At 72.5% G+C, this 57,671-nt stretch carries 45 protein-coding genes, 1 tRNA gene and 2 pseudogenes (2 of these 48 cut by a window edge); 36 read left to right on the top strand and 12 right to left on the bottom strand.

All coding sequences use genetic code 11. From position 1 onward, the window contains the following. Window positions 1–890, top strand: partial view of a class I SAM-dependent methyltransferase gene (locus AB0E77_RS09110; protein ID WP_361567738.1) — the 3' portion only. 22 nt of this gene lie to the left of the window's left edge; only the last 890 of its 912 coding nucleotides appear in the window; its start codon lies off the left edge, out of view; it ends in the stop codon at window positions 888–890. Between the two features lie 75 nt (window positions 891–965). Here the strand turns inward: AB0E77_RS09110 and AB0E77_RS09105 are convergent, their stop codons facing one another. From AB0E77_RS09105 to AB0E77_RS09095, 3 genes are all read right to left on the bottom strand, one after another. Further along, window positions 966–1,802, bottom strand: coding sequence for an aldo/keto reductase (locus tag AB0E77_RS09105; protein WP_361567735.1), 837 nt, complete (start codon window positions 1,800–1,802; stop codon window positions 966–968). 83 nt (window positions 1,803–1,885) lie between these two features. After that, window positions 1,886–3,712 carry an AMP-dependent synthetase/ligase gene (locus AB0E77_RS09100; protein WP_361567732.1) on the bottom strand — a complete coding sequence of 609 codons (1,827 nt, stop codon included), beginning with the start codon at window positions 3,710–3,712 and terminating at the stop codon, window positions 1,886–1,888. A gap of 463 nt (window positions 3,713–4,175) precedes the next feature. After that, the gene (locus AB0E77_RS09095; RefSeq protein ID WP_361567730.1) at window positions 4,176–5,057 is read right to left on the bottom strand and encodes a LysR substrate-binding domain-containing protein; all 882 of its coding nucleotides are present in this window, start codon (window positions 5,055–5,057) and stop codon (window positions 4,176–4,178) included. A gap of 180 nt (window positions 5,058–5,237) precedes the next feature. Here AB0E77_RS09095 and AB0E77_RS09090 point away from each other — a divergent pair, with 180 nt between their 5' ends. Then, the gene (locus AB0E77_RS09090; RefSeq protein ID WP_361568234.1) at window positions 5,238–6,248 is read left to right on the top strand and encodes a bile acid:sodium symporter family protein; all 1,011 of its coding nucleotides are present in this window, start codon (window positions 5,238–5,240) and stop codon (window positions 6,246–6,248) included. A 29-nt stretch (window positions 6,249–6,277) separates the two neighbouring features. On the opposite strand, the gene AB0E77_RS09085 is transcribed toward AB0E77_RS09090, so the two are convergent. Next, entirely contained in the window at window positions 6,278–7,195 is a 918-nt protein-coding gene (locus AB0E77_RS09085; RefSeq protein WP_361567727.1) for a zinc-binding dehydrogenase, read from the bottom strand. Window positions 7,196–7,291: 96 nt separating this feature from the next. On the opposite strand from AB0E77_RS09085, the gene AB0E77_RS09080 reads away from it, so the two are divergent. Further along, window positions 7,292–7,735: a MarR family winged helix-turn-helix transcriptional regulator gene (locus tag AB0E77_RS09080; RefSeq protein ID WP_361567725.1), complete on the top strand. Its 444-nt coding sequence runs from the start codon at window positions 7,292–7,294 to the stop codon at window positions 7,733–7,735. Between the two features lie 112 nt (window positions 7,736–7,847). Here the strand turns inward: AB0E77_RS09080 and fdhD are convergent, their stop codons facing one another. Continuing rightward, window positions 7,848–8,696 carry a formate dehydrogenase accessory sulfurtransferase FdhD gene (gene fdhD, locus AB0E77_RS09075; protein ID WP_361567722.1) on the bottom strand — a complete coding sequence of 283 codons (849 nt, stop codon included), beginning with the start codon at window positions 8,694–8,696 and terminating at the stop codon, window positions 7,848–7,850. Window positions 8,697–8,716: 20 nt separating this feature from the next. Then, window positions 8,717–8,860, bottom strand: a pseudogene (locus AB0E77_RS09070) (Fe-S-binding domain-containing protein); the annotation flags it as partial. Between AB0E77_RS09070 and AB0E77_RS09065 the strand changes: the two are divergent. The 20 genes from AB0E77_RS09065 (at window position 8,843) to AB0E77_RS08970 (ending at window position 33,069) form a co-directional block, all read left to right on the top strand. After that, a complete protein-coding gene (locus AB0E77_RS09065; protein WP_361567719.1) occupies window positions 8,843–8,980 on the top strand; it encodes a 2-dehydropantoate 2-reductase N-terminal domain-containing protein in 138 nt (45 codons plus the stop codon). The pseudogene AB0E77_RS09070 and the gene AB0E77_RS09065 sit on opposite strands and share 18 nt — an antisense overlap. Window positions 8,981–9,216: 236 nt before the next feature. Beyond that, the gene (locus AB0E77_RS09060; RefSeq protein WP_361567717.1) at window positions 9,217–10,554 is read left to right on the top strand and encodes an OFA family MFS transporter; all 1,338 of its coding nucleotides are present in this window, start codon (window positions 9,217–9,219) and stop codon (window positions 10,552–10,554) included. Continuing rightward, window positions 10,523–10,666 carry a hypothetical protein gene (locus AB0E77_RS09055; RefSeq protein ID WP_361567714.1) on the top strand — a complete coding sequence of 48 codons (144 nt, stop codon included), beginning with the start codon at window positions 10,523–10,525 and terminating at the stop codon, window positions 10,664–10,666. Before AB0E77_RS09060 ends, AB0E77_RS09055 begins: the two co-directional genes overlap by 32 nt. 236 nt (window positions 10,667–10,902) lie before the next feature. After that, window positions 10,903–11,850: a beta-ketoacyl-ACP synthase III gene (locus AB0E77_RS09050; protein WP_361567711.1), complete on the top strand. Its 948-nt coding sequence runs from the start codon at window positions 10,903–10,905 to the stop codon at window positions 11,848–11,850. A 135-nt stretch (window positions 11,851–11,985) separates the two neighbouring features. After that, window positions 11,986–12,663, top strand: coding sequence for a GntR family transcriptional regulator (locus tag AB0E77_RS09045; protein WP_361567708.1), 678 nt, complete (start codon window positions 11,986–11,988; stop codon window positions 12,661–12,663). A gap of 238 nt (window positions 12,664–12,901) precedes the next feature. Next, window positions 12,902–14,083, top strand: coding sequence for an ROK family transcriptional regulator (locus AB0E77_RS09040; RefSeq protein ID WP_361567706.1), 1,182 nt, complete (start codon window positions 12,902–12,904; stop codon window positions 14,081–14,083). A 164-nt stretch (window positions 14,084–14,247) separates the two neighbouring features. Next, the gene (locus tag AB0E77_RS09035; protein ID WP_361567705.1) at window positions 14,248–15,765 is read left to right on the top strand and encodes a sugar ABC transporter ATP-binding protein; all 1,518 of its coding nucleotides are present in this window, start codon (window positions 14,248–14,250) and stop codon (window positions 15,763–15,765) included. Beyond that, window positions 15,762–16,781 (top strand): ABC transporter permease, encoded by a 1,020-nt coding sequence (locus AB0E77_RS09030; protein WP_361567703.1) that lies wholly within the window; start codon window positions 15,762–15,764, stop codon window positions 16,779–16,781. Before AB0E77_RS09035 ends, AB0E77_RS09030 begins: the two co-directional genes overlap by 4 nt. A 17-nt stretch (window positions 16,782–16,798) precedes the next feature. Further along, window positions 16,799–17,842 carry a substrate-binding domain-containing protein gene (locus AB0E77_RS09025; RefSeq protein ID WP_361567701.1) on the top strand — a complete coding sequence of 348 codons (1,044 nt, stop codon included), beginning with the start codon at window positions 16,799–16,801 and terminating at the stop codon, window positions 17,840–17,842. Between the two features lie 86 nt (window positions 17,843–17,928). After that, a complete protein-coding gene (locus tag AB0E77_RS09020; protein ID WP_361567699.1) occupies window positions 17,929–19,200 on the top strand; it encodes a Gfo/Idh/MocA family oxidoreductase in 1,272 nt (423 codons plus the stop codon). A gap of 11 nt (window positions 19,201–19,211) precedes the next feature. After that, window positions 19,212–20,210 carry a sugar phosphate isomerase/epimerase family protein gene (locus AB0E77_RS09015; protein WP_361567696.1) on the top strand — a complete coding sequence of 333 codons (999 nt, stop codon included), beginning with the start codon at window positions 19,212–19,214 and terminating at the stop codon, window positions 20,208–20,210. 260 nt (window positions 20,211–20,470) lie between these two features. After that, window positions 20,471–24,178 (top strand): ThuA domain-containing protein, encoded by a 3,708-nt coding sequence (locus AB0E77_RS09010; protein ID WP_361567693.1) that lies wholly within the window; start codon window positions 20,471–20,473, stop codon window positions 24,176–24,178. A 150-nt stretch (window positions 24,179–24,328) separates the two neighbouring features. Further along, a complete protein-coding gene (locus AB0E77_RS09005; RefSeq protein WP_361567690.1) occupies window positions 24,329–25,537 on the top strand; it encodes an inositol-3-phosphate synthase in 1,209 nt (402 codons plus the stop codon). Then, window positions 25,534–26,607: an SCO3242 family prenyltransferase gene (locus AB0E77_RS09000; protein ID WP_361567688.1), complete on the top strand. Its 1,074-nt coding sequence runs from the start codon at window positions 25,534–25,536 to the stop codon at window positions 26,605–26,607. Before AB0E77_RS09005 ends, AB0E77_RS09000 begins: the two co-directional genes overlap by 4 nt. After that, window positions 26,604–27,566, top strand: coding sequence for a sugar phosphate isomerase/epimerase family protein (locus AB0E77_RS08995; RefSeq protein ID WP_361567685.1), 963 nt, complete (start codon window positions 26,604–26,606; stop codon window positions 27,564–27,566). Before AB0E77_RS09000 ends, AB0E77_RS08995 begins: the two co-directional genes overlap by 4 nt. Before the next feature lie 13 nt (window positions 27,567–27,579). Beyond that, on the top strand, window positions 27,580–28,308 hold the full coding sequence (locus AB0E77_RS08990) for an EboA domain-containing protein (protein ID WP_361567683.1): 729 nt from the start codon (window positions 27,580–27,582) through the stop codon (window positions 28,306–28,308). Next, entirely contained in the window at window positions 28,308–29,156 is an 849-nt protein-coding gene (locus AB0E77_RS08985) for a TatD family hydrolase (RefSeq protein ID WP_361567680.1), read from the top strand. The genes AB0E77_RS08990 and AB0E77_RS08985 overlap by 1 nt, the downstream gene beginning before the upstream one ends. 3 nt (window positions 29,157–29,159) lie before the next feature. Further along, window positions 29,160–30,350: a metabolite traffic protein EboE gene (eboE, locus tag AB0E77_RS08980; protein ID WP_361567677.1), complete on the top strand. Its 1,191-nt coding sequence runs from the start codon at window positions 29,160–29,162 to the stop codon at window positions 30,348–30,350. Continuing rightward, the gene (locus AB0E77_RS08975) at window positions 30,347–31,744 is read left to right on the top strand and encodes a nucleotide pyrophosphatase/phosphodiesterase family protein (protein ID WP_361567675.1); all 1,398 of its coding nucleotides are present in this window, start codon (window positions 30,347–30,349) and stop codon (window positions 31,742–31,744) included. The genes eboE and AB0E77_RS08975 overlap by 4 nt, the downstream gene beginning before the upstream one ends. Window positions 31,745–31,857: 113 nt before the next feature. Then, window positions 31,858–33,069, top strand: coding sequence for a sugar phosphate isomerase/epimerase family protein (locus tag AB0E77_RS08970; protein WP_361567672.1), 1,212 nt, complete (start codon window positions 31,858–31,860; stop codon window positions 33,067–33,069). 204 nt (window positions 33,070–33,273) lie between these two features. On the opposite strand, the pseudogene AB0E77_RS08965 reads toward AB0E77_RS08970, so the two are convergent. Then, window positions 33,274–33,408, bottom strand: a pseudogene (locus AB0E77_RS08965) (hypothetical protein); the annotation flags it as partial. Window positions 33,409–33,503: 95 nt separating this feature from the next. Between AB0E77_RS08965 and AB0E77_RS08960 the strand changes: the two are divergent. Together AB0E77_RS08960 and AB0E77_RS08955 are read left to right on the top strand one after the other, a co-directional pair. Further along, window positions 33,504–34,448 (top strand): aldehyde dehydrogenase family protein, encoded by a 945-nt coding sequence (locus tag AB0E77_RS08960; protein WP_361567670.1) that lies wholly within the window; start codon window positions 33,504–33,506, stop codon window positions 34,446–34,448. Window positions 34,449–34,630: 182 nt separating this feature from the next. Further along, window positions 34,631–34,715, top strand: a tRNA-Leu gene (locus AB0E77_RS08955). A gap of 137 nt (window positions 34,716–34,852) precedes the next feature. Here AB0E77_RS08955 and AB0E77_RS08950 read toward each other — a convergent pair. Continuing rightward, window positions 34,853–36,223 carry an SMI1/KNR4 family protein gene (locus AB0E77_RS08950; RefSeq protein ID WP_361567668.1) on the bottom strand — a complete coding sequence of 457 codons (1,371 nt, stop codon included), beginning with the start codon at window positions 36,221–36,223 and terminating at the stop codon, window positions 34,853–34,855. A 64-nt stretch (window positions 36,224–36,287) separates the two neighbouring features. Then, a complete protein-coding gene (locus AB0E77_RS08945; RefSeq protein WP_361567666.1) occupies window positions 36,288–37,385 on the bottom strand; it encodes a vWA domain-containing protein in 1,098 nt (365 codons plus the stop codon). Window positions 37,386–38,103: 718 nt separating this feature from the next. On the opposite strand from AB0E77_RS08945, the gene fusA reads away from it, so the two are divergent. Then, window positions 38,104–40,149, top strand: coding sequence for an elongation factor G (gene fusA, locus AB0E77_RS08940; protein WP_361567663.1), 2,046 nt, complete (start codon window positions 38,104–38,106; stop codon window positions 40,147–40,149). Between the two features lie 102 nt (window positions 40,150–40,251). Here fusA and AB0E77_RS08935 read toward each other — a convergent pair whose 3' ends face one another. Then, a complete protein-coding gene (locus tag AB0E77_RS08935) occupies window positions 40,252–42,069 on the bottom strand; it encodes a coagulation factor 5/8 type domain-containing protein (protein ID WP_361567661.1) in 1,818 nt (605 codons plus the stop codon). 256 nt (window positions 42,070–42,325) lie between these two features. Here AB0E77_RS08935 and AB0E77_RS08930 point away from each other — a divergent pair, with 256 nt between their 5' ends. The 4 genes from AB0E77_RS08930 to AB0E77_RS08915 all read left to right on the top strand — a co-directional run bounded on the left by AB0E77_RS08930 (window position 42,326) and on the right by AB0E77_RS08915 (window position 49,054). Continuing rightward, window positions 42,326–43,411, top strand: coding sequence for a DUF1996 domain-containing protein (locus AB0E77_RS08930; RefSeq protein ID WP_361567658.1), 1,086 nt, complete (start codon window positions 42,326–42,328; stop codon window positions 43,409–43,411). A 171-nt stretch (window positions 43,412–43,582) separates the two neighbouring features. Then, window positions 43,583–45,358 carry a discoidin domain-containing protein gene (locus AB0E77_RS08925; RefSeq protein ID WP_361567655.1) on the top strand — a complete coding sequence of 592 codons (1,776 nt, stop codon included), beginning with the start codon at window positions 43,583–43,585 and terminating at the stop codon, window positions 45,356–45,358. A 41-nt stretch (window positions 45,359–45,399) separates the two neighbouring features. Next, window positions 45,400–47,841 carry a glycoside hydrolase family 3 C-terminal domain-containing protein gene (locus AB0E77_RS08920; RefSeq protein ID WP_361567653.1) on the top strand — a complete coding sequence of 814 codons (2,442 nt, stop codon included), beginning with the start codon at window positions 45,400–45,402 and terminating at the stop codon, window positions 47,839–47,841. 172 nt (window positions 47,842–48,013) lie between these two features. Continuing rightward, window positions 48,014–49,054: a LacI family DNA-binding transcriptional regulator gene (locus AB0E77_RS08915; protein WP_361567651.1), complete on the top strand. Its 1,041-nt coding sequence runs from the start codon at window positions 48,014–48,016 to the stop codon at window positions 49,052–49,054. A 109-nt stretch (window positions 49,055–49,163) separates the two neighbouring features. On the opposite strand, the gene AB0E77_RS08910 is transcribed toward AB0E77_RS08915, so the two are convergent. After that, window positions 49,164–50,522: an ROK family protein gene (locus AB0E77_RS08910; protein WP_361567649.1), complete on the bottom strand. Its 1,359-nt coding sequence runs from the start codon at window positions 50,520–50,522 to the stop codon at window positions 49,164–49,166. Window positions 50,523–50,704: 182 nt separating this feature from the next. On the opposite strand from AB0E77_RS08910, the gene AB0E77_RS08905 reads away from it, so the two are divergent. Genes AB0E77_RS08905 through AB0E77_RS08890 form a run of 4 tightly spaced genes read left to right on the top strand, consistent with a single transcriptional unit; the run spans window position 50,705 to window position 55,321 of the window. Next, complete coding sequence (locus tag AB0E77_RS08905; protein WP_361567646.1) at window positions 50,705–52,021, top strand: sugar ABC transporter substrate-binding protein; 1,317 nt, start codon at window positions 50,705–50,707, stop codon at window positions 52,019–52,021. A 51-nt stretch (window positions 52,022–52,072) separates the two neighbouring features. Beyond that, window positions 52,073–53,074, top strand: coding sequence for a sugar ABC transporter permease (locus AB0E77_RS08900; RefSeq protein ID WP_361567643.1), 1,002 nt, complete (start codon window positions 52,073–52,075; stop codon window positions 53,072–53,074). A 7-nt stretch (window positions 53,075–53,081) separates the two neighbouring features. Continuing rightward, window positions 53,082–53,921 carry a carbohydrate ABC transporter permease gene (locus tag AB0E77_RS08895; RefSeq protein WP_361568231.1) on the top strand — a complete coding sequence of 280 codons (840 nt, stop codon included), beginning with the start codon at window positions 53,082–53,084 and terminating at the stop codon, window positions 53,919–53,921. A 38-nt stretch (window positions 53,922–53,959) separates the two neighbouring features. Continuing rightward, window positions 53,960–55,321 carry a GH1 family beta-glucosidase gene (locus AB0E77_RS08890; RefSeq protein WP_361567641.1) on the top strand — a complete coding sequence of 454 codons (1,362 nt, stop codon included), beginning with the start codon at window positions 53,960–53,962 and terminating at the stop codon, window positions 55,319–55,321. 73 nt (window positions 55,322–55,394) lie between these two features. On the opposite strand, the gene AB0E77_RS08885 is transcribed toward AB0E77_RS08890, so the two are convergent. Next, on the bottom strand, window positions 55,395–56,213 hold the full coding sequence (locus tag AB0E77_RS08885; RefSeq protein WP_361567638.1) for an SAM-dependent methyltransferase: 819 nt from the start codon (window positions 56,211–56,213) through the stop codon (window positions 55,395–55,397). A gap of 256 nt (window positions 56,214–56,469) precedes the next feature. Between AB0E77_RS08885 and AB0E77_RS08880 the strand changes: the two genes are divergently transcribed. Both AB0E77_RS08880 and AB0E77_RS08875 read left to right on the top strand, forming a co-directional pair. After that, a complete protein-coding gene (locus AB0E77_RS08880; protein WP_361567635.1) occupies window positions 56,470–57,255 on the top strand; it encodes an SAM-dependent methyltransferase in 786 nt (261 codons plus the stop codon). Between the two features lie 126 nt (window positions 57,256–57,381). Continuing rightward, window positions 57,382–57,671, top strand: partial view of a phosphodiester glycosidase family protein gene (locus tag AB0E77_RS08875; RefSeq protein ID WP_361567632.1) — the beginning only. Its footprint extends 1,327 nt past the window's final position; the window shows 290 of its 1,617 coding nt (coding positions 1–290); it begins with the start codon at window positions 57,382–57,384; the stop codon falls past the right edge of the window.

Below are 57,671 nucleotides of genomic sequence, written 5' to 3'. Positions count from 1 at the left end.
ACCCGCAGCACGAGCCCGGCCATCACCCCGGCCACGACCACGACCACGACATCGACTGGGCCGCCATGGCCCTGCTGCTGGAGGAGCAGGCGGAGCTGCTCGCCCCCCTGTACCGGCAGGCCATGGCCTGGCTCGCCCAGGAGGTGACCGAGCCGGGGCTGATCGCCGACGCGGGCAGCGGGCCCGGCGTCCTCTCCTGCCTGTTCGCCGACGCCTTCCCGGGGGCCCGGGTCGTCGCCGTCGACGGGGCCGGACCCCTCCTGGAGCGCGCCCGCGAACGGGCCGCCCGGCTCGGCGTCGGCGACCGCTTCACCACCCTCACCGGTGAACTGCCGGACGTCCTGGGCGAGCTGGACCACCCCGCCGACCTGCTGTGGGCGAGCCAGAGCCTGCACCACCTGGGCGACCAGCGTGCCGCCCTCGCCGCCCTCGCCGGACATCTCGCGCCCGGCGGCACGATGGCGATCCTGGAGGGCGGGCTGCCCGCCCGCTTCCTGCCCCGGGACATCGGCATCGGGCGCCCGGGACTGCAGGCCCGGCTGCGCGCCGCCGAGGAGGACTCCTTCACCGAGATGCGCGCGAGCCTGCCCGGCTCCGTGGCCGAGACCGAGGACTGGCCGGCGCTGCTGACCGCGGCGGGCCTGAAGCACACCGGCACCCGCAGCTTCCTGCTGGACCTGCCCGCCCCCGTCTCCGACGAGGCCCGCGGATACGTCGTCTCGTCCCTGTCCCGGATGCGGGACCGCTTCGGCGAGACCCTCGACGCCGGCGACCGGGCCACCCTCGACCGGCTGCTCGACCCCGACGACGCCGCGAGCGTGCACCGGCGCCCCGACGTCTTCGTACTGCTGGCGCACACCGTCCACACGGCGGTGCGGCCCGCGCACTGACGGAGGTGGCGGGCGCCCGGACGGCGCACGAGGGGCCCGGTCCGCACGGACCGGGCCCTTCGGGGCGCGCGCGGATCAGGCGACGTCGAACTCCGCCGGGTCGGGGCCGAGGCGCCGGTCCTCGTTCAGCGCGCTGATCGCCGCGAGGTCCTCGGTGTCCAGGGAGAAGTCGAACACGTCGATGTTCTCCTTGATCCGCGACGGCGTCACGGACTTCGGGATCACGACGTTGCCGAGCTGGAGATGCCAGCGCAGCACGACCTGGGCCGGGGTGCGGTTGTGCTTCTGGGCGATCGCCACGATCGCGGGGATCTCCAGGATGCCCTTGCCCGAGCCGAGCGGGGACCAGGCCTCGGTGGCGATGCCCTGCTGCGCGTGGATCTCACGGGCGGCGTGCTGCTGGAGGTGCGGGTGCAGCTCGATCTGGTTGACGGCCGGGACGACCGACGTCTCGGCGATCAGCCGCTCCAGGTGTTCCGGCAGGAAGTTGGAGACGCCGATGGCCTTGACCCGGCCGTCGGCGTACAGCTTCTCGAACGCCTTGTACGTGTCGACGTAGCGGTCCTTCGACGGCAGCGGCCAGTGGATCAGGTACAGGTCCACGTACTCGAGGCCGAGCTTGCTCAGCGAGGTGTCGAAGGCGCGCAGCGTGGAGTCGTACCCCTGCTCGCTGTTCCACAGCTTGGTGGTGACGAAGAGGTCCTCGCGGGCGATGCCGGAGGCGGCGATGGCCTTGCCGGTGCCCTCTTCGTTGCCGTAGATCGCCGCTGTGTCGATGCTGCGGTACCCGGCCTCCAGGGCGGTGGCGACGGCCGTCTCGGCCTCGTCGTCCGGCACCTGCCAGACGCCGAAGCCCAGCTGGGGCATCTCGACGCCGTTGTTCAGGGTGATCGGGGGGACCTTGCTGCTCACGAGCTCTTGATCCTTCGGTTGTGGTCAGGTGGTACGCCCATCGTCAACGATCACGGGGCGCCGTGCATTCCTGACCGCGAAACTCATGCCCGGTACAGGGCTTCGACCTCGGTGTCGTAGGCCTTCTCGATGGCCTTGCGCTTGAGCTTGAGCGACGGGGTCAGCAGCCCGTGCTCCTCGGTGAACGGCTGGGCGAGGATGCGGAAGGTGCGGATCGACTCGGCCTGCGACACGAGCGTGTTGGCCGCGACGACCGCGCGCCGCACCTCCGTCTCCAGGTCGGCGTCGTGCACCAGCTCTGCCGGGGACATCCGGGGCTTGTTGCGCATCGTCAGCCAGTGCTCGACCGCCTCCTGGTCGAGGGTGATCAGGGCGGCGACGTAGGGGCGGTCGTTGCCGACGACGATGCACTGGTTGACCAGCGGATGGTCCCGGACGCGCTCCTCCAGCAGCCCCGGCGAGACGCTCTTGCCGCCCGAGGTCACCAGGATCTCCTTCTTGCGGCCGGTGATGGTGAGGTAGCCGTCCTCGTCCAGCGAGCCCAGGTCGCCGGTGGCCAGCCAGCCGTCGTGCAGGGCCTCGTCGGTGGCCTTCGGGTTGTTGAGGTAGCCCTGGAAGACGTTGCCGCCGTTCAGCCAGATCTCGCCGTCGTCCGCGATGTGCACGGTGACGCCCGGGATGGGACGGCCGACGGTGCCGTAGCGGGTGCGCTCGGGCGGGTTGGCGGTGGCCGCCGCCGTGGACTCGGTCAGCCCGTAGCCCTCGTAGATCTGCACGCCCGCGCCCGCGAAGAACAGGCCGAGCCGCCGGTCCATCGCCGAGCCGCCCGACATGGCGTTGCGGATGCGGCCGCCCATCGCCTGGCGCACCTTGGCGTAGACGAGCTTGTCGAACAGCTGGTGCTGCATGCGCAGGCCCGCCGAGGGGCCCGGACCGATGCCCCAGGCCTTCGCCTCCACGGCCTCCGCGTACTTGACGGCCACCTCGACGGCCTTCTCGAAGGGACCCGCCTTGCCCTCCTTCTCCGCCTTGCGCCGGGCCGCGTGGAACACCTTCTCGAAGATGTACGGCACGGCCAGGATGAAGGTCGGCCGGAAGGCGGCCAGGTCGGGCAGGAGCGCGGCGGCGTTGAGCTGGGGCTGGTGGCCGAAGCGGACCCGGCCGCGGATCGCGGCGACCTCCACCATCCGCCCGAAGACGTGCGCGAGCGGCAGGAAGAGCAGGGTCGACGCCTCGTCGCCCTTCCTGGAGTGGAACACCGGCTCCCAGCGGTCGATGACCGTGTCGGCCTCGTACATGAAGTTGCCGTGCGTCAGGACGCAGCCCTTGGGGCGGCCGGTGGTGCCGGAGGTGTAGATGACGGTGGCGGGCGAGTCGGGCGTGACCGCCCTGCGGTGCCGGTGCACCACCTCGTCGTCGAGGTGGGCGCCCGCGTCGTAGAGCTCCTGCACGGCGCCGGAGTCCAGCTGCCACAGGCCCCGCAGGTGCGGCAGCCGGTCGATGACGGTGGCGATCGTCATCGCGTGGTCCTCGTGCTCCACGACCGCCGCCGTCACCTCGGCGTCGTACAGCATCCACAGGCACTGCTCGGCCGACGAGGTCGGGTAGACCGGCACCACCTGGGCACCGATCGTCCACAGGGCGAAGTCGAAGAGGGTCCACTCGTAGCGGGTGCGGGACATGATGGCGACCCGGTCGCCGAAGCGGACACCCTGGGCGAGCAGGCCCTTGGCCAGGGCCAGCACCTCGTCGCGGAAGGCCGCCGCGGTCACGTCCCGCCACCGGCCGTCCTCGTCCTTGCGGCCCAGGGCGATGTGCTGCGGGTCCTCCTGGGCATGCTGGAAGACCACGTCGGCCAGACCGCCCACCGGTGGTGCCGACGTCGTCGGAGGGTTGGTGAACTCGCGCAAACCCCGCTCCCCGCTCCTGGTGACGCCCCGCACAGCGCGGTGAAAGCTACCCCACGCGGGGCGGGGACGGGAGGGCCGGCGAAATCGAGCAGTGCTCAGGTTCGCGCTGGTCAGTGCGAGGAAATGCGCCCACATGGGGAAGGGTCGGACACATTCCTGACGGTTGAGTAAGTTTCGATGCCGTAATCTCCACGGAATCTGTACGACCCACCTACCCCCGGTGCGGTGGCGCCGCCTCCTTCCCGGGCACGGGCGTCCCGGACGCCGCACCGGCCCGCGGAGCGCCGCGGTCCGCCCGGATCGCCCACGCCGCCCCGACCGCGGGACCGTCCCCGCACCATCGCCACCGCCGTCGTCCGCAGCACCTCCCATGTGTACGACTGCCTCAGCGGCCGGCTCGGCCGGCTGGAGGGCGTCCACCACGTGGAGGCGTCGCCGTTCCCGCGGCGCTCGAGCAGCCGACCTACGCGCGACCCGCACGCTGAGACGGGTGCAGCCGGTCACCGCCCGCCAGGATCGCCGCCGCCAGGGCGTCCGCGGCCCCCTGCGCCGAAGGGCGGCGGCGCCCGTGCACCAGCACGAAGTCGACGCGGCCCAGCTCGGGCAGCCCGGCCCGGTCCGGCACGCGGACCAGACCGGGCGGGACGAGCCCTCGCGAGTGCGCCATCACCCCGAGGCCCGCGCGGGCCGCCGCGATCAGCCCGTTGAGGCTGCCGCTGGTGCAGGCGATGCGCCACTCGCGGCCCTGCCGTTGCAGCGCGTCCAGCGCGAGCGCGCGGGTGATGCCCGGAGGGGGGTAGACGATGAGCGGTACCGGGCGGTCGGGATCGAGGCGCAGCCGCTCCCCGCCGATCCACACCAGCCGGTCCTGCCAGACCGGCTCGCCGCGCGGGTCCTCGGGACGCCGCTTGGCCAGCACCAGGTCGAGGTCCCCGGCGGCCAGCTGCTCGTGGAGCGTGCCCGACAGCTCCACCGTCAGCTCCAGGTCGACCTCCGGGTGCTCCTGCCGGAAGCCCTCCAGGATCTCCGGCAGCCGGGTCAGCACGAAGTCCTCGGACGCCCCGAAGCGCAGCCGGCCGCGCAGCCGGGTGCCGGTGAAGAAGGCCGTCGCCTGCTCGTGCACCTCCAGGATGCGGCGCGCGAAGCCGAGCATCGCCTCGCCGTCCTCGGTGAGCTCCACGGAGTGCGTGTCCCGCGTGAACAGCTGCCGGCCGGTCGCGTCCTCCAGCCGCCGCACGTGCTGGCTCACCGTCGACTGGCGCAGTCCGAGCCGCCGCGCGGCCTGCGTGAAGCTCAGCGTCTGGGCCACGGTCAGAAAGGTCCGCAGCTGGGAGGGGTCGTACACGCCGCCCACCGTACCGGTCATCGCGTTGCGTGATGACAGTGAGAGCGGTGTACCGGATTCCCGATCGCCGGTCGGGGGAGCACGATGGAGCGGGGACCCGCGTTCCCCGCGTGACACGCAGAGACCGAGTGAGCAACGAGCAAGTGGAGCACCGTGAGACGCCTGCGCCGGCCGAGTCGGATGCCGATCGACCCGTACATCCTGCTGCTGCTCGGGACGGTGGGCCTCGCGGCGCTCGTACCGGCCCGCGGGGCGGGCGCCGACGTCGCCTCCGGGGCATCCACGGTCGCGATCGCCTTCCTCTTCTTCCTGTACGGCGCCCGGCTCTCCACCCGTGAGGCGATGGACGGGCTGCGTCACTGGCGGCTCCACGTCACCGTGCTGGCCTGCACCTTCGTCGTCTTCCCGGTGCTGGGCCTGGCGGCCCGCGGCCTCGTCCCGGTCTTCCTCACCGACCCCCTCTACCAGGGCCTGCTCTTCCTCACCCTGGTCCCCTCCACCATCCAGTCGTCGATCGCCTTCACCTCCATGGCCCGCGGCAACGTGCCCGCGGCGATCTGCGCCGGCTCCTTCTCCTCGCTGGCGGGCATCGTCCTGACCCCGCTGCTGGCCGCGGCGCTGCTCGGCAACAGCGGGGGCGGGTTCTCCGCCGACTCGGTCGTGAAGATCGTGCTCCAGCTGCTGGTGCCGTTCGCCGCGGGGCAGGTGCTGCGCCGCTGGATCGGCGGGTTCGTCGCGCGGCACAAGAAGGTGCTCGGGCTCGTCGACCGCGGCTCGATCCTCCTGGTCGTCTACACCGCGTTCAGCGAGGGCATGGTGCAGGGCATCTGGCACCAGGTGAGCCCGGTCCGGCTGGGCGGCCTGCTGGCCGTGGAGGCGGTGCTGCTCGCGGTGATGCTGGCGCTGACCTGGTTCGGGGCGCGTGCGCTGGGCTTCGGCCGGGCCGACCGGATCGCGATCCAGTTCGCCGGTTCCAAGAAGTCCCTGGCCTCCGGCCTGCCCATGGCGAGCGTCCTGTTCGGCGCGCACGCCTCGCTGGCCGTGCTGCCGCTGATGCTCTTCCACCAGATGCAGCTGATGGTGTGCGCCGTCATCGCCAAGCGCCGGTCGCACGACCCCGAGGCCGTCGCCGCGGACGAGCCGGCCACGGGGGCGCGGACGGCCGTCGGTTCGGGGACACGCTCGCGCTGAGCCGGGTTCGCAGGGTCGGGCGGCGGCGCTCATGGCACGAGGACGACCTTCCCCAGGTTGCCGCGGGACGCGATCGCCTCGTGGGCCTTCGCCGCGTCCTCCAGCGGAAACCTCCCGTGCACGGCGGGCCGCAGCACCCCCTCCGCGTACAGCCGCCACAGCTCCCGGCGCCACCGCTCGTACAGCTCCGGCCGCTCGCGGGCGATCCGCGCCATCTGGAACCCCGTCACCGTCCTGGCGCCCACCAGCAGGTCGTACGCCCGGACGGTGCCGCCGCCCGAGCTGTACGCCACCAGCCGGCCGCCCGGGGCGAGGGCGGCGACGGCCGGGGTCAGCAGGTCGCCGCCCACCCCGTCGAGGACGTAGTCGACGGGCTCGCCCCAGTCGTCGTCGCCGTAGACCAGGACCTCGTCGGCGCCGAGGGAGCGCACGAAGTCCGCCTTGGCGGGGTCGGAGACGGCGCCCACCACGCGCGCCGCGCCGCGGGTCCGCGCGAGCCGCACGGCAAGCTGGCCGACGCCGCTCGCGGCCGCCGTCACGAGCGCCGACTCGCCGGGCCGGGGGCACGCGGCGGACAGGGCACCGAGCGCCACCAGGCCGCTGCGGACCAGCGCGACCGCGTCGACGGCGCCGGCGCCGTCGGGGACCGGTGTGGCCATCTCCCGGCGCAGGACGGCGAAGTCGGCGTAGCCGTGGCCGAAGCAGAGCCCCGTCACCCGGTCGCCCGCCCGGAAGCCGGTCACGCCGGCGCCGGTGGCCACCACCTCCCCGGCGACCTCGCCGCCGAGCGGGACCGGATCGGGGGCCTCGGTGACCTTGCGGACCACGGGCAGGGTGACGCCGACCGCCTCGCAGCGCACCAGCAGCTCACCCGGGCCCGGCTCGGGGACGGGCACCTCCTCCAGGAACAGGGGGCCTCCGGTGGACGCGTACCGGACACGGCGCATCGCCGCACCTCCAGAAGTCGTCTCGGGTTCGTTGGTAATCCCAACGATAGGGGTAGGTCGTGGGGAAGTCCAACGATTTCTGGGTAGGCTGGCCCCATGGCCGACGCACCGCTTCCCGAGATCCGTTCCCTGCCGAGCTGGCTGCTGGGCCGGGCCGCCGCCCGTGGCCGCGCCCTGGTGGCCGAGGCGCTGGCCGCGGAAGGGCTGAAGATGTGGCACCACGTGGTGCTCTCCGCCGTCCGCGATCTCGCCCCCGTCGCCCAGGCCGACCTCGGGCGCGGCATCGGACTCGACCCGAAGGACCTGGTCGGCGTCCTCAACGACCTCCAGGCGGCGGATCTCGTCGTGCGCGCCCCGGACCCGGCCGACCGCCGCAAGAACGCGGTGTCCCTCACCGAGGAGGGCGGCCGGGTGCTCGCGCGGTGCGAGAAGGCCGCCCGCGCGGCCAACGACGAACTGCTCGCGCCGCTGACGGCCGAGGAGCGGACGCTGCTGCTGGACATGGTCCGGCGGGTCGCCGGTACGGATGCCGCCGGCTGACGGACGCCGGGGGAGGAGGCCTGACGAGCCGGCCGGATGAGGCGGGGCCCTGCGGCGCAGGGGGCGCTCCCCGCCGTCCGGGGCCCCGCCGCCGTGCCGGGGGAGAGGTGGGTCAGCCCTGGGCGGCCGCGGCCCGCAGGGCGACGCGGTCCTCACCCGCGTACACGTTCATGGAGGTGCCGCGCAGGAAGCCCACCAGCGTCAGCCCCGTCTCGGCGGCCAGATCCACCGCAAGCGAGGACGGCGCCGACACCGCCGCGAGCACCGGGATGCCCGCCATCACCGCCTTCTGCGCCAGCTCGAAGGAGGCCCGGCCCGACACCAGCAGCACGGACCGGGACAGCGGCAGGTCCCCGTTCTGCAGGGCACGGCCGACCAGCTTGTCGACCGCGTTGTGCCGGCCCACGTCCTCCCGTACGTCGGCCAGCTCGCCGTCCTCGGTGAACAGGGCCGCCGCGTGCAGGCCGCCGGTGCGGTCGAAGACCCGCTGGGCGGCGCGAAGCCGGTCGGGCAGGCTCGCCAGCAGTTCCGGGGTGACCCGCACCGGGGGAGTGTCGGCGATCGGCCAGCGGGCCGTGGTGCGCACCGCGTCCAGGCTGGCCTTGCCGCACAGGCCGCAGGACGAGGTCGTGTAGACGTTGCGCTCCAGCGTGATGTCCGGGACCCGCACGCCGGGACCGGTCTTCACGTCGACCACGTTGTAGGTGTTGGAGCCGTCGGCGGTGGCGCCCGCGCAGTACACGATGTTCTGCAGGTCGTCCTGCTCGGCGAGCACGCCCTCGCTGACCAGGAATCCGGCCGCCAGCGCGAAGTCGTCGCCGGGCGTGCGCATGGTGATCGCCAGTGGCTTGCCGTTCAGCCGGATCTCCAGCGGTTCCTCCGCCACGAGCGTGTCCGGGCGGGTGGAGACCGCTCCGTCCCGCACGCGGATCACCTTGCGTCGTTCCGTGACTCGTCCCATGTCCGTGCCCCTCGTACCGGTCAGTTCCGGTTCTGTACGTGCTGGTAGCCGAAGCGGCCCTTGATGCACAGGTTGCCGTGGGTCACCGGGTTGTCGTGCGGCGAGGTGACCTTGACGATCTCATTGTCCTGCACGTGCAGGGTCGGATGGCAGCCCACGCCGCAGCCCTCGGTGCCGGGGCCATCGGCGCCTACGTCGGCGCCGCGCTCCACCGTGCGGGCGCCGACGTCCATCTCATCGCCCGCGGGCCGCATCTGGCGACTGCGACTTTCATGACGGGCTAGCTCCGTTCGGTCGAGGGATACCGAGGAACCGCGGGCCATGACACATCGGTTCGGCCCTATGTCGACGAAATATTGTCTACAGTATGGAGGTTGGCCCAGCAAGGCTCCCGGCACGCCTTGATGCACACGGAGCCGGGCCCCGGCGCACACGGAGCCGGGGCGGAGTGGAAACGGATTTTCGTTCCTCCCTCAACTGTCTTCTCAAGCGCCTCCCCACTCCCTACGGTTGGGGACTCATGAGTCCCCCCATGGCACCCCCCGGCTGGAGCCGCTGGCTCGTTCCCCCGGCCGCCCTCTCGGTCCACCTCTCCATCGGCCAGGCCTACGCCTGGTCCGTGTTCAAACCGCCGCTGGAGTCCGCGCTCGGCCTCAGCGGCACCCAGAGCGCCCTGCCCTTCCAGCTCGGCATCGTCATGCTCGGCCTGTCCGCCGCGTTCGGCGGCACCCTGGTCGAACGGCACGGGCCGCGCTGGGCGATGACCGTCGCCCTGGTCTGCTTCTCCTCCGGCTTCCTGCTCTCCGCGCTCGGCGCCGCCGTGGAGCAGTACTGGCTGATAGTCCTCGGCTACGGCTTCGTCGGCGGGATCGGCCTCGGCATCGGCTACATCTCCCCGGTCTCCACGCTGATCAAGTGGTTCCCGGACCGGCCCGGCATGGCCACCGGCATCGCCATCATGGGCTTCGGCGGCGGCGCGCTGATCGCCTCGCCCTGGTCGGCCCAGATGCTGGAGTCCTTCGGAGCCGACAACGAGGGCATCGCGCTGGCCTTCCTCGTGCACGGGCTGACGTACGCCGTCTTCATGCTGCTCGGCGTGCTGCTGGTGCGGGTGCCGCGCCCCGCGGAACACGCGGGCGGCGGCCCGGGCGAGGCCGGGGGCGTGCGGGTGTCGGCCCGCCAGGCGGTGCGCACCCCGCAGTTCTGGCTGCTGTGGGTCGCGCTCTGCATGAACGTCACCGCCGGCATCGGCATCCTGGAGAAGGCCGCCCCGATGATCCGGGACTTCTTCGCCGACACCTCCACCCCCGTGTCGGCCACGGCCGCGGCCGGGTTCGTGGCGCTGCTGTCGGCGGCCAACATGGCGGGACGGCTCGGCTGGTCCACGGCCTCCGACCTGATCGGACGCAAGAACATCTACCGCGTCTACCTGGGCGTCGGCGCGCTGATGTACACGCTGATCGCCCTGTTCGGCGACGCCTCCAAGCCCCTGTTCGTCCTGTGCGCCCTCGTCGTCCTCTCCTTCTACGGCGGCGGCTTCGCCACGGCACCCGCCTACCTCAAGGACCTCTTCGGCACCTACCAGGTCGGCGCCATCCACGGACGGCTGCTCACCGCCTGGTCGACGGCCGGCGTCCTCGGACCGCTGATCGTCAACTGGATCGCGGACCGGCAGGAGGAGGCCGGACGGCACGGCCCGTCCCTGTACGGACTGTCGTTCGTCATCATGATCGGGCTGCTGGCCGTCGGCTTCGCCGCCAACGAACTCATCCGGCCGGTCCACGCCCGCCACCACCTGCCCGCGCCGGTACCGAAGGAGGCCGCCGATGTCCCCCGACAGCAGCCAGAGTCCGCCTGACCTGCCCGACCGGCGTCCGCTGATCGCCTTCACCTGGCTCTGGGTGGGCGCCCCCCTCGCCTACGGTCTGTACGAACTCGTCCGGAAGGCGGCCCAGCTGTTCACCGGATGACCCGGCCGTTCACCGGATGAGGGGGGCGTTCGCCGGATGACCCGGCCGTTCACCGGATGAGGGGGGCGTTCGCCGGATGCCCCGGCCGTTCACCGGATGAGGGGAAAAGGCGCCTCGGATGCTGACCGAAGCCGACAAGGAGGGCGCCCGTTTCCTGTCGCTTCGCCTGCCGTCGTACTCACCGGTCACTGATCACACTGGTGGATCCCGTCCCCGAGGCAACGAGGATTCCACCCATGCAGGGCTCCCGCATCACCGCCGTCGGCCACTACCAGCCCGCCGGTGTCCTCACCAACGAGGACCTGGCGGGCATGGTCGACACCAGCGACGAGTGGATCAGGAGCCGGGTGGGCATCCGTACCCGCCGCATCGCCGGACCCGACGAGCCCGTCGACGAGCTGGCCGGCCACGCCGCCGCCAAGGCGCTCGCCGCGGCCGGACTCACGCCCGCGGACGTCGACCTGGTGCTCGTCGCCACCTCCACCGCCGTCGACCGCTCCCCGAACATGGCGGCCCGGGTCGCGGCCCGCCTCGGCATCCCCGGACCCGCCGTGCTGGACCTCAACGTCGTCTGCGCCGGCTTCACCCACGCCCTGGCCACCGCCGACCACGCCGTCCGGGCCGGCTCGGCGGAGCGCGCCCTCGTCATCGGCGCGGACAAGATGTCCGAGGTGACCGACTGGACCGACCGCACCACCTGCGTCCTCGTCGGCGACGGGGCGGGCGCCGCCGTCGTGGAGGCCTGCGCGCCCGGCGAGGACGCGGGGATCGGCCCGGTGCTGTGGGGGTCGGTGCCCGAGATGGGCAACGCGGTCCGCATCGAGGGCACGCCCCCGAGGTTCGCGCAGGAGGGGCAGAGCGTCTACCGCTGGGCGACCACGAAGCTGCCGGCCATCGCGCGCCGGGCCTGCGAACGCGCCGGACTCGAGCCCGCCGACCTCGCCGCCGTCGTCCTGCACCAGGCCAACCTGCGCATCATCGAACCTCTCGCCGCGAAGATCGGCGCCGTCAACGCGGTCGTCGCCCGCGACGTCGTGGAGTCCGGCAACACCTCGGCGGCCAGCATCCCGCTCGCCTTCTCCAAGCTCGTCGAACGCGGCGACATCACGACCGGCGACCCCGTGCTGCTCTTCGGCTTCGGCGGCAACCTCTCCTACGCCGGGCAGGTCGTCCGCTGCCCGTGAGGCGGCGCCGGGTGCCCCGCGAGTGCGGTGTGACGCGGCCTGCACTCCCGGCCCCGGACCCCGTGCGCCGTAGACTGTAGACGAAAGACAATCGATACTTGGCCTACTGCTCGTGCCGTCCGTCGAGGGGGACCGATGTTGTCCGCAGGACTGCCGCAGGGCGCGGTGCCCAAGCTCGAACGGCCCGGCCCGCTGCGCGACCGTGTCTACGAGGCGCTGCTCGAACTCATCACCACCCGCGCCCTCCGGCCCGGCCAGCATCTCGTCGAGAGCGAACTCGCCGGCCATCTCGGGGTCTCCCGGCAGCCCGTGCGGGAGGCGCTCCAGCGGCTCAACACCGAGGGCTGGGTCGACCTGCGCCCCGCACAGGGCGCCTTCGTGCACGAACCGACCGAGGAGGAGGCCGACCAGCTGCTGACGGTCCGTACGCTGCTGGAGGCCGAGGCCGCCCGGCTCGCCGCCGCCAACGCGGGCACCGCGGGCGTGGCCGCGCTGGAGGAGTTGTGCGCGGAGGGGGAGCGGGCCGTCGCCGCCGACGACGTGGACGCCACCGTGGTCCTCAACGCCCGCTTCCACGCCACCGTCATGGAGCTGGCCCGCAACGCCGTCCTCGCCGAGTTCGCCGCCCAGGTCGACCGTCGGGTCCGCTGGTACCACACACCGGTCGCCCGGCAGCGCGGCATGCAGTCCTGGATCGAGCACCGCGAGCTGATCGCCGCCATCGGCGACCGCGACGAACAACGGGCGACCCGGCTGATGCGCGAACACACGGAACACACGCGGCGCTCCTACCACGAGCACCGCACCTCCTGAGACACCAGCGTCTCCAGGCCGCCCGGCGCACCCGCCGGGCGGCCTCCTCGTGCTCCTGGGCCGTGACCTCGTCGCCTGCCTTTGTCCTCTCAGTGGAGAAAGTTGGCAGCAATTCATGCGCGACTTCTTCCCACACCGGTCGCCCACTGCTACGTTCCCTCCGAAAGCAAGCCACGGATGTGGCCGGAAAAGCCGGTACACTCAAGCCGATTGAGGCGGGGAGGGGCTCGTGAGACGCATGACGGCACGACCTGCGAACGCCCATCAGGCCCGGCTGCTGCAGCTGTTGCGTGACGGCGGCCCCAACTCCCGCGCCCAGCTCGGCGACCAGGTCGACCTGTCCCGGTCCAAGCTGGCGGTAGAGGTGGACCGGCTGCTGGAGACCGGGCTCGTGGTGGCCGACGGGCTCGCCGCCTCGCGCGGCGGCCGCCGTTCCCACAACGTCCGCCTCAATCCCGGACTCCGCTTCCTCGGCGTCGACATCGGCGCGACCTCGATCGACCTCGCGGTCACCAATGCCGAGCTGGAGATCCTCGGACACATCAACCAGCCCATGGACGTGCGCGAGGGTCCGGTCGCGGTCTTCGAGCAGGTGCTGTCCATGGCGGCCAAGCTGCGGGCCTCGGGGCTCGCGGAGGGCTTCGACGGCGCCGGCATCGGCGTCCCGGGGCCGGTCCGCTTCCCCGAGGGCGTGCCGGTCGCGCCGCCGATCATGCCGGGCTGGGACGGCTTCCCCGTGCGGGAGGCGCTCAGCCAGGAACTCGGCTGCCCGGTCATGGTCGACAACGACGTGAACCTGATGGCACTGGGGGAGCAGCACGCGGGCGTCGCCCGCACCCAGCAGGACTTCCTCGTCGTCAAGATCGGCACCGGCATCGGCTGCGGCATCGTCGTCGGCGGTGACGTCTACCGCGGCACGACGGGCAGCGCGGGCGACATCGGGCACATCCAGGCCGTGCCCGACGGACGCCAGTGCGCCTGCGGCAACCGGGGTTGCCTGGAAGCCCACTTCAGCGGTGCGGCACTGGCCCGCGACGCCACGGAGGCCGCCCAGCAGGGCCGGTCCGCCGAGCTCGCCGGCCGGCTGGAGGCGAGCGGAGCCCTCAGCGCCGCCGACGTCGCCGCCGCGGCCGCCGCGGGCGACGCCACCGCCCTCGACCTGATCCGGGAGGGCGGCCGCAGCACCGGCCAGGTCATCGCCGGCCTGGTCAGCTTCTTCAACCCGGGCCTGGTCGTGATCGGCGGCGGGGTGACCGGCCTCGGCCACAACCTGCTCGCCGCGATCCGCACACAGGTCTACCGCCAGTCACTGCCGCTGGCGACCGGCAACCTGCCCATCGTCCTCGGGGAGCTGGGCCCCACCGCCGGCGTCATCGGCGCGGCCCGGCTGATCAGCGACCACCTGTTCTCACCCGCGTAGGCACCACCCGCGTAGGCACCACCCGCGTAGGCACCACCGCGCAGGCACCACCTGTCCTCCGGACTCCACCAGCACAGCGCTCGGCCCCGCCCTGCCCAGATCCGCCCCTGTCCTGCCCTGCTCTGCCCTGACACCGGCCCGTACGCCCGCCGAGGGGACCTCACATGGCACCAGAACCACCGCTGCTCAGCATGTCCGGCATCACCAAGTCGTTCCCCGGAGTCCGGGCCCTCGACGGCGTCGACCTCGACGTCCAGGCCGGCGAGGTGCACTGCCTGCTCGGCCAGAACGGGGCCGGCAAGTCCACCCTCATCAAGGTCCTCGCCGGCGCCCACCAGCCCGACACCGGCACCATCCGCTGGCGCGGCGAGGACGTCACCCTGCGCTCCCCGATCGCGGCCATGCGCCTCGGCATCGCCACCATCTACCAGGAACTCGACCTGGTGGAACATCTGTCGGTCGCCGAGAACGTCCACCTCGGCCACGAGCCGACCGCCGCCGGATTCGTGGTGCGCGGACGCGCGGCCAGGGCGTCGACCGCCCGGCTGCTCCAGCGGCTCGGGCACCCGGAGGTCGATCCCGGGCGGCTGGTCGGCGAACTGTCGGCGGCACAGCAGCAGATCGTGTCCATGGCCCGGGCGCTCTCCCACGACGTCCGGCTCATCGTGATGGACGAGCCGTCCGCCGCCCTCGACCCGGACGAGGTCGACAACCTCTTCCGCATCGTCGCCGACCTCACCGCCGACGGCGTCGCCGTCGTCTACATCTCGCACCGTCTCGAGGAGATCCGCCGCATCGGCGACCGGGTCACCGTCCTGAAGGACGGCCGGGCCGTCGCCGGCGGGCTGCCCGCCAAGTCGACCCCCACCCGCGACGTGGTGGCGCTGATGACGGGACGCAACGTCGAGTACGTCTTCCCCGACCGGCCGACCGCGCCCCCGGTTGCGGAACCGATACTGAGCGTGCGCGGCCTCGCCCGCGACGGCGAGTTCGCCCCGCTCGACCTGGACCTGCGGCCCGGCGAGATCGTCGGCCTGGCCGGACTGGTCGGCTCCGGCCGCTCCGAGATCCTGGAGACCGTCTACGGGGCGCGCAGGCCGAGCGCCGGACAGGTCCTCGTGGACGGCCGTCCCCTGCGTCCCGGCAGCGTACGCGCCGCCGTCCGCGCCGGACTCGGGCTCGCCCCCGAGGAACGCAAGGCGCAGGGCCTGCTGATGCTGGAGTCCGTCACCCGTAACGTGTCGGTCTCCGCCATGTCCCGCTTCGCGCGCGCAGGCTGGATCGACCGCGGCGCCGAACTGGGGGCGGCTCGCGCGGCCACCCGCGAACTGTCGCTCAGGCCCGACAACCCGTCCGTGCCCGTGCGCACCCTGTCCGGCGGCAACCAGCAGAAGGCCGTCCTCGCCCGCTGGCTGCTGCGCGGCTGCCGGGTCCTGCTCCTGGACGAACCCACCCGCGGCGTCGACGTCGGCGCCCGCGCCGAGCTCTACGCGGTCATCCGCCGCCTCGCCGACGAGGGCCTCGCCGTCCTGCTGGTCTCCAGCGAGGTGCCCGAGGTGCTCGGCCTCGCCGACCGCGTGCTGGTACTGCGCGAGGGCCACGTCGTGCACGAGGCCCCCGCCCGCGAACTCGACGAACACCGCGTACTCGACCTCGTGATGGAAGGAAGCCCGGCGTCATGACGCAGCACGTGTCCCCGCCACGGGGCGGCACCGGCAAGGCGGCACCGGTGGACGGTCCGCCCGCCTGGCGGAGCCTGACGGCCCGCGCCGACCTGCGCACGCTCTCCCTGCTCGGCGTGCTCGCCGTCCTGGTCCTCATCGGCGGCATCACCCAGCCCGACGCGTTCCTCGACACCCGCAACCTGCAACTGGTGCTCACCCAGGCCTCCGTGATCGGCGTCGTCACCGTCGGCATGACCTTCGTGATCGTCTCCGGCGGCATCGACCTGTCCGTCGGCGCCATCGTCGCCCTCTCCTCGGTGTGGGCGACCACCGTCGCCACCCAGGAGTACGGCTTCGCCGGCATCCTGTTCACCGCGGTCGTCGTCGGCGTGGGCTGCGGACTGGTCAACGGCGTGCTCATCGCGTTCGGCCAGATGGTGCCCTTCATCGCCACCCTCGCCATGCTGGCCTCGGCCCGCGGCCTCGCCCTCCAGATCACCGACGGGCGCACCCAGGTCGTGACCGTCCCCAGCGTCCTGGACCTCGGCGAACGCGACTCCTACGTGCTCGGCATCCCGCCGCTGGTCCTGGTGTTCGCTGCCGTCACCGTCATCGGCTGGCTGCTGCTCAACCGGACCACCTTCGGACGCCGCACCGTCGCCGTCGGCGGCAACGCGGAGGCCGCCCGGCTCGCCGGCATCGACGTCCGCCGCCAGCGGCTCTACCTCTACCTGCTGTCCGGGCTGTGCTGCGGCATCGCCGCCTTCCTGCTGATCGTCCTGGCCGGCTCCGGCCAGAACACCAACGGCAACCTCTACGAACTCGACGCCATCGCCGCCGCCATCATCGGCGGCACGCTCCTCACCGGAGGCCGCGGCACCATCGTCGGCTCCGTGCTCGGCGTCCTCATCTTCACCACGATCACGAACATCTTCGCCCTGAACAACCTCGAGACCGCAGTCCAGCAGATCGCCAAGGGAGCGATCATCGTCGCCGCCGTCCTGGTCCAGCGCCGTACCGCGAGCACGACCTGAGGAAAGGGTTCGCCACCATGCAGCAACTCAACGCGAGTCGCAGAGGACTGCTCTTCGGAGCCGCCGCCGTCTCCGCCGGTGCCTTCCTCACCGGCTGCACGAGCAACGAGAGCGACGACGACAAGCCGGCCGCCAACGACCAGCCGGCCGCCGCCGACAAGCCGGGCAAGCCCGTCACCATCGGCTACGCCGGCCCCCAGGCCGACCACGGCTGGCTCAACGCCATCAACGACCAGGCCAAGAAGCGCGCCGAGAAGTACTCGGACGTCACCCTGGAGATCACCGAGGGCTCCAACGACACGGCCGCCCAGATCGGCCAGATCGAGACCCTGATCAACAAGAAGGTCGACGTCCTCGTGGTGCTGCCCGCCGACGGCAAGGCACTCACCCAGGTCGGACTGAAGGCGATGCGCGCCGGCATCCCCGTCGTCAACCTCGACCGCATCTTCAACAGCCCCCAGGCCTACCGCTGCTGGATCGGCGGCGACAACTACGGCATGGGCCTCAACGCCGCCCACTACATCGGCGAGAAGCTCAAGGACAAGCCGGACGCCAAGGTCATCGAGCTGGCCGGACTGGACAACCTGGAGCTGACCCAGCAGCGCACCAAGGGCTTCGACGACGGCCTGAAGAACTACCCGAACATCAAGAAGGTGGCCCGCCAGGCCGCTGAGTTCACCGTCGAGTCCGGCCAGGCCAAGATGGCCCAGCTGCTCCAGGCCCAGTCGCAGTTCGACGCGCTGTGGAACCACGACGACGACCAGGGCGTGGGCGCGCTGCGCGCCATCGAGCAGGCGGGCCGCGACGACTTCCTGATGGTCGGCGGCGCCGGGGCGCTCTCCGCCTTCCAGGCCATCAAGGCGGACAGCGGCGTCCTGAAGGCGACCGTGCTGTACCCGCCGACCATGGCCGCCTCCGCGATCGACCTGGCCCGCGCCCTCGGGCAGGGCAAGGGGATCGGCGGACTCGCCGAGTTCGAGATCCCCTCGACGGTCACCTGCTACTCGGCCGTCGTCGACAAGGAGAACGTGGACCAGTACATGTCCACCGGCTTCAAGTGAGGCCCACCGCCCCGGCCCCGGCCTGACCAGCCGGCCGGGGCGGGGCCCACCCCCCACCGCGCCACCACGACGAGGAGGACATCCGCATGGGACAGCCGCAGCAGCCCGAGGGGGCAGGGGCGGAGCCGGAAGCCACCGGTACCGGGAGCACGGCCACGGGGGCGTCCGCGTCCAGACCGCCGCTGCGCGTCGGCATGGTCGGCTACGCCTTCATGGGCGCCGCCCACTCCCAGGGCTGGCGCACCGCGGGCCGGGTCTTCGACCTGCCGCTGAACCCGGTTATGACCGCCATCTGCGGCCGGGACGCCGACGCCGTCCGCACGGCGGCCGACCGGCACGGCTGGGCGAGCACCGAGACCGACTGGCGGACCCTGGTGGAACGGGACGACATCGACCTCGTCGACATCTGCACCCCCGGCGACAGCCACGCCGAGATCGCGCTGGCCGCGCTCGCCGCCGGCAAGCACGTCCTGTGCGAGAAGCCGCTGGCCAACACCGTCGCCGAGGCGGAGGCGATGACCCGGGCCGCCGAGGAGGCGGGCGCGCGCGGCCAGCTGGCCATGGTGGGCTTCAACTACCGGCGGGTGCCCGCCACCGCGCTGGCCCGGCGCATGGTCGCCGAGGGCCGCGTCGGCCGGCTGCGGCACGTGCGGGTGACGTACCTCCAGGACTGGCTGGCGGACCCGCAGGCCCCGCTGACCTGGCGACTGCGCAAGGAACAGGCCGGCTCCGGCTCGCTCGGCGACCTGGGCGCGCACATCGTCGACCTCGCCCAGTACCTGACCGGCGAGCGGCTGGCCGGTGTCTCCGCCCTCACCGAGACCTTCGTGCGGGAGCGGCCCCTGCCCGGCGGTGCGGCGCGGGGCCTGTCCGCCGCGTCGGCGGCCGGCACGGGAGAGGTCACCGTGGACGACGCCGCCGTGTTCACCGGCCGCTTCGCCTCCGGCGCCCTCGCCTCCTTCGAAGCCACCCGGTACGCCACCGGCCGCAAGAACGCCCTGCGCATCGAGCTCAACGGGGAGCGCGGCTCGCTCGCCTTCGACCTGGAGCGGCTCAACGAGCTGACCTACCACGACGCCACCGAGCCGGGGGAGCACGCCGGTTTCCGCCGCATCCTGGTCACCGAGCCCGAGCACCCCTACCTCAACGCCTGGTGGCCGCCGGGCCACGGCCTCGGCTACGAGCACACCTTCGTCCACCAGGCACGCGACCTCGTCCACGCGGTCGCCGAGGGCCGCCGCCCCGACCCCTCCTTCGCCGACGGGCTGCAGGTGCAGCGCGTGCTCGCGGCCGTGGAGGAGAGCGCCGAGAAGAACTCCGTGTACACCCCCGTCGCCATCACGCCGACGGCCGTCTGAGGAGGCCAGAAGTGCCGCGCAACTTCACGCTGTTCACCGGGCAGTGGGCCGACCTGCCCCTGGAGGAGGTCTGCCGGCTCGCCCGCGACTTCGGCTACGACGGCCTCGAACTCGCCTGCTGGGGCGACCACTTCGAGGTCGACAAGGCCCTCGCGGACCCGTCCTACGTGGACTCCCGGCACCAGTTGCTCGACAAGTACGGCCTGAAGTGCTGGGCGATCTCCAACCACCTCGTCGGGCAGGCCGTCTGCGACGCCATCATCGACGAACGCCACCAGGCCATCCTGCCCGCCCGGATCTGGGGCGACGGCGACGCGGAGGGAGTACGGCAGCGTGCCGCCGCGGAGATCAAGGACACCGCGCGCGCCGCCGCCCGCTTCGGCGTCGACACCGTCATCGGCTTCACCGGGTCCGCCATCTGGCATCTGGTCGCCATGTTCCCGCCGGCGCCCGAGTCGATGATCGAACGCGGCTACCAGGACTTCGCGGACCGCTGGAACCCGATCCTGGACGTCTTCGACGCCGAGGGCGTGCGGTTCGCGCACGAGGTCCACCCCAGCGAGATCGCGTACGACTACTGGACCACGCAGCGGGCCCTGGAGGCGGTGGACCACCGGCCCGCGTTCGGGCTCAACTTCGACCCCTCGCACTTCGTGTGGCAGGACCTCGACCCGGTCGGCTTCCTGTGGGACTTCCGGGACCGGATCTACCACGTCGACTGCAAGGAGGCCCGCAGGCGCCTCGACGGCCGCAACGGCCGCCTCGGCTCCCACCTGCCGTGGGGCGACCCGCGGCGCGGCTGGGACTTCGTGTCCGCCGGACACGGCGACGTCCCCTGGGAGGACGTCTTCCGGATGCTGCGCTCCATCGACTACCAGGGGCCCGTCTCCGTCGAGTGGGAGGACGCCGGCATGGACCGGCTCCAGGGCGCCCCCGAGGCCCTCACCCGGCTCAGGGCCTTCGACTTCGAGCCGCCCAGCGCGTCCTTCGACGCCGCGTTCAACAGCTGACCCACACGTCCGGCGTGGCCGGGACGGGGACTGGTGCACTGCCGGCCCCCGGCCCGGCCTGCCCGGACCCTGCTTTGTCCTGTGCCGGGTAAAAGTTCAACTACCCGTGGTCCAAGGGGTGTTCGCACAGGACGAACACAGCTACCGTCCCTGAAGTGTTCAGGACACACACGCCTCCGGGGTGACGGCGCACCCCGGCGCCCGCACCGCATCTCTTCGCACCCGTTCCGTACGGCCCATTCCGTTCCCGGAGGGACTTCGTGCACAGAAGCAGACTCAAAGGCACCGACACCACGAGGCGGCCCCGACTTCGCACCACCCTCGCCCTGATCACCGGCCTCGCCCTCGCGGTGGCCACCCCGGCGACGGTCGCCGGCGCCCACCCGGAGCACGACGACGCGCCGGCGGCCGCAGAGGGGCAGTTCCAGCAGGTACCGCTCGCCAAGGGCGAGCCCGAGATGGGCGAGCCGATGTCGCTCGCCGTCCTCCCGGACCGCAGCGTCCTGCACACCGCCCGCGACGGCACGCTCCGCCTCACCGACCAGGGCGGCGTCACCAAGGTCGCCGGCAAGATCCCCGTCTACAACCACGACGAGGAGGGCCTGCAGGGCGTCGGCATCGACCCGGACTTCAAGAACAACCGGGCGATCTACCTCTACTACGCCCCGCCGCTCGACACCCCCGCGGGCGACGCCCCCGAGACCGGCACCGCCGAGGACTTCAAGAAGTTCGACGGCGTCAACCGCCTCTCCCGCTTCGTCCTGAACGCCAACGGCACGCTGGACATGGCCAGCGAGAAGAAGGTCCTGGACGTCGCGGCCTCCCGCGGCACCTGCTGCCACGTCGGCGGCGACATCGCCTTCGACGCCGCCGGCAACCTGTACCTCTCCACCGGCGACGACACCAACCCGTTCGCCTCCGACGGCTACACGCCGATCGACGAACGCCCGGACCGCAACCCGGCCTTCGACGCCCGCCGCAGCGCCGGCAACACCAACGACCTGCGCGGCAAGATCCTGCGCATCAAGGTCGCCGAGGACGGCTCCTACACCATCCCCGAGGGCAACCTCTTCGCGCCGGGCACCGAGAAGACCCGGCCCGAGATCTACGCGATGGGCTTCCGCAACCCGTTCCGCATCAGCGTCGACAAGAAGACCGGCACCGTCTACGTCGGTGACTACGGCCCCGACGCCGGCGCCGCCGACCCGAAGCGGGGCCCGGCGGGACAGGTCGAGTTCGCCAAGGTCACCAAGGCCGCCAACTTCGGCTGGCCGTTCTGCACCGGCGACAACGACCCGTACGTCGACTACGACTTCGCCACCGGCACCTCCGGCGAGACCTTCGACTGCGCGGCCCCGAAGAACACCTCGCCGCACAACACCGGCCTCGTCGACCTGCCGCCCGCGCAGGCTGCCTGGATCCCGTACGACGACGACTCCGTACCCGAGTTCGGCAGCGGCTCCGAGTCCCCGATGGGCGGACCGGTCTACCGCTACGACCCCGACCTCGACTCCAAGGTGAAGTTCCCCGAGGAGTACGACGGCGACTTCTTCGCCGGCGAGTTCGGCCGCCGCTGGATCAAGCGGATCGAGCAGACCGAGGACGGCTCGGTCGCGAAGATCAACGACTTCCCGTGGACCGGCACCCAGATCATGGACATGGAGTTCGGCCCCGACGGCGCGCTCTACGTCCTCGACTACGGGCTGTCCTGGTTCCAGGGCGACAAGGACTCCGCGCTCTACCGGATCGAGAACGCCGCGGACGGCTTCTCCCCGATCGCCGAGGTGAGCGCCGACAAGACGTCCGGCGCCGCCGGTCTGAAGGTCGCCTTCACCGGTTCCGCCAAGGACGCCGACTCCCCGGACCTCACCTACGGCTGGGACTTCGGCGACGGCACCACCGGCGAGGGGCTCACCCCCACCCACAAGTACAAGAAGGCCGGCACCTACTCCGCGACCTTCACCGCCGAGGACCCCGAGGGCAACACCGGCCACGCCAGCGTCCGGATCGTGGTCGGCAACACCGAGCCCAAGGTGACGATCGAGACTCCCGGCAACGGCACCCTGCTGCCCATGGGCCGGCCCATCCCCTTCAAGGTGAAGGTCACCGACCCCGAGGAGACGGTCGACTGCTCCAAGGTCAAGGTCGCCTACAGCCTCGGCCACGACTCCCACGCCCACGAGCTGACCAGTGAGATGGGCTGTGAGGGCACCCTCACCCCGCCGCCGGGCGACGGCGGACACGACCCCAATGCCAACATCTACGGCGTCGTCGGCGCCAGCTACACCGACGGCGGGGCGAACGGCCAGGAGGCCCTGACCGGCACCGCCCGCACCGTGATCCAGCCCCCGCACCGCCAGGCCGAGCACTTCACCACCCAGCAGGGCGTGTCACCGATCGACAAGACCGGTGCCAACGGCGGCAAGACCGTCGGCGACATCAACGACGGCGACTGGATCTCCTTCAGCCCCTACAAGTTCGACGGGCAGAAGAAGCTGACGGTACGGGCCTCCTCCGGCGGCACCGGCGGATTCGTCGAGGTGCGCACCGGCTCGCCCACCGGCCCGCTCCACGGCTCGGCCTACATCCCGCCGACCGGCAGCTGGGAGACCTTCCAGAACGTCGACGTGCCACTGCGAGCCCTGCCCAAGAAGACCACTGACGTCTACCTGGTCTTCAAGGGCGGCGAGGGCGCGCTGTTCGACATCGACGACTTCGAGTTCTCCAAGGAGCCGTTCAAGGCCGGCAAGAAAGCCCTGGTCTTCTCCAGGACCGCCGGCTTCCGCCACGACTCCATCCCGGCCGGCATCGCGGCCCTGAAGGAGCTCGGCGCCCCGGCCGGCATCACGGTCGACGCGACCGAGGAGGCCGGGCAGTTCACCACGGCCAACCTCGCCAAGTACGACGCCGTCGCCTTCCTGTCCACCACGGGTGACGTCCTGAGCGCCGACCAGCAGAAGGCGTTCGAGAACTACGTCGCCGACGGCGGCGGCTACATGGGCATCCACGCCGCGGCCGACACCGAGTACGACTGGAAGTTCTACGGCGGCCTCGTCGGCGCCTACTTCGACTCCCACCCGGCCATCCAGAAGGCCACCGTGCGCGTCGAGGACCACGCCCACCCGGCCACCGCCCACCTGGGCGAGACCTGGGAGCACACCGACGAGCTGTACAACTACCGCACCAACCCGCGTGAGCAGGCCAAGGTCCTCGCCACCCTCGACGAGACCACCTACCAGGGCGGGAACATGAAGGGCGACCACCCGATCGCCTGGTGCCAGACCTACGAGGGCGGCCGCTCCTTCTACACCGGCCTCGGCCACACCAAGGAGTCCTACGCCGACGAGGCCTTCCGCGCCCACCTGCTCGGCGGCCTCCAGTACGCCACCGGACTGGCCAAGGCGGACTGCAAGCCGGCCAAGGGCTACCGGGAGATCTTCAACGGCCAGACCCTGGAGGGCTGGAAGCAGGCCGGCCCCGGGAAGTTCAACGTCAAGGACGGCACCCTGGAGTCCGAGGGCGGCATGGGCCTGCTCTGGTACCAGGCCAAGGAGCTGAAGTCGTACTCCCTCAAGCTCGACTGGAAGATGCAGGGCGACGACAACTCCGGCGTCTTCGTGGGCTTCCCGGCCTCCGACGACCCCTGGTCCGCGGTGAACAAGGGCTACGAGATCCAGATCGACGCCACGGACGCCGTGGACCGCACCACGGGTGCGATCTACACCTTCAAGGCGGCGAACACCAAAGCCCGTGACCAGGTGCTGCGGCCGCCCGGCCAGTGGAACTCCTACGAGATCAAGGTCCAGGGCGAACGCCTTCAGGTGTTCCTCAACGGAGTCAAGATCAACGACTTCACCAACAAGGACCCCGAGCGGAGCCTGACCGACGGCTACATCGGCCTGCAGAACCACGGCGCCGACGACCAGGTCTCCTTCCGCAACATCCAGCTGAAGGAACTGTCCGAGTAGGGCGCACCCGCCCCTGAGGGGGCGACCCGAACGGCGGCGGGCGGAGGACGCCGGATCTCCGCCCGCCGTCACCCCCGGGCCCGCGCCCGGAACCCCGCTCGTCCCCCTCCGGCACTCCCACCCGGTTCGCGTACGACAAGGAGGCTGCCCATGTCCGCCGAACCGTCCCTTCCCACCCCGACCCCCTCGACGTACCCCCGCCTCGGCGTCTGGCTCATCGGGGCACGCGGTTCCGTGGCCACGACCGCGATCGCGGGCTGCGCCGCCGTCGCCGCCGGGCTGCACCCGCCGACCGGCATGGTCACCGAGGCTCCCGGCTTCCCCTCGTGCGGACTGCCGCCGCTGGCGTCCCTCGTCTTCGGGGGCCACGACACTGTCGACTGCCCGCTGCCCAAACGCGCCGAGCACCTCGCCGCCGGAGGCGTCCTGCCGCACGGCCTGCCCGCCGCCGTCCACGCCGAACTCGCCGCCGCCGACCGGGAGATACGGCCCGGCGGACCGCTGCCGGGCGACAGCGACGGCGGCCCCGGCCGCACCCAGGACGAGTGGATCGACGTGTTCGCGGCCGACATCCGTGACTTCGTCGACCGCCAGGGCCTCGCCGGAGCCGTCGTGATCAACGTCGCCTCCACCGAGCCGGCCCCCACCGACGGCTCCCTGCCGCCCAGCTCCCTCTACGCCGCGGCCGCCCTGCGCGCCGGCTGCCCCTACGTCAACTTCACCCCCTCCACGGGCCTGCACCACCCCGCGCTGGCCCCGCTCGCCGGGTCCTCCGGCGTGCCCTACGCGGGCCGCGACGGCAAGACCGGCCAGACCCTGCTGCGCTCCGTGCTCGGGCCGATGTTCGCGCAGCGGGCCCTCGCCGTGCGTGCCTGGTCCGGCACCAACCTGCTGGGCGGCGGCGACGGTGCCGCCCTCGCCGACCCCGCGGCGGCCGCGGCCAAGAACGCCGGCAAGGAACGCGTCCTCGCCGACACCCTCGGCGCGGCACCCGAGGGCGAGGTCCACATCGACGACGTCCCCGCGCTGGGGGACTGGAAGACGGCCTGGGACCACGTCGCCTTCGACGGCTTCCTCGGCGCCCGCATGATCCTCCAGACCACCTGGCAGGGCTGCGACTCGGCGCTCGCCGCGCCGCTCGTCCTGGACCTGGCCCGGCTGACCGCCCGCGCCCGGCAGAAGGGCCTGACCGGCCCGCTGGGCGCACTGGGCTTCTACTTCAAGGACCCGGTGGGGGAGGGCCCGTCGTCCCTGGCCGAGCAGTACGCGGAGCTGGTGCGCTTCGCCGAGCGGCTGCGGGACGGGGTGGAGGGCGCGGACGGGGCGGACTGCGCGGACGACCGAGGGGCGCGGCGATGAGCCGCCCGGTCGCCACGGCGCGGGGCGTGTCCGCGCCCGCCGGACCGGTGGGGACCGGCGGCGGTCCGTTCGTCGCCGCGACCGCATCCGAAGAAGCGGCCCCCGGCACCTGCCACCCCGGCACCGGCCGCGCCGACGTCTGGGCGGAACTGCTCCGGCTGCCCGCCCTGTTCACCGTCCCCGGCGACGCCCTGGCCGGCGCCGCCGCGGCCGGCGCGCGCCCCAGGCCCCGCACGCTGCTCGCCATCGGATCCTCCCTGTGCCTGTACGAAGCCGGCATGGCCCTGAACGACTGGGCGGACCGCGTCGAGGACGCCGAGGAGCGCCCGCACCGCCCGATCCCGTCCGGCCGCATCCGCCCGGCCGCCGCCCTCGCCGCCGCCGGTGCCCTCACCGGCGCCGGGCTGGCACTGGCCGCGGGCGCGGGGCGGCCCGCCCTCGCCGTGGCGGCGCCTCTCGCGGCAACCGTCTGGGCCTACGACCTCGCCCTGAAGCACACGCCCGCCGGGCCCGCGGCCATGGCCGCCGCACGCGGGCTGGACCTGCTCCTGGGCGCCGCGGCCACCGGCGGCGGCACCCGCGCCGCGCTGCCCTCCGCGGCGCTGCTGGGCACGCACACCCTCGCGGTCACGGCCGTCTCCCGCCGCGAGACCACCGGCGGTTCGGTCCTGGCCCCACTGGCGGCCCTCGCCACGACGGGCGCGCTGATGCGGCTGATCACCCACCGCCGCACCCGACTCCCGGCAGGCCGGCGGGCAGCAGCCGCCCCCGGCCTGCCGGGCTCCACCCCGGCCCGGCGCCCGACCGGGACCGACGGCGTCCTCACCACCGTCCTCGGTGCCGCCTACGCGGCCGCCGCGGCACGCCCCTACTTCCACGCCGCGCTCAACCCCTCACCCCCGCTCACCCAACGCGCCGTCGGAGGCGGTATCCGCGCCACGGTCCCGCTCCAGGCCGCCCTCGCCGCCCGCTCCGGTGCGACGGTCACGTCCCTCCTGGTCGCCGCCCTCGTCCCGGCCGGCCGGCTGTTCGCGAGGAGGGCCGGCATGAGGAAGGTGAGCGTCACATGAGCCGGACATCGAATCCGGGAACGACCCCGGTGCCGGCCGACGGGAACGCGGGCCCGGACGGGGCCTCTCCGCTCTCCCTCCGCTTCGGCTACGGCACCAACGGGCTCACCGACCTCCGCCTGGACGACGCCCTCGGACTCCTCGCCGACCTCGGCTACGACGGCGTCGGACTGACCCTCGACCACATGCACCTCGACCCCCTCGCCCCCGACCTCGCCGCCCGCACCCGCCGGGTCGCACAGCGGCTGGACGCCCTCGGGCTGGGCGTCACGGTGGAGACGGGCGCCCGCTATGTGCTCGACCCGCGCCGCAAGCACGGTCCGTCCCTGCTCGACCCGGACCCGGAGGGCCGCGCCCGCCGCGCCGACCTCCTCGTGCGGGCCGTCCGGGTCGCCGCCGGCCTCGGAGCGCACGCCGTGCACTGCTTCAGCGGCATCACCCCGCCCGGCACGGACGAGGACACGGCCTGGAAGCGGCTCGCCGAGTCCCTCACCCCGGTCCTGGACGCCGCCGACCAGGCCGGAGTGCCCCTGGCCGTCGAACCCGAACCGGGCCACCTCCTCGCGACCCTCGCCGACTTCCACGTCCTGCGCCGCACCCTCGGCGACCCCGAGAACCTCGGCCTCACCCTGGACCTCGGCCACTGCCAGTGCCTCGAACCCCTCCCGCCCGCCGACTGCGTACGCGAGGCCGCTCCCTGGCTGCGGCACGTGCAGATCGAGGACATGCGCCGCGGCGTCCACGAACACCTCCCGCTCGGAGACGGCGAGATCGACTTCCCGCCCGTCCTCGAGGCCCTCGCCGCCACCGGCTACCAGGGCCTGACCGTCGTCGAACTGCCCCGCCACTCCCATGCGGGGCCCCACTTCGCCGAACACTCCCTCCCGTTCCTCCGCCGGGCCGCGGCAGCGGCGTCCCGCTCCACGAACCACCGGGGCGAGCCCTCCGCCACCCTCTGAAGGGAGCCATCCCATGACCAGATCCCACGCCACCCACCGCACCCGGGACACGGATGGCACCCCCGCCGAGCACGCCGCGCAGGGCACCACCCCCGCCCACCTCGCGCCGGCCGGCCTGCACGCCGTCCTCACCGCCCGGCTCGCCCCGGCCGCCCGCGCCTGGCTCGACCAGGCCCTCGACGAGGCAGCCGCCCACCCCGGCGCCCACGGCCCCATCTCCGTCTGGGAGCTGCGCCTCGCCGAGGCCGGCCGCCGCTGCGGCCCCGCCCACGCCGACGCCGCCCGCGTCCTCATCCTGCACGCGGCCCGCGCCGACGCCGGCGTCCTGTCCCGGGTGTACGCGCAGGGCACCGCCGACGAACGCCGCGCCGTCCTCCAGGCACTGCCCCACCTCGTGCCCGGCCCCGACGCCCTGCCGCTCGTCGAGGACGCCCTGCGCACCAACGACACCCGGCTGGTCGCCGCCGCCCTCGGCCCGTACGCCGCCCGGCACCTGGACGCCCACCAGTGGCGGCATGCCGTGCTGAAGTGCCTGTTCACCGGCGTCCCCGTCGACCAGGTGGCGGACCTGGAGCGGCGGGCCGGCGCGGACACCGAACTCGCCCGCATGCTCGCCGACTACGCCGCCGAACGCACCGCGGCCGGCCGTCCCGTCCCCGACGACCTGCACCGCGTCCTGGCCCTGACCGGGGCCGCGCGCTCCTCGCACGGCACGGCCGACCCCCACGGCAAGGAGTCCTGATGCGCATCTTCGACCCCCACATCCACATGACCTCCCGCACCACCGACGACTACGAGGCCATGCACGCCGCGGGAGTCCGCGCCGTCGTCGAGCCCTCCTTCTGGCTCGGCCAGCCCCGCACCTCTCCCGACTCCTTCCGCGACTACTTCGACGCCCTCCTCGGCTGGGAGCCCTTCCGCGCCGCCCAGTACGGCATCGCCCACCACTGCACGATCGCCCTCAACCCCAAGGAGGCCAACGACCCGCGCTGCCTGCCCGTCCTGGACGAACTGCCCCGCTACCTCGTCAAGGACCGTGTCGTGGCCGTCGGCGAGATCGGCTACGACTCGATGACCCCCGCCGAGGACAAGGCCCTGGCCGCCCAGCTCCAGCTCGCCGCCGACCACAGCCTGCCCGCCCTCGTGCACACCCCGCACCGCGACAAGCTGGCCGGCCTGCGCCGCACCCTCGACGTGGTCCGCGAGTCCGCCCTGCCCACCGACCGGGTCCTGGTCGACCACCTCAACGAGACCACCGTCGCGGAGGCAAAGGACAGCGGTGCCTGGCTCGGCTTCTCCGTCTATCCGGACACCAAGATGGACGAGGCCCGCATGGTCGCCCTCCTGCGCGCCTACGGCCCGGAACGGGTCCTGGTGAACTCCGCCGCCGACTGGGGGAAGAGCGACCCGCTCAAGACCCGCAAGGTCGGCGACCTGATGCTCGCCGAGGGCTTCACCGAGGACGACGTGGACCGGGTGCTGTGGCGCAACCCCGTCGCCTTCTACGGGCTCAGCGGGCGCCTGGAACTCGACGTGACGTCGGTGGACGCCACCCACGAGGGCAACTCCATCCTGCGCGGCGGGGAGTGAGCGATGCGCTTCCGGCACCCCGACGGCACCACCGTCCACCTCGCCTACTGCACCAACGTCCACCCCGCCGAGACCCTCGACGGTGTCCTCGCCCAGCTCCGCGACCACTGCGAACCCGTGCGCAAGCGCCTGGGCCGCGACCGCCTCGGCATCGGCCTGTGGCTCGCCCGCGACGCGGCCCACGCCCTGGTCACCGACCCCTCGGCGCTGCGCGGCCTGCGCACCGAACTCGACCGGCGCGGCCTGGAGGTCGTCACCCTCAACGGCTTCCCCTACCAGGGCTTCGGCGCCGAAGAGGTCAAGTACCGCGTGTACTCTCCCGACTGGGCCGACCCCGAGCGTCTCGACCACACCACCTCCCTCGCCCGCGTCCTCGCCGGCCTGCTGCCCGACGACGTCACCGACGGCACCATCTCCACCCTGCCGCTGGCCTGGCGCACCGCCTACGACGACACCCGCGCCGACAAGGCCCGGAGCGCCCTGGTCACCCTCGCCGAACGCCTCGACGCCCTCGAGGAACTCACCGGCCGCTCCATCCGCATCGGCCTCGAACCCGAGCCCGGCTGCGTCGTGGAGACCACCCGCGACGCCATCGCCCCGCTCACCGCGATCGGCCACGACCGCATCGGCGTCTGCGTCGACACCTGCCACCTCGCCACCTCCTTCGAGGACCCGGGCACCGCCCTGGACGCCCTGACCGCGGCCCGCGTCCCCGTCGTCAAGTCCCAGCTCTCCGCCGCCCTGCACGCCGAACACCCCCGTCTCCCCGAAGTCCGCGAAGCGCTCGCGGCCTTCGCCGAACCCCGCTTCCTGCACCAGACCCGCACCACCGGCACCGCCGACGCCTCCGGGACCGCGCCCCTGCTGGGCACGGACGACCTCGACGAGGCCCTGGCCGACGGCGGCCCGCTGCCCGGCACCGCACCCTGGCGCGCCCACTTCCACGTCCCGCTGCACGCGGCCCCCGCCGCACCCCTCACCTCCACCCTCCCCGTGCTCGAGGCCGCGCTGACCCGGCTCGTCGGCGGCCCGCACCCGCTCACCCGGCACCTGGAGGTCGAGACCTACACCTGGCAGGCCCTCCCGCCCGAGCTGCGCCCCCGTGCCCGAGCCCAGCTCACCGACGGCATCGCCGCCGAGCTCACCCTCGCCCGCGACCTGCTGACCGACCTCGGCCTGAAGGAACTGCCATGACCCGACCCACCGCCTCCGGCGGGCCCACCCCCCTCCTCGTCCTGGACGTCGTCGGCCTCACCCCCCGTCTCCTCGACCACATGCCCCACCTCAAGCAGCTCGGCCAGTCCGGCTCCCGCGCCCCGCTCGGCACCGTCCTGCCCGCCGTCACCTGCGCCGCCCAGTCGACCTTCCTCACCGGCACGATGCCGTCCGAGCACGGCATCGTCGGCAACGGCTGGTACTTCCGCGAACTCGGCGACGTCCTGCTGTGGCGCCAGCACAACGGCCTGGTCGCCGGCGACAAGCTCTGGGACGCCGCGCGCCGCGCCCACCCCGGCTACACCGTCGCCAACATCTGCTGGTGGTACGCCATGGGCGCCGACACCGACATCACCGTCACCCCCCGCCCCGTCTACTACGCCGACGGCCGCAAGGAACCCGACTGCTACACCCGGCCCCCGGCCCTGCACGACGAACTCACCGACAAGCTCGGCACCTTCCCCCTCTTCCACTTCTGGGGACCCGGCGCCGACCTGGTCTCCAGCCAGTGGATCATCGACGCCACCCGGCACATCACGGCCACCCGCCACCCCGATCTCACCCTCTGCTACCTCCCTCACCTCGACTACGACCTCCAGCGCTTCGGCCCCGACGACCCGCGCTCCCTCAAGGCCGCCGCCGACCTGGACGCGGCCCTCGCCCCGCTCCTCGACGACGCTCGCGCCGAGGGCCGCACCGTGGTCGCGCTGTCCGAGTACGGCATCACCCGTGTGAACCGGCCCGTGGACATCAACCGCGCCCTGCGCCGCGCCGGACTGCTCGAGGTGCACACGCAGGACGACATGGAGTACCTGGACCCGATGGCCTCCCGCGCCTTCGCGGTCGCCGACCACCAGATCGCCCACGTGTACGTCCGCCGCCCCGAGGACCTCGACGCCACCCGAGCCGCCCTCGACGGCCTTCCCGGCATCGAGCAACTCCTCGACGACGAGGGCAAGAAGACCCATCACCTCGACCATCCCCGAGCCGGCGAACTCGTCGCCGTCGCGGAGCCGGACGCCTGGTTCACGTACTACTACTGGCTCGACGACGACCGCGCGCCCGACTTCGCGCAGCTCGTCGAGATCCACCGCAAACCCGGCTACGACCCGGTCGAGCTGTTCATGGACCCGCTCGACCCCTACGTCAAGGTCAAGGCCGCGACGGCCGTGGCCCGCAAGAAGCTCGGCATGCGCTACCGCATGGCGGTCGTGCCCCTGGACGCCTCACCTATTCGCGGCAGCCACGGCCGCCTCCCCGCGAGCGACGACGACGGTCCGCTCCTCATCTGCTCCACCCCCCGCGCTGTCGGAGACCGCGTAGCGGCCACCGATGTCAAACAACTCCTGCTCCGGCTCGCCGGACTCGGCTGACGCACCGACCGGTCACGCCCGAATCCCCGGCTACTGAGAGTGAAACACACGACACTGACAACGGCCCGCCCGAGCCGCATCAGGGCAGGCCACGAGCGAGAAGGCAGGCACCCGTGACCCTGTATCCCGACTCCTCCCGCACCGAGGCCGGCGCCGACCGCACCGCATCCGCCGGCCCGGACGAGGCGCTGCGCCGCAGCCTCGGCGTCGGCCGTCGCCGCTTCCTCAGCACCTGCACCGCCGTCGCCGCCGGAGCCGTCGCAGCGCCCGTGTTCGGCGCGTCCCCCGCCTTCGCCGGGGACCACGGCAGAGGCCACGGGCACGACCACGGACACGGCGGCGGGCAGGTCCTCGTCCCCGCCGACAAGCGCGGCATCATCCTCTACACCGTCCGCGACGCCACCGCCCGCGACCCCCTCGCCAGCGACCTGCCCTCCGGCTTCCGCGAGGTGTTCAAGCAGCTCGCCCGGCACGGCTACCGCCAGGTCGAGTTCGCCGGATACGGCCAGCACCCCAACGCCCCCGGCGGAGCCAGCCTGGAGTCCGTGGCAGGTGCCAAGCTGCTGCGCTCCTGGCTCGACGAGTACGGCCTGCGCGCCCAGGGCAACCACGGCTTCATCCCGCCCTCCTGGCCGCTGACCACGGCGGACCTGGACACCTTCAAGAAGCACCTGGAGATCGCCAACATCCTCGGCATGGACCACATGGGCACCGGCGGCGACCCCACCGGAAGCTCGTACCGCGCCGACTGGGACGTGGCCGCCGACAAGTGGAACGCGCTCGGCGCGATCGCCCGCCGCGAGGGCATCAAGCTCTACACCCACAACCACGACAGCGCCTACGGCTTCCTGCTCGACGGCGGCCCGCTGGACGACCAGGGCCGCCCGACCCGCAGCTCCGGCATCCGGAAGCTGGAGTACTTCCTCAAGATCACCGACCCGAAGGCGGTCTGGCTGGAGATGGACATCTTCTGGGCGCACGTCGCCCAGTACAAGTTCCACACGTACACCGCGCACGACGGCTCCACCCGGAAGAACGTCTTCGACCCGGCCGGTCTCGTCGTCCGCAACAACAAGCGTTACCCGCTGTTCCACGCCAAGGACGGGGTCGTCAGCACCACCAACGGCATGGGCTACGACATGGTCCCCTTCGGCACCGGCGTCATCGACTACACGACGTTCTTCTCCCGGGTCGGGCAGCGGAACTACCACAACCCGATGATCGAGGACGACAACTCCCCGAGCGCCACCGACCCCGCGCAGTCGCTGCGCGAGGCCAAGATCAGCTATGACAACCTGGCGGCCCTGCGCAAGCGCCGCCGCTGACGAGGGACACGGACCGGGCGGCCCCTTCCGCATCCCGCGGGAGGGGCCGCCCGGTCCGTGCGACCCGGAACGCGCCGGCTCAGCCCTCGCCGAGCGGCCGAGGGCTGGGCGTGACACGCCTGCCCTTCGTGCGTCCCCGCGGGTGCAGGAACAGCGCCACGATCCCGGCGAAGACCGAGATGCTGCCCGCCGGACTGAACGCTCCGCGCGCCCGTCCTTGAGGTCCTCCAGGTGCATCGCGATGCACTCGGTGTGCGGGTCCTCGCCGAACCAGGTCAGCAGGTCGTCCTCGTCCAGGTCCGACTTGTCGCCGAGGCCCACGATCGCCGACCCCAGGCGCCGACGACCACGGAACCCATGCCCGCGCCCAGACCGGAGACGAGCTTGGAGCTGTAGACCATCCCGTAGTTGGTGGCGTTGTTGTTCTCGCCGAAGTGGTCAGCCGTCAGGGCCGCGACGTACCGCGGGCGGAGGTCACCGACTCGCCCGCGAAGGCCCGCGAGATCGCCCGCCGGCTCGGCGGACGCGTCGTCGTCAAGGCACAGGCGAAGACAGGCGGGCGGGGCAAGGCCGGTGGAGTGCGGCTCGCCGCAGACCCGGCCGCGGCCGAGGCGGTGGTACGCCGGATCCTCGGCATGGACATCAAGGGCCACTCCGTCCGCACCGTCATGCTCGCCGGACCCGTCGGCATCGACCGGGAGTTCTCCGTCTCCTACGTCCTCGACCGCACGGCCGGCGCCTTCCTCGCCACCGCCTCCGCCGAGGGCGGCACGGAGATCGAGGAGGTCGCGGCCGAGCGCCCCGAGGCGGTGGCGCGCATCCCCGTCGACCCCGCCGAGGGCGTCACCACCGCCAGTGCGGCCGAGATCGCGCGGGCCGCCGGGCTGCCCCCGCAGACCGTCGACGTCCTCCTCCGCCTCCGGCAGGTCCTGGTCCGCGAGGACGCCCTGCTCGTCGAGGTCAACCCAATGCCCGGCCAGGACACGTCGGCCTACGTGCAACCGGTCACGCTCCTCGACCCGCCGCCGTCCTCGCCGCTGCACCACGCGGAACCCTTCGGACCGGTCGACCCCATCGTCCTGGTCGACACCGAGGCCGAGCTGCTCGCCGCGATGAACGCCTCCAACGGCGCCCTGGTCGCCACGCTGTCCACGGACGACCGGGCCACCTTCGACAGGCTGGCGCCGCAGATACGTGCCTTCAAGACCGGCCACGGCGTCCCGCGCTCGCGCGGCGACCGCGACGAGCTGTTCGGCGGACACGGCGCCTCGTGGCGCGGGGCCTTCGTCGGCGGCGAGCTGCTGGTGCGCACGGTGACCCGGGGGCCGGCGGGGGAGCGGCTGCCCGGCAACTTCCCGGACCACCACCTGATGCCGTAGCGACCGGTGGGTGCCGTGGGTGACCAGCGGGTCACCCACGGTGCGACCCGGGACGGCATCGCCCCCGTGAGGCCCCTCGGCGCCGCCCGGGCGGACGAAAACGCAGGTGAAAGGCGCTCCGAAACCTTGGTATGGTTGTCCATGTCGCCGCGGGGAACACCCCGCGCAGCGGCAGACACCTTGTCCGGGTGGCGGAATGGCAGACGCGCTAGCTTGAGGTGCTAGTGCCCTTTATCGGGCGTGGGGGTTCAAGTCCCCCCTCGGACACTTCGCTCCACGAGGGCCCCGACACGGTCGGGGCCCTCGTTGCGTTCCGGGATCCTGATCGCCCGAGGGGTTCGTCCCCGCCCCCGCTCCGACCGGGAAGGCCGCAGGACGGCGGCCCCCCTGACGGACGACCTGACCTACGCGGCTGCTCCCTCCAGCACCGTGGTCCCGGTGATCGGCGGCCGGCCGTAGAGGGTGAGGATCTCGTTGGCGAGGGCGATGGTCCGCAACGGGTTGTCCCGCTGTCGGTGGGCGTCGATGCCGGCGGCGAGAAGACCGGTGGGCACGGCCCCCGCGTCGAGCAGGACACGCCACTCCGCGGGCGGGAGCTCCAGATACTCGAGGCGGGTGAGCCGGGAGATCTCACGCGGATCGGCGAGCGTACCCGGATACGCACTCAGGGTCCGCAGGCGCGGCAGACCGAAGACGGGGGCGAGGCTGAGGGGCTCCTTCTCCCACACCCCGATGCTGAGGACCTCGAGGCCGGCGTGGGCGGCGGCCTCGATGCTGGGCAGGGAGGCACGGTTGACGTGGGCGACCAACGGGGGCCGTTCGACCCGCGCGACCCGACGGCCGTCGAAGTGACGGTGGACGACCATGTCGGTGAGGGAGTCGGCGACCAGCCCGGCACCGATGTTCCCCTCGTGACCGATGATGATCACCTGGCCGACGTGCCCGTCCGGTCCCGGTGTGAGGTCGACGGCGATACGGTCGCCGCCGCCGTTGTCACCGAAGACGATCCAGCCAGGCGAGCCGACGAGCTGCTGCACCGCGTCCTCGGGACCCGTCTCGACCGCACACATGGCGCCGAACTGCCACAGCACCCTGCGGGACGCCGCGTCGGCGACGTACACCTCGCCGAGGTCGAACAGGTCGCAGCCGATGGTGTCGTACGGGTCCCGGAAGTCGTCCCAGTCCTCGTACCGGCCGCGGACAACCTCGTACAGGGCCCTCAGCTCGGGCGGCAACGGCACGCCCAGGCGCTCCTCCGCCGCTGCGAGCTCCTCCTCCGAGGCGCCCACCGCGTCCGGGAGCCGTTCACGGAGGGTGCGCCGCAGCAGGTCCACGTCCGCGGAAGCGGCCGGCACCGCGCCGGGCACCGGGTGGGGCAGGCGGCGCAGCGGCTCGGGCAGCGCCCCGTCCGCGAGGAGGAGCGTGCCCGGGTGCGCGGTGGCGATCCCCGGCTCGGTGGAGGAGCTCGGCTCGATCAGGTGCAGCCGGACGCCACCGGGCGTGGAGGAGGCCTCGACGACGAAGGAGACACCACCGCTCCCGTCCTCCTGGAGCGCCTCGACGATCAGGCCCACGGCGTCGAACTGCTCCTGGTTGTCCGAGACCAGTGAGGCACGCCCGGGCTGCGGCGGCCGGTGCGGCAGGGGGACACTCCACCCACCGGGACTGATCTGCCCCGCCACGTGCCCGCCGGGCGCGGAGAGCGTGTCCGCGTGCGCGGCGTGCAAGAGGCGCAGCAGGGGCTGCCAGGTGGCGACGTCATGGAGCGAGGGCACGGAAAAGACCTCCTGAGGGTGTGTCCGCCGATTGTGGATCATGGAGTGGCGCAGACGCCACGGATCACAGCAGGACGAGCAGCCTGGTGCCCGGGACCAGTTTCCTGTTGACCGAGGTCGACTGGACGAACACGGTGTAGGCCTCGTTGCTCCCCGGCGCCACCGTGACCTCGGTCGACGGCAGGCCCAGGAGCTGCCGGGCGGCGGGACCGGTGAACACCTTCCCGGTGGTGCGGCCGGTGGCCGGGTCCTTCTCCGCCACGGCGATCTGCTTGTTGGCCTGGACCTTCTCGCGCTTGGACAGCTCGTAGAAGGCGCAGCCCGTCTTGTACGGATGCCCGGCGCCGGTGACGAAGTCGCGGATCGACGTGCGCTGGTCCACCGGTATGAGCACGTACTTGCCGGCGTCCAGAGCCTGGAGGTTCGACCTCACGTCCGCCGCGCTCAGGTCCTGGCCCATCGCGAAGAGGTTCCGGGTGCCGCGCACGCCCTGCTCGCGGTCGCGCAGGAACCTCGTGGCGGCCGTCTTCACGGCGCCGATCGCCTCCTCGACGCCCTGGTCCGAGTCGGCGTCCCAGATCGAGATGTTGCCCGTCGGGAAGCCGTACTGCTGAGCGGTGCGCTTGGCGAGGGAGTTCGGCACCATGATGGCCGACGTCCAGTGATCGGGCAGGGCGTTCATCTTGTCGGTGATCCGGCCCCGCCACTCTTCCAGGACGTCACGCCCGTCGGGCATGAGGTCGTGCCGAGCACCCGTCCTGTCGGCGCCGGAGGCGTTCTCCTCACCGTCGGTGACGACGACCTGGAGGAAGCTGTGCTCGCCGTACTCCTCCCAAATGTGGCCGAGGTCGTCGAGAGCCTTCACCGACGCCTGGATCAGCGCCGTCGCGCCGTTCTCCACGGTGTACAGGCCCCGCATGGACGGCAGGTGTTTGACGTCCATGTCCCACACCAGGTTCTCGACCAGGTGGTCGAAGGCGTAGAGACTGATCCGGGTCTCGTGGCCGAGCCGGTCGGACTCCTCCTTCAAGCCCTTCACGAACTCGTCCACCACACGCACGAGTTGCTCCGAGTGGCCCCGCATCGAACCGGACTTGTCGATGACGAGAGCGACATGATTCACGAAGTGCTTCTTCAGCCGGTCCTTCACCGTGGCGCTCATCGAGTCCATCCCTTTCCCCCTCGGCCGTCGGGGGAGCTCCCCAACGCCCTTTTCCGCAGGCGGACGTGTCCACCCGAGGCGTGAACGCCCGGATGGATCCTGGTCCGTCCAGATGATGGTTCCACCTTAGGGAGGGGGACTGACAACGGCGCTGAGCTGCGGGTTCGCGTGCACGGCAGGTGCGGTGGGTGACGCCGATCCCCGGGCTCGGCGGGGCGCCGGCCGGCGTCGAGGACGACGTGCTGGTACTCCCGGGTGAGTAACCGCGCGGTGCCGCTGAACCGTGCGGCGGCCCGGGAGGCCCCGCCCGCTCCCTCCCGCCCGCGTCCCGCGCCGACGCGGACGGTGCCCGCACGCGCGCCGGTCCGCGGAAATTCCGTGGCCCCGCCCGCGCACCCCTCCCTACACTCACCAACCGGCAAGCACACGCGGTCCCGTCGGGGCCGCGCATCCGGGACCAGTGAGGGGAGACCGCCGTGCGTGACCACACCGCCGTCGTCGCTCCCCCTTCCCGGTACACGGTGATCCTGGTGTCCCGGACCGTCCGGTGCCCGCTGCGCGGCCGGTACCGGATGCCCGTGACGTCCGCCTGAACCACGCTCCGCCGCATCCCGACGGCCCCCTGTGAGGCGGCTGGCGGAACGCGACGCTCGCTCGGCGCCCGTCCGGGGAATCGCGCTGCCCGTTTAGGACCACCCATCCGAAAGGCCACGCGGCCATGCGCAGCACTTCCCTCACCACCGTCCGCAACCTCGGCATCCTCGCCCACGTCGACGCGGGCAAGACCACCGTCACCGAGCGGATCCTCTACACCACCGGCACCACCTACAAGCGCGGCGAGGTCCACGACGGCACCACCGTCACCGACTTCGACCCCCAGGAGCGCGACCGCGGCATCACCATCTTCGCCGCCGCCGTCAGCTGCTCCTGGGACGGCCACCGGATCAACCTGATCGACACCCCGGGCCACGTCGACTTCGCCGACGAGGTCGAGCGGTCGCTGCGCGTGCTGGACGGCGCGGTCGCCGTGTTCGACGCGGTGGCGGGCGTCGAGCCGCAGAGCGAGTCGGTGTGGCGGCAGGCCGACCGGCACGGTGTGCCGCGGATCGCGTTCGTCAACAAGATGGACCGGGCCGGCGCCGACCTCGACGCGGCCGTCGCCTCCGTCCGCGAACGGCTGCACCCCGCCCCGCTCGTCGTGCAGCTGCCGATCGGCGCGGAGGGCGGCTTCACCGGCGTCGTCGACCTGCTGCGCATGCGTGCGCTGGTGTGGGCGGACGGCGCTGAGGCGCCGGAGGAGCGACCGGTGCCGGACGCCCTGCGCGAGGAGGCGGCGCGCAGGCGGCGGGTGCTGGAGGAGGCGGTCGCCGAACGCCATCCGGCCGCGCTGGAGGAGTTCTGCGACCGGGAGACGCTGACCGCCGGGACCCTCGCCGCGGCGCTGCGCGACCTGACCCGCGCCGGTGACGCCGTGGTGGTGCTGTGCGGCTCGGCCTACCGCAACCGCGGCATCGAGCCGCTGCTGGACGCCGTGGTGGCCTACCTGCCGTCCCCGTCCGACGTACCGCCGGTGCGCGGCACGCACGACGGCACTGAGCAGGAACGGGCCGCCGACCCGGACGCACCGCTGGCCGCGCTGGCGTTCAAGGTCAACGCGACCCCGACGGGACGGCTGACGTATCTGCGGGTGTACTCGGGCACGATCGAGAAGGGAGACACCGTGTGGGAGGCGGGCACGTGTCGCACCGAGCGGATCGGCCGCATCCTGCGGGTGCGGGCCGACCGGCACGACCCGCTGGAGCGGGCGGTCGCCGGGGACATCGTCGCCGTGACCGGACTGAAGTCCGCCCGCGCCGGCTCCACCCTGTGCGCGCCGGGCGCCCCGCTCGTCCTGGAACCCCCGGGCGTGGCCGAACCGGTCGTGCACGTCGCCGTGGAGGCCCGCCGGTCCGCCGACACCGACCGGCTGGCCACCGCCCTCGCCCGGCTCACCGAGGAGGACCCCTCGCTGGCGGTGCGGACGGACCCGGAGACCGGGCAGACCGTGCTGTCCGGCATGGGCGAACTGCACCTGGAGGTCGCGGCGGAGCGGGTCCGGCGCGAGCACGGCGTCGAGGTCGCCGTGGGCCGCCCCGGTGTGGCGTACCGCGAGACGGTCGGCGAGGGCGTGACCGGCTTCGTCTTCCGGCACGTCAAACAGGACGGCGGCGCCGGGCAGTTCGCGCACGTCGTGCTGGACGTCGAACCGTGGGACGAGGGCGGGTTCGTGTTCCGCTCGGCGGTCGTCGGCGGGCGCGTGCCGCAGGAGTTCGTCCGGGCCGTCGAGGCCGGCTGCCGGGACGCCCTGGCCGAGGGACCCCTCGGCGGGCACCCGGTGACCGGTCTGCGGGTCACGCTCACCGACGGCCAGACCCATGTGAAGGACTCCTCGGACACGGCCTTCCGCACCGCCGGCCGGCTGGGCCTGCGCGACGCCCTGCGGGCCTCGGCGATGGTCCTCCTCGAGCCGGTCGTGGAGGTGACGGTCACCGTGCCCGAGGACGCGGTCGGCGGGGTGCTCGGCGATCTCGCCGCGCGCCGCGGCCGGGTCACCGGGTCCGTCACGCGGGGCGGCGCGGCGGTCGTCACGGCCGGCGTGCCGCTGGCCGAGCTGTTCGGCTACGCGACCCGGCTGCGCAGCCGCACCCAGGGCCGGGGCACCTTCACCGCCCGGCCCACCGGCTACGCGCCGGCACCCGCGACGGCAGCGCGGGCCGTGCGGTAGGCGTGCCGGCGGTGCGGTAGACCTGCCGGGGTACCCCCGTCCCCCCGGACGGGGGTACCCCGGTGCTCCGCCCTCGGGGGTAGTACCTCGGTACCTGCGCCCTCAGGGGTACTGGACCACCTTCGACGGCACGGTGTCCGTCCCCGACGTGGGCGAACCCGTGTCGTTGATGACGCACTCGTACTGCCCGTTGCCGCCCAGCGACACCACCAGCAGCCCGTGGAAGCGCACCCCGGGCCGGTTCGGCGCCGCGAAGCCGTGGTGCTGCACGATGGACGGGTTCACGTTGTAGTAGCAGTAACTGCCCAGTCCCCAGCCCTCGTGCTCGGTGACGCCGTCGGCGACCTTGTAGGCGGCGTAGCCCTTGACCGAGCCGTTCTGGATCGCGGCCTGGTCGGGAGCGTCGTACGCCTTCTCGTTCTGGAAGAAGATCGTGCGGCCCCGCTGGCCGTTCCACTGCACGTCGTACTTGTTGAAGTGCTCCACGAACAGGCCGGTGATCAGCACGTCGTCGCCGTTGACGACGACGCCGTAGTCGGCGCGGTTGGTCTCCCAGCCGACGCCGTCGCCGTGGTCGGCGCGCCACACCCAGGTGTGGTCGACGATGGTGTGCCGGCTGTTGATCACCATGCTGGTGGTGGCCTTGCCGGGGCCCGCGCCGCCGATCCGCACGAACACGTCCTGGACGGTGGTCGGGTTGGCCGAGTGGTCCTGCGACGCGCCCTGCGGGCCGACCTCCAGCAGTGTCGCCGAGTTGACCGGGCCGGCGTCGATCAGGAGACCGGCCAGCCGCACGCCGTCGACGTCGGCGACCTTGAGGGCGGTGACGCCGTTGTCGGGGATCAGCGTGGCGTAACCGAGGCCCAGCACCACCGTGCCGGCGCGGTTCACGGTGACGGCTTGGTCGACGTGGTAGATGCCCGGCGTCAGCAGCAGGTGGAGGCCCTCCGCCAGGGCCTGGTTGAGGGTGGCGGCCGAGACCCCCGGCTGGGCGACGTAGAACTGCGACAGCGGCAGCGAGGTGCCGCGCGGGGTGCCGTTGCCCCACGAGACGCCGCGGGCGCCGGTCCGCTTCTCCGGCAGGAACACCCGGTACTCGTCGCCCTCCAGATACAGGAACGGCTTCTCCCGGGAGACGGGCGTGGTGTCGAGGGTGGTGTACGGCGGTTCCGGGAAGCTCTGCGCGGGGGCACCCTCCACGCCGGAGAACACCATGTTCCACACGGCGTTGAGCCAGCCGCCGACCGAGCTGTCCCGGGTGTACCACTGCTGCTGCGAGTACGGCCCGACCTGGCCGTCGATGCGGCTGTCGGCGATGTAGCCGCCGCTGGCCCAGCCGTAGCCGTCGGGGGCCAGGTTGAGGCCGCCGCGGACGTGCATGCGCCGGAAGGGCGCCGCCTGCGAGACCGCCCAGCGGTTGGTGCCGTTGACGGGGACGAGGGCGAGGTTCTCCGCCGAACGCCAGAAGTTCTGGGTGGCGTTGCCGTTGAACCAGCCGGCGTCGACCGTGACGTCGCCGTTGATGGTCGTGTCGTCGGGGGAGAGGCCGAGGCCCGCGACGGACGTGTAGAAGCCGAGCTGGGCGTTGAGGCCGTGGTAGGTGCCCGGCTTGAACAGCAGGGCGTAGCGGCCGGTGCCGAACTGGGCCGACTCCTGCTGCCGGAAGATCTCGTCCAGCCGGCCCTGGATGTTCGGTGTGGACGGGTCGAAGACGATGACGTTCGGTCCGAGGTCGCCGCCGCCGGGGAGGGCGCGGGGGCCGCGCCGGGAGCCGGCGGAGGCGGACGCGCCGCCGGTGGCGGCGGACGCGGCGGCGGGCAGCGCGGCCAGCGCGGGGACCGCGGCGGCCGCTCCGAGAAGGGCACGGCGGCGCATGCCGGAGGGCTCGGACGCGGCGGGTGACGTGGGGGAAGAGGGCATGGGGGGCGGCTCTCCTTGTTCGGGAAGTGAACGTGGTGGGGGTGTTGGGAGCGCTCTCTGGGTGTGCATGTTTCATCCATGTGCACAACGCGTCAAGACTTGCGGCCAGTTCTGTGGCGTCACGTTCAACTAGTGCGGGCAGCCGAACCGTTGATCCTTCTGCCGCTCCCCTTGACACCCTCCCGGCGCGCCCCAACACTCCCACTCGGGAGAGCGCTCTCCGAGATTCCCCACCGACCTTCCCCAGGAGGTCTCCATGCCACGGAGATCGAAAGTTCTGTCCGGCACCCTCGTCGCGAGCGCGTTACTGCTGACCTCGATCGGCGTCGGCACGCTCGCCGCCGCCGCGGACACCCCGGCCCCGGCCGCCGCGCACGTCCACACGGCCGGCACCGGTCACACCATGACCGTCTCGACCGCGTCCTCGCCCGAGGACCCGGACGGCGACGGCTACATCCCCGCGAACCCGCCGGTCACCGGCGTCACCCCGTCCACGAAGGAGCCGCCGCACCGCTACTTCCACGAGTTCCAGGCCAACTGCGCGGTCACCCACACCGCGCCCGACGACCCGATCGTCTACCCCCAGCAGCCCGGCAAGTCGCACGACCACACCTTCATGGGCAACACCACCACCGACGCGAACAGCACGACGGCCTCGCTCGACGCGGGCACCACCACGTGCCTCGCCCCCGGCGACCGCTCCGGGTACTGGATGCCGACCATGTTCAACGGTGACCAGCCCGTGCTGCCGGTGGGCGTGCAGACCATCTACTACAAGGCCGGCGTCACCGACTACACCAGCGTGCGGCCCTTCCCCAAGGGCCTCAGGTACGTCGTCGGCAGCCCCATGCAGAGCGCCCAGGAGTTCCGCGACCACCCCGGCTTCGTCGAGGGCTGGGAGTGCGGCGACAGCTTCTTCAACGTCGCCTTCCCCACGGACTGCCCGTCCCGTCCGGACGTCCAGGTCAACATCCGTTTCCAGGCGCCCAGTTGCTGGGACGGCACCCACCTGGACACACCGGACCACAAGAGCCACATGGCGTATCCGGTGGTCAACCCCGGCACCAACAACAACGTCTGCCCGGCCAGTCATCCGGTCGCCCTGCCGATGATCGAGTTCAAGATGGCCTTCCCGGTCAACGGCGACCTCTCCCGGCTGAGGCTGGCCAGCGGTGCCAGTCACTCGTTCCACTACGACTTCTTCAACGCCTGGGACGAGCCCACCCTCGAGGCCATGGTCGACCACTGCATCGTCGGCGGCCTCCAGTGCAACGCGCGCGGCTACGACGAGACCCACCCCGAGGCCGGCGCCGCCCTGAACGAGCACTACGAACTGCCCTGACCCGCTTCCCCCACCCGGCCGCCTCCCGGACGACGAGACGGCCGCACCGAACGGGCGGGCCCGGCCGTCCACGCCCCGCCACGGCCGGGCCGTCCACGCCCCGCCACGACCCGGCCGTCCACGCCCCACCACGGCCGGGCCGCCCCTCACCCCGTACCCCGGAGACCCCACATGAGCCGACCGCGTACCCCCGGCACGAGCCGACCGCACACCCCCGCACGCAGACTCACCACCTCCCTGACCGCCGCCCTCCTCACCGTCGGCGCCCTCACCGCCCTGCCCGCCACCCAGGCGCACGCAGCCGGCAGCGTCGTCAAGGTCACCGGCGGCCAGGGGAACTGGCAGCTGACCGTGGACGGCAGCCCCTACCAGATCAAGGGCCTGACCTGGGGCCCCTCCGCCGCCGACGCCGGCCGGTACATGCCCGACCTGAAGTCCATGGGCGTCAACACCATCCGCACCTGGGGCACCGACGCCAGCAGCAAGCCCCTGTTCGACTCCGCCGCCGCCCACGGCGTCAAGGTCATCGCCGGCTTCTGGCTCCAGCCCGGCGGCGGACCGGGCAGCGGCGGCTGCGTGAACTACCTGACCGACAGCGGGTACAAGGAGCAGATGCTCGCCGAGTTCCCCCGGTGGGTGCAGGAGTACAAGGACCACCCCGGCGTCCTCATGTGGAACGTCGGCAACGAGTCGGTGCTCGGCCTGCAGAACTGCTACAGCGGCGACGAACTGGAACGCCAGCGCGACGCCTACACGGCCTTCGTCAACGACGTCGCCAAGAGGATCCACGCCGTCGACCCGAATCACCCGGTCACCTCCACCGACGCCTGGGTGGGCGCCTGGCCCTACTACAAGAAGAACGCCCCCGACCTCGACCTGTACGCCGTCAACTCCTACAACGCGGTCTGCGACGTCCGGTCCGCCTGGGAACAGGGCGGCTACACCAAGCCGTACATCGTCACCGAGTCCGGTCCGGCCGGCGAGTGGGAGGTCCCCGACGACGCCAACGGCGTCCCCGCGGAGCCCTCCGACCGGGCCAAGGCCGACGGCTACACGAAGGCCTGGGACTGCATCACCGGGCACCGCGGTGTCGCCCTGGGCGCGACCCTGTTCCACTACGGCACCGAGTACGACTTCGGCGGCATCTGGTTCAACCTGCTGCCCGCCGGCCAGAAGCGGCTGTCCTACTACGCCGTGAAGCGGGCCTACGGCGGCGACACCTCGCGCGACAACACCCCGCCCGTCTTCGCCGGCTTCGGCGTCGAGGGCGACGCCGGCAAGGTCGGGGCGGGCAAGGACCTGGTGCTCACGGCCCGCGCCACCGACCCGGACGGCGACACCGTCACCTACGAGGTGCTGTCCAACAGCAACTACATCGACCAGGGCAAGCAGCTGAACCCGCTGCCCTTCACCGACCTCGGCGGCGGACGCCTGAAGATCACCGCGCCCGACCGGCCCGGCGTGTGGAAGCTGTACGTCAAGGCCACCGACGGCAAGGGCAACGTCGGCGTGGAGACGCTCTCGGCACGGGTCGTGCCGCCCGCCGTGGACGGCACGAACGTCGCCCTCGGCAGGCCGGCCGCCGCCTCCTCGTACCAGGCGAGCTACGGCGACTGCCCCTGCACGGCCGCCAACGCGGTGGACGGCGACCCCGCCACCCGCTGGGCCAGTGACTGGAGCGATCCGCAATGGGTGCGGGTGGACCTCGGCACGCGCACCGCGTTCCGGCACGTGCAGCTGCACTGGGAGTCCTCCTACGCCAGGGCCTACACGATCCAGACCTCCGACGACGGGACGAACTGGCAGACCGTGCACACCGTGACCGACGGCAACGGCGGCGTCGACGACCTCGACGTGACCGGCAACGGCCGCTACGTCCGCGTCAACGGCACCGCACGCGGCACCGGTTACGGCTACTCGCTGTACGAGTTCGGCGTCTACAACTGACGCCCGGACACAGGAGACGGCGAACAGGGGAGGGGACCCGGGTGGGGACGAGCGAGGACGACATCGACCGGCTGCTGGGAAAGCTGACCCCGCGCGCCCGCGCGCTGCTGCTCAGCGGCGCCACGACCTGGCGCACCCGTGCCGAACCGGGCGTGGGGCTGCGCGAGCTGGTGATGTCCGACGGCCCGGCCGGCGTACGCGGCCAGTCGTGGGACGAACGCATCACCTCGGTGCTGCTGCCCTGCGCGACCGCGCTCGCCGCCACCTGGGACGAGGAACTCGTCGAGGCCCTCGGCGGCCTGCTCGCCGCCGAGGCGCGGCGCAAGGGCGTGCACGTCCTGCTCGCCCCCACCCTCAACCTGCACCGCAGCCCCCTGGGCGGCCGGCACTTCGAGTGCTTCTCGGAGGACCCCGAGCTGACCGGCCGCATCGGCGCCGCCTTCATCCGCGGCGTCCAGGCCCAGGGCGTGGCCGCGACCGCCAAGCACTACGTGGCCAACGACTCCGAGACCGACCGGCTCACCGTCGACGTACGCGTCGGCGAACGGGCCCTCAGAGAGGTCTACCTGGCGCCCTTCGAGGCCGCGGTCGCCGCCGGGGTCGGGCTGGTCATGGCCGGTTACAACGCGGTCGACGGAACCACCATGACCGCGAACCCCCTGCTCGCCGATCCGCTGAAGAGCGAATGGGGCTTCGACGGTGTCGTCGTCTCCGACTGGGGCGCGGTACGCGAGACCGTGGCCACCGCGCGCGCCGCGCTGGACCTCGCCATGCCCGGCCCCGACGGCCCCTGGGGCGAGGCCCTGGCCCGCGCGGTCGCCGACGGCAGCGTGCCGGAGGCCGCCGTCGACGACAAGGCGCGGCGCCTGCTGCGGCTCGCCGCCCGCTGCGGCGCCCTCGGCGAGGAACGGCCGTCCGCCCCCGCCCCGTTCCCCGCCCGCCGCGCCCGCTCCCTGGCCCGGCGGGCGGTAGCCGCCGGCGCGGTCCTGCTCGCCAACCGGGACGTCCTCCCGCTCGACGCCGATCACCTCGGCACCGTCGCCGTGATCGGCGCGCACGCCGCCCGCACCCGCACCCAGGGCGGCGGCAGCGCAGGCGTCTTCCCGCAGGACGAGGTGTCCGTCCTGGACGGCGTCCGCGCCGCACTACGAGGCCGGGCCCGCGTCGTCCACGTCCCCGGCCCCCGCCCCGACGGACCGCCGCCCCCGCTCGACGCCGCCGCATGCACCGACCCGCGTTCCGACCGCCCCGGCGTCCTGCTGCGCGTCCTGGACGCTACCGGCGCCGAGCTGTACGCACAGCGGCGCGGCGGGGGACGCCTGCTCGAACCACGGCTGGTGCCCGGCGCGCACACCGTCGAGATCAGCGCCCGGCTGCGCCCCCGCACCGCGGGGCGCTGGAACCTGGGCGTGGCCGGTTTCGGCCGGATGAGCCTCACCCTGGACGGCAGGGTCCTGCTGGACGGCGACTTCCCGCCGGCCACCGACGACCCCGCGGTGATCCACGTCGACCCGCCCGCCCAGTACGCCGGCGCCGAACTCGCCGTCGGCCAGGACGCCCTGCTGGTCGCCCGCCGTGAACTGGCCCCCGGCACCGGCCGGGCCACCGTCGTCAGCGCCGCGCCCCCGGCGCCGGACACCGCCTCCGCCCTGGCCGAGGCGGCCCGCGCGGCCCGTTCCGCGGACGCGGCGATCGTGGTCGTCGGCACCACCGAGCACGGCGAGTCGGAGGGCTACGACCGTACGGACCTGGCGCTCGGCCACACCCAGGACGCGCTGGTCCGGGCCGTCGCCGCCGCCAACCCCCGCTCGGTCGCCGTGGTCAACAGCGGCGGGCCGGTCGAGATGCCCTGGCGGGACGCGGCGGGCGCGGTGCTGCTCGCCTGGTTCCCCGGCCAGGAGGGCGGCGGCGGGCTCGCGGACGTGCTCTTCGGACGCGCCGAGCCGGGCGGACGGCTGCCCACCACCTGGCCGGCCGCCCTCGCCGACGCCCCGGTCACCCGCACCCGCCCGTCCGGCGGACGCCTCTCCTACGACGAGGGCCTGCACGTCGGCCACCGCGGGTGGCTGCGCGAACGCCGCACGCCCGCCTACTGGTTCGGGCACGGGCTCGGCTACACCACCTGGGCGTACGAGGAGTTGACCGTGCCCCCGGTGACGCGGGCCGGGGACGACCTGACGGTCCGGGTGCGGGTGCGCAACACCGGGAGCAGGGAGGGCCGGGAGGTCGTCCAGGTCTACCTCGCCCGTCCGGCGGCCGTCGTCGACCACCCCGAGCGATGGCTCGCCGGGTACGCGACGGTACGCGCCCGGCCGGGGGAGACGGTGACGGCACGGATCCGGGTCCCGGCGCGGGCGCTGCGGCACTGGTCGGTGACGGACCGCGCCTGGCGCACGGAGGAGGGCCGCTGCCGGGTCCTCGTCGGACGATCGGCGGGCGACCTGCCCCTGACCGGGGAGACGGAGGTGGTCGCGCCGGGGTGAGGACCCCGAGGGCGGCGTCGTGGGGACGGAAGGGGTCGTCCGGGGGTGAGGACCCCGAGGGCGGCGTCGTGGGGACGGAAGGGGTCGTCCGGGGGTGAGCACCCCGAGGGTGCCGCCGTGGTGACGGGAGAGCGCTCTACCAGGGCTTCGTCCCGCCGGTTAGGGTGCGGGCATGAGCAGACAGGCCCCGACCCTCGAGGACGTGGCCCGGGAGGCCGGCGTCTCCCGGGCCACCGTGTCGCGGGTGGTCAACGGCGTGCGCAATGTGGACCCCGCCATCCAGGACCTGGTCCGCCGCGCCATCGAACGCACCGGATACGCCCCCAACCAGGCGGCACGGCAACTGGTCACCCGGCGCACGACGACCGTGGCCCTGGTGGTCTCCGGCGCCGGGGACGCCTCGGACACCGGGCAGAACGCCTTCGCCACCCGGGTCTTCGCCGACCCGTTCTTCGGCCGGGTCGTCGGCGGCGTGGTCGGGCATCTGCGGCCCCGCTCGATGCACCCGGTGCTGATGTTCGCCGAGACGCCCGACGCCCGGCGGGAGGTCGTCCGGTACCTCCGGCAGGGCGGCGCGGACGGTGCGCTCGTCGTGTCCACACACCCCGACGACCCGCTGCCCGCACTGCTCGCCGACGCCCGGCTGCCGGCGGTGCTGTTCGCCCGGCCCGGACGCCCGGTGCCGCTCAGCCACGTCGACCTGGCCCACCGCGACGGCGGGCGGCTCGCGGCCGAGCACCTGCTGGCCCGGGGCTGCCGCCGGATCGCCACCGTCACCGGGCCGCTGGCCGTCGCGGCGAGCCGGGAGCGGCTGGCAGGCTTCCGCGACACCCTCGCCCGGCACGGGCACCCGCACCTGCCGGTGGCCGAGGGCGGCTTCACCGTCGACAGCGGCATGGCGGCGATGAGCGACCTGCTCGGTGAACACCCGGATCTGGACGGGGTGTTCACGGCCAACGACCTGATGGCGCAGGGCGCCGTCCAGGTGCTGCGCGACCACGGGCGCCGGGTGCCCGAGGACGTCGCGGTCGTCGGCTTCGACGACTCCAGCGTGGCCGTCACCTGCCGGCCCCGGCTGACCACCGTCCGCCAGCCGGTGGAGGAGATGGCGGCCACGATGGCCCGCCTGCTCGGCGAACACATCAACGGCACGCGCAGTGAGCCGACGTCGGTCGTCTTCGAACCGGAGCTGGTGGTCCGCGACTCGGCGTAGCGCCGCGGGCTCGCCGGGGTCTCCAGGGGGCAGGGGCTCGGGCGCTACGACGCTGGCGCGCCGCGCGGCCCACGCCTTCCCGGCATCGCCCTGCCGCCCTTCCGCCCGGTCACGAGACGCCCGTCCGGTCCTCCGGCCGCTCCTCCCGCCCCGCGCGCTGCCCGGCCCCCGCCAGCCTCCCCCCGAGCGCCGTCCGCCACGCCGGAGCCGGCGCGGGGGAGCCGGCCGGGGCCCGGTGGCCGCCGCGGGCGAAGAACGCGGCCAGCGGCAGGACGGCGGCGCCCACGGTCACCGCGTCCGGGCCCAGCCGGCCGAGGGCGATCCCGACCCGCCCCGCGGGATGGCGCAGCGCGTGGGCGTGCGCGTGGGCCCGCACCGACTCCAGGAAGCGCGGGCCGAGCCGGAGCCCGGCCCAGCCGCCGACGAGGATGCGTTCGGGCTGGAAGAGGTTGATGAGGTCGGACAGGCCCGCCCCGAGGTACTCGGCCGTCTCGGCGAGCACCCGGGCCGCCACCGGGTCGCCTTCCCCTCCGTCCGGGGGCTGGGCGGCGCGCAGCAGGTCGGTGAGGGCGGCCTCCTCGTCGTCCGTGCCGGACGTCGGCCGCCCGCCCGCCTCCCGCCAGCGGGCCAGCAGCGCCTCGGCACCGGCGTACGCCTCCAGGCAGCCCCGGGCCCCGCACCGGCACCGCCGGCCCCGCACCCGTACCGTCAGGTGTCCCCACTCCACGGCGCGTCCGTGCTCGACCTCGTCGGTGACGACGCACGCGCCGACGCCGGAGCCGAACAGCACCACGACCGCGTTGTGCGCCCCGCGTCCGCCGCCGAACCACATCTCGGCCTGGCCCAGGGTCTTGGCGCCGTTGTCGATGAACAGCGGCACGTGCGCGGGCAGTCGCCCCGAGCCCCGCAGCAGCCGCTCCAGCGGCACGGCGTCCCAGCCGATGGTCTGGCCGTGCACGAGGGTGCCGTCGTCGGTGTGCTCGACGATCCCGGGCACGCCGACGCCGACGCCGAGCAGACCACCGGACCCGCCGCCGTCGCCGGACGCGCGCAGCACCTCCTCGATGCCGTCGAGGATGTGACCGGCGACGACCGCGACGTCGTAGGACCGGGTGCCGTGCCCGGACAACGGGCGTTCGGCGCCTGCCAGTTCGGACATCGACAGGTCGAACAGCTCGACCCGCACCCGGGTCTCGCCCACGTCGACCCCGATGAGCCGGCCGTGCCCGGCCGTGACCCGCAGCAGGGTGCGCGGCCGGCCGCCGTCGGCGCCGAGGCTGCCGGCCTCCTCCACCACGCCCTCGGCGAGCAGTTCGGCGACGACGTTGCTGACCGAGCCCGAACTCAGCCCGGCCGCCGAACCCAGCGCGACCCGGCTCATCGGACCGTCGAAATACAACCGTTGTAGAACTGCGGTGCGATTCTCCCGCCGCAGGTCACGGACCGTTCGTCCGCTCGTCCTGGCCATCCGGCGCCCTCCTTCACCCCTCCCGGCCGGCGGCCGGCCGTGCGCGACACCTTGACGCGTCTTTCTCTTGAGGTTTAACTCACGTCCTAAATTAAGCCATGAGGGGCTTCGGGGCGCGAACGGGGTGTCGCTTCCCCGAGCCGCCCTAGGACTTCCCGCTTCCCGGAAAGGGACCAGGAGCCATGCGCAGCATCCGAGCCGCGGCCGTAGGCGCCGTCACCATGTCACTCGCTCTCGCCGCCACGGCCTGCGGAGGGGGCTCCTCCTCGGGCGGCGGGTCCAACGACGCGCCGAAGGAACTCACCTACTGGGCCTCCAACCAGGGCGCCAGCATCGAGGTCGACAAGAAGGTCCTCCAGCCCGAGCTCGACAAGTTCGAGAAGAAGACCGGCATCAAGGTCAAGCTCGAGGTCGTCCCCTGGTCCGACCTGCTCAACCGCATCCTCACCGCCACCACCTCCGGCCAGGGCCCCGACGTCCTCAACATCGGCAACACCTGGAGCGCCTCGCTCCAGGCCACCGGCGCGCTGATGCCCTGGGACGCGAAGAACTTCGACAAGATCGGCGGCAAGGACCGCTTCGTCGACTCCGCGCTCGGCTCCACCGGCGTCAAGGACCAGGACCCGGCGGCCGTCCCCCTGTACTCGATGGCGTACGCGCTCTACTACAACAAGCAGATGTTCGCCGACGCCGGCGTCACCAAGCCGCCGGCCACCTGGGACGAGCTGGTCGCCACCGGCAAGAAGATCTCCAAGGACGGCAAGTGGGGCCTCGGCGCCGAGGGCTCCAACCTGTCCAACAACATCCACCAGGTCTTCGTCCTCGGCAAGCAGCACGGCGCCGACTTCTTCACCCCCGACGGCAAGCCCGACTTCACGTCCGACGGCGTGGTCGCCGCCGTCAAGCAGTACGTCGACCTGATGGCCAAGGACAAGATCGTCGCCCCCGGCAACGCCGAGTACGCGCAGAACCAGTCCCTGAGCGACTTCGCCAAGGGCAAGACCGCGATGGTCCTCTGGCAGACCGCCTCCGCCACCTTCAAGACCATGGGCATGAAGGACGACGAGTGGGGCGTCGCCCCCGCACCCGTCCCCTCCGGCACCCCCGGCGCCGGCCAGGCCACCAACTCCATGGTCGCCGGCATCAACATGGCCGTCTTCAAGAACACCGACAACGTCGACGGCGCCACCGAGTTCGTGAAGTTCATGACCAGCGACGACGAGCAGAAGATCCTCAACAAGGCCTACGGCTCCATCCCGCCGGTCAAGGCCGCCCAGTCCGACCCCGCCTTCAACACCCAGGGCACCACCGTCCTGCGCGAGACGCTGGCCTCCAGCGCCGCCGCCCTGCCCCAGGTGCCCGACGAGTCGCAGTTCGAGACCGCCGTCGGTACGGCCGTCAAGGAGCTGTTCGCCGACGCGGCGGCCGGCCGGGCGGTGACGGACGAGTCGGTGAAGGCCGCCCTCGCCAAGGCCCAGCAGCAGATGCCGACCAAGTGAGCACGTCCCAGTGAGCACCCCCACCGACACCCCACGGACACGGACCTCGCCATGACCACCACGACCGCCTCGGCGCAGCCCGGCGAGCGGACGGTCGGCAAGAGCTCCCCCGGTGCGGCGCGCGGACCCCGCCGCCGCACCGGGCGGATCCGCCGCATCGGACTGCCGTACCTGCTGCTCCTGCCGGCCCTCCTCCTCGAACTCCTCGTCCACCTGGTGCCGATGGTCATCGGCATCGTGATGAGCTTCAAGACGCTCACGCAGTTCTACATCCGCGACTGGACCACCGCCCCCTGGACCGCCCTCGACAACTACCGCATGTCGGTGGACTTCGACGCCCCCGTCGGCGAGGCGCTGCTCCACTCCTTCCTGGTCACCTGCGCCTTCACGATCCTGTCCGTCGCCCTGTGCTGGTTCCTCGGCACCGCCGCGGCGATCGCCATGCAGGACGCCTTCCGCGGACGCGGCCTGCTGCGCGCCGTCTTCCTCGTCCCGTACGCCCTGCCCGTCTACACCGCGGTCATCACGTGGGCGTTCATGTTCCAGCACGACAACGGCCTGGTGAACCACGTCCTGCACGACCAGCTCGGCCTCACCGACGAGCCGTCCTTCTGGCTGATCGGCGACAACAGCTTCATCGCCCTGCTCGTCGTGTCGGTGTGGAAGGGCTGGCCGTTCGCCTTCCTCATCGTCATGGCCGGCCTGCAGAACATCCCCAGGGAGCTCTACGAGGCCGCCTCCCTGGACGGCGCCGGGGTCTGGCAGCAGATCCGCCGCATCACCCTGCCGTCCCTGCGCCCCGTCAACCAGGTGCTCGTGCTGGTGCTGTTCCTGTGGACGTTCAACGACTTCAACACGCCCTACGTGCTGTTCGGCAAGTCCGCACCGGAGGCCGCCGACCTGATCTCCATCCACATCTACCAGTCGTCGTTCGTCACCTGGAACTTCGGCACCGGCTCCGCCATGTCGGTCCTGCTGCTGCTGTTCCTGCTGCTCGTGACCGGCGTGTACCTGTTCCTGACATCACGTGGACGGAGGTCCGCCCGTGCCTAGGTCCCCCATGGCGATGCCGCGCTCCTTCCTGTGGACGCGCCGCGTCTTCCTCACCCTGCTCACCGGCTTCGTGCTGCTGCCGGTGTACGTCATGGTCTCCAGCTCGCTGAAGCCGCTCGAGGACGTCTCCAGCCAGTTCCACTGGGTGCCGAGCAGCCTGACCGTCCGCCCCTACGTCGACATCTGGTCGACGGTCCCGCTGGCGAAGTACTTCGTCAACTCCCTCGTCGTGGCGGGCGCGGCCACCGTCTGCTCCGTCGTCATCGCCGTCTTCGCCGCCTACGCGGTCAGCCGCTACGAGTTCCGCGGCAAGCGGATCTTCTCGGTGACGGTCCTGTCGACGCAGATGTTCCCCGGCATCCTCTTCCTCCTGCCGCTGTTCCTCATCTACGTCAACATCGGCAACGCCACCGGCATCGCCCTGTTCGGCTCCCGCGGCGGCCTGATCCTCACCTATCTGACCTTCTCCCTGCCCTTCTCCATCTGGATGCTGATCGGCTACTTCGACTCCGTCCCGCGCGACCTGGACGAGGCCGCCCTCGTGGACGGCTGCGGCCCCCTCAAGGCGCTCATCCGGGTCGTCGTCCCGGCCGCCGTCCCCGGCATCGTCGCGGTCGCCGTCTACGCCTTCATGACCGCCTGGGGCGAAGTGCTGTTCGCGTCGGTGATGACCAACGACACCACCCGCACCCTCGCCGTCGGCCTCCAGGGATACGCCACGCAGAACGACGTGTACTGGAACCAGATCATGGCCGCCTCGCTGGTGGTGAGCGTCCCCGTCGTCGCCGGTTTCCTGCTCCTCCAGCGCTACCTGGTGGCCGGCCTGACGGCGGGCGCAGTCAAGTGACCCCGGCCACCGAACGTTCCGAAACCGAGAGGACCCCCGTGAGCATCGACCTCGCCGCACTCCCGCACGACTTCCTGTGGGGCACGGCCACATCGGCGTACCAGATCGAGGGAGCCGTGGCCGAGGACGGCCGTTCACCGTCGATCTGGGACACCTTCTCCCACACCCCCGGGAAGATCGACAACAACGACCACGGCGACGTCGCCTGCGACCACTACCACCGCTGGCGCGAGGACATCGACCTGATGCGCCGCCTCGGCACCAACGCCTACCGCCTGTCGGTCGCCTGGCCGCGCGTCGTCCCCGGCGGCGACGGCCCCGTCAACGCCAAGGGCCTCGCCTTCTACGACCGGCTGATCGACGCCCTGCTGGAGGCGGGCATCACGCCCTCCGTGACCCTCTACCACTGGGACCTGCCGCAGGTCCTCCAGGACCGCGACGCCGGCTGGCAGTCACGCGCCACGGCCGAGCACTTCGCGTCCTACGCCTCCGTCGTCGCCGAACGCCTCGGCGACCGCGTCAAGCACTGGGCCACCCTCAACGAACCCCTGTGCTCCGCCTGGATCGGCCACCTGGACGGCGTCATGGCCCCCGGCCTCACCGACCTCACGGCGGCCGTCCGCGCCTCCTACCACCTGCTCCTCGGCCACGGCCTGGCGATGCGGTCGATCCGCTCGGCCGCCCCGGACGCACAGGTGGGCATCGTCAACAACCTCTCCACCATCCACGCGGCCACCGACCGCGAGGAGGACCTGGCCGCGGCCCGCCGCATGGACGGCCACACCAACCGCTGGTGGCTCGACCCCGTCCACGGCCGGGGCTTCCCCGAGGACATGCGCGAGGTCTACGGCGTCGAACTCCCCGAACGCGACGGCGACCTGGACCTCATCGGCGCCCGCCTCGACTGGCTGGGCCTGAACTACTACTTCCCCCAGACCGTCGCCCACGACCCCACCGCCCCCGCCCCGCACGTCCGCACCGTCCGCCGCATCGGCGTCCCGCGCACCGGCATGGACTGGGAGGTCGACGCGAGCGGCATCGAGGACCTGCTGCTGCGCCTGACCGACGACTACGGCGCGCGCAAGCTGTACGTCACGGAGAACGGCTCGTCCTACCCCGACGTCGTCCGCCCCGACGGCACCGTCGACGACCCGGAACGCCAGGAGTACCTCACCGCGCACCTGGCCGCGTGCGCCTCCGCCGCCCGCAAGGGCGCCCCGCTGGCCGGCTACTTCGCCTGGTCGCTCCTGGACAACTTCGAGTGGGCGTACGGCTACGACAAGCGCTTCGGCCTGGTCCACGTCGACTACGAGACCCAGGTGCGCACCATCAAGGGCAGCGGACACCACTACGCCGACATCATCGGCCGCGCGCGCGGGAGGGAGCGCAAGGCCGCCTGAGACCCCGTGGCGGGCGCGCACGGGGGAGCCCGCGCCCACCACGGCCTGGAACAGGAGGGACAACCGCCGCGCGTCAGGCGCCCTTGCGCGCCACTCCGCCGTAGATGCCGATCGGCGGGGCGCCGGGGCGCCGCACCTCCTCGGGGCGCCAGTCGGTGACCCGGACCAGCCCCGGCTCGACCATCGCGAAGTCGCCGAACAGATCGAGGACGGCGGCGTGCGACCGCAGGTTGAGGGACGCGGTGGCGTTCTGGTAGACGGCCGCGGCGTCCTCGCGCCGGTCCTCGTGGACGTCACCCGTCGCGTGCGACAGCACCAGATAGGACCCGGCCGGCAGCGCGTCGCGCAGCGTCGCGACGATGCCCGCCGGGTCCTCCGCGTCGGCGACGAAGTGCACGACGGCCACCAGCAGCAGCGCCACCGGCTGATCGAAGTCGATGACCGCGCGCACCTCGGGATGGCCGAGGATCGCCCGCGGGTCACGCAGGTCGGCCAGGACGACGGCGGTGTCCGGATCGTCCGACAGCGCCCGCGAGTGCGTGGCGACGATGGGATCGTTGTCGACGTAGGCGACCCGGGTCTCCGGGGCGACGGCCCGCGCGACCTGGTGCACGTTGGGCTCGGTGGGCAGACCGGTACCCACGTCGAGTATCTGGCGGACGCCGCCCTCGGCCACCACGTGCCGCACCGCGCGGTGCATGAAGTGCCGGTTGGCGAGGACGCCCTCGCGCACCTCCGGCGCCGCCTTCATGAACTGCTCGGCGGCCCGCTGGTCGACCTCGTAGTTGTCCTTCCCGCCGAGGAAGTAGTCGTACATGCGGGCGGGATGGGGCCTGCTCGTGTCGATCAGGTCGGCGTGGGCGGCGCCCTCACCACTGCTCAGGGAGGTCATGCGGCCTGACTCCGTCCTCAACTCGTGTGCCACGCACGGCACATGCGTGGCACATGCGCGGTGAGCACCTGCGTGAGTGCCTGTCGGAACGTCATCTTGGCACGAGAACGAGCCGCGGCGGACCCCGCCCGTGCCGCACCGGCCCCCCGCCCGTGCCGCACCTGCCGGCGACCCCCTGCCACCACGGCGGGACCCGCGTCGGATACGGCTAGGGTGACGCCTTGACGGTGCCGTTACGCGTACGGAGGAGTGTCCTGTGACCGCCGATGTCCCCAGACCCATCATCGACACGAGCAAGCCACACCCCGCCCGGGTGTACGACTGGCTGCTGGGCGGCAAGGACAACTACCCCGTCGACCAGCAGGTCGGCGAGACCCTCCCGGCGGAGGCGCGGGGCAACGCCGCCCGCAACCGCGCGTTCATGCACCGCGCGGCGGCCTGGCTGGCGAGGAACGGCGTCGGCCAGTTCCTGGACATCGGCACCGGCATCCCCACCGAACCCAACCTCCACCAGATCGTGCAGAGGATCAGGCCGGACGCCCAGATCGTCTACGCGGACAACGACCCGATCGTCCTCAGGCACGCCGAAGCGCTCCTCACCAGCACCCCGGACGGCGCCACGCACTTCCTCCTCGCGGACGTACGACAGCCCGAGACGATCCTCGAACGAGCCCGCGAGGCACTGGACTTCGACCGCCCGATCGCCCTCTCCCTGATCGCGCTCCTGCACTTCCTGCCCGACGACGAGGACCCGTACGGCATCGTGCGCACGCTCGTGAAGGCTCTCCCCTCCGGCAGCTACCTGCTCCTCACGCACGGCACCGCCGACCAGCACCCGGAGCTGAAGCAGGAGACCGAGGCCGCGTACAAGAAGGGCGCCATCCCGCTGCGGATGCGCACCCGCAGCGAGGTCGAACCCTTCTTCACCGGCCTCGAACTCGTCGCCCCCGGCCTGGTGTTCGCCACCGAGTGGTACCGGGAGGAACCGGCACCGGTCCAGGAACGCAGTGGCTTCTACGTGGGCGTGGCACGGGTCCCCTGACCAGGCACGGGCCCCACGAAGGTGCGGCCCGCGCCCACCGGGCCGCCTTGACGTGAGCGGGAACCGGCCGATACTTGTGCGCAGCATGGGTCGGTCGGTGTCCGTGGTCGGCGCGAGGCGGGACAGATGAAGAAGAGACTGTGTGCCACAGCCGCCGCCCTCGGCGTCCTCACCACCCTGACGGCACTGCCGCCGGCGGCCGAGGCGGCGTCTTCGCACACTCGGCACATACTTCCGCTGGGGCCGGCCGGCCTCCCCGAGACCCGCACCACGACGACCCTCCAGCCGGGCGTCACCCTCACCCGCATCGTGCGCGGGAACGCCACCGACCCGTCCCTGCACTGGACGGTGGAGGCCTCCATCCCCGGCGGCGACACCTCACCGGACCCCGACGCACCACCGACCGCCCTGAAGGA

It is taken from the genome of Streptomyces sp. NPDC032940, from assembly GCF_040636935.1.
Lineage (GTDB): Bacteria > Actinomycetota > Actinomycetes > Streptomycetales > Streptomycetaceae > Streptomyces.
Note: the sequence above shows the minus strand (reverse complement) of the source record. Positions and strands in the feature narration are given on the sequence as shown.

Excerpts from the sequence above, each read along its gene's own strand:
- AB0E77_RS08990 (WP_361567683.1), top strand. The coding sequence starts at position 27,580 with ATGACCAGATCCCACGCCACCCACCGCACCCGGGACACGGATGGCACC.
- AB0E77_RS08975 (WP_361567675.1), top strand. The coding sequence starts at position 30,347 with ATGACCCGACCCACCGCCTCCGGCGGGCCCACCCCCCTCCTCGTCCTG.
- AB0E77_RS09080 (WP_361567725.1), top strand. The coding sequence starts at position 7,292 with ATGGCCGACGCACCGCTTCCCGAGATCCGTTCCCTGCCGAGCTGGCTG.
- AB0E77_RS09065 (WP_361567719.1), top strand. The coding sequence starts at position 8,843 with ATGGCAGCCCACGCCGCAGCCCTCGGTGCCGGGGCCATCGGCGCCTAC.
- fusA (WP_361567663.1), top strand. The coding sequence starts at position 38,104 with ATGCGCAGCACTTCCCTCACCACCGTCCGCAACCTCGGCATCCTCGCC.
- AB0E77_RS09060 (WP_361567717.1), top strand. The coding sequence starts at position 9,217 with ATGAGTCCCCCCATGGCACCCCCCGGCTGGAGCCGCTGGCTCGTTCCC.
- AB0E77_RS08885 (WP_361567638.1), bottom strand. The coding sequence starts at position 56,213 with ATGACCTCCCTGAGCAGTGGTGAGGGCGCCGCCCACGCCGACCTGATC.
- AB0E77_RS08930 (WP_361567658.1), top strand. The coding sequence starts at position 42,326 with ATGCCACGGAGATCGAAAGTTCTGTCCGGCACCCTCGTCGCGAGCGCG.
- AB0E77_RS08925 (WP_361567655.1), top strand. The coding sequence starts at position 43,583 with ATGAGCCGACCGCGTACCCCCGGCACGAGCCGACCGCACACCCCCGCA.
- AB0E77_RS08985 (WP_361567680.1), top strand. The coding sequence starts at position 28,308 with ATGCGCATCTTCGACCCCCACATCCACATGACCTCCCGCACCACCGAC.
- fdhD (WP_361567722.1), bottom strand. The coding sequence starts at position 8,696 with ATGGGACGAGTCACGGAACGACGCAAGGTGATCCGCGTGCGGGACGGA.
- AB0E77_RS09045 (WP_361567708.1), top strand. The coding sequence starts at position 11,986 with ATGTTGTCCGCAGGACTGCCGCAGGGCGCGGTGCCCAAGCTCGAACGG.
- AB0E77_RS09040 (WP_361567706.1), top strand. The coding sequence starts at position 12,902 with ATGACGGCACGACCTGCGAACGCCCATCAGGCCCGGCTGCTGCAGCTG.
- AB0E77_RS08905 (WP_361567646.1), top strand. The coding sequence starts at position 50,705 with ATGCGCAGCATCCGAGCCGCGGCCGTAGGCGCCGTCACCATGTCACTC.
- AB0E77_RS09055 (WP_361567714.1), top strand. The coding sequence starts at position 10,523 with ATGTCCCCCGACAGCAGCCAGAGTCCGCCTGACCTGCCCGACCGGCGT.
- AB0E77_RS09030 (WP_361567703.1), top strand. The coding sequence starts at position 15,762 with ATGACGCAGCACGTGTCCCCGCCACGGGGCGGCACCGGCAAGGCGGCA.
- eboE (WP_361567677.1), top strand. The coding sequence starts at position 29,160 with ATGCGCTTCCGGCACCCCGACGGCACCACCGTCCACCTCGCCTACTGC.
- AB0E77_RS09020 (WP_361567699.1), top strand. The coding sequence starts at position 17,929 with ATGGGACAGCCGCAGCAGCCCGAGGGGGCAGGGGCGGAGCCGGAAGCC.
- AB0E77_RS08945 (WP_361567666.1), bottom strand. The coding sequence starts at position 37,385 with ATGAGCGCCACGGTGAAGGACCGGCTGAAGAAGCACTTCGTGAATCAT.
- AB0E77_RS08900 (WP_361567643.1), top strand. The coding sequence starts at position 52,073 with ATGACCACCACGACCGCCTCGGCGCAGCCCGGCGAGCGGACGGTCGGC.
- AB0E77_RS09000 (WP_361567688.1), top strand. The coding sequence starts at position 25,534 with ATGAGCCGCCCGGTCGCCACGGCGCGGGGCGTGTCCGCGCCCGCCGGA.
- AB0E77_RS09050 (WP_361567711.1), top strand. The coding sequence starts at position 10,903 with ATGCAGGGCTCCCGCATCACCGCCGTCGGCCACTACCAGCCCGCCGGT.
- AB0E77_RS08995 (WP_361567685.1), top strand. The coding sequence starts at position 26,604 with ATGAGCCGGACATCGAATCCGGGAACGACCCCGGTGCCGGCCGACGGG.
- AB0E77_RS08895 (WP_361568231.1), top strand. The coding sequence starts at position 53,082 with ATGGCGATGCCGCGCTCCTTCCTGTGGACGCGCCGCGTCTTCCTCACC.
- AB0E77_RS09035 (WP_361567705.1), top strand. The coding sequence starts at position 14,248 with ATGGCACCAGAACCACCGCTGCTCAGCATGTCCGGCATCACCAAGTCG.
- AB0E77_RS08935 (WP_361567661.1), bottom strand. The coding sequence starts at position 42,069 with ATGCCCTCTTCCCCCACGTCACCCGCCGCGTCCGAGCCCTCCGGCATG.
- AB0E77_RS08910 (WP_361567649.1), bottom strand. The coding sequence starts at position 50,522 with ATGGCCAGGACGAGCGGACGAACGGTCCGTGACCTGCGGCGGGAGAAT.
- AB0E77_RS09090 (WP_361568234.1), top strand. The coding sequence starts at position 5,238 with ATGCCGATCGACCCGTACATCCTGCTGCTGCTCGGGACGGTGGGCCTC.
- AB0E77_RS09025 (WP_361567701.1), top strand. The coding sequence starts at position 16,799 with ATGCAGCAACTCAACGCGAGTCGCAGAGGACTGCTCTTCGGAGCCGCC.
- AB0E77_RS08915 (WP_361567651.1), top strand. The coding sequence starts at position 48,014 with ATGAGCAGACAGGCCCCGACCCTCGAGGACGTGGCCCGGGAGGCCGGC.
- AB0E77_RS09085 (WP_361567727.1), bottom strand. The coding sequence starts at position 7,195 with ATGCGCCGTGTCCGGTACGCGTCCACCGGAGGCCCCCTGTTCCTGGAG.
- AB0E77_RS09005 (WP_361567690.1), top strand. The coding sequence starts at position 24,329 with ATGTCCGCCGAACCGTCCCTTCCCACCCCGACCCCCTCGACGTACCCC.